General features: G+C 70.3%; 49 protein-coding genes and 2 pseudogenes (2 of these 51 only partly in view). 30 read left to right on the top strand and 21 right to left on the bottom strand.

From position 1 onward, the window contains the following. Together ABD346_RS04660 and cynS are read left to right on the top strand one after the other, a co-directional pair. Positions 1-546, top strand: the 3' portion of a protein-coding gene (locus ABD346_RS04660) for a carbonic anhydrase (RefSeq protein ID WP_344371797.1). 18 nt of this gene lie to the left of the window's left edge; 546 of the gene's 564 nt are visible here — the last part of the coding sequence; the start codon falls outside the window, past its left edge; the stop codon is at positions 544-546. A 36-nt stretch (positions 547-582) separates the two neighbouring features. Continuing rightward, complete coding sequence (gene cynS, locus ABD346_RS04655; RefSeq protein ID WP_344371795.1) at positions 583-1,053, top strand: cyanase; 471 nt, start codon at positions 583-585, stop codon at positions 1,051-1,053. A gap of 23 nt (positions 1,054-1,076) precedes the next feature. On the opposite strand, the gene ABD346_RS04650 is transcribed toward cynS, so the two are convergent. From ABD346_RS04650 to ABD346_RS04630, 5 genes are all read right to left on the bottom strand, one after another. Next, the gene (locus ABD346_RS04650; RefSeq protein WP_344371792.1) at positions 1,077-2,126 is read right to left on the bottom strand and encodes a LacI family DNA-binding transcriptional regulator; all 1,050 of its coding nucleotides are present in this window, start codon (positions 2,124-2,126) and stop codon (positions 1,077-1,079) included. Next, positions 2,111-3,760: a glycoside hydrolase family 13 protein gene (locus ABD346_RS04645; RefSeq protein ID WP_344371790.1), complete on the bottom strand. Its 1,650-nt coding sequence runs from the start codon at positions 3,758-3,760 to the stop codon at positions 2,111-2,113. The genes ABD346_RS04650 and ABD346_RS04645 overlap by 16 nt, the downstream gene beginning before the upstream one ends. Positions 3,761-3,836: 76 nt before the next feature. Further along, complete coding sequence (locus ABD346_RS04640; protein ID WP_344371788.1) at positions 3,837-4,688, bottom strand: sugar ABC transporter permease; 852 nt, start codon at positions 4,686-4,688, stop codon at positions 3,837-3,839. A 7-nt stretch (positions 4,689-4,695) separates the two neighbouring features. Further along, positions 4,696-5,688, bottom strand: a complete 993-nt coding sequence (locus ABD346_RS04635) for a carbohydrate ABC transporter permease (RefSeq protein ID WP_344371786.1) — start codon at positions 5,686-5,688, stop codon at positions 4,696-4,698. Positions 5,689-5,768: 80 nt separating this feature from the next. Then, the gene (locus ABD346_RS04630) at positions 5,769-7,043 is read right to left on the bottom strand and encodes an extracellular solute-binding protein (protein ID WP_344371784.1); all 1,275 of its coding nucleotides are present in this window, start codon (positions 7,041-7,043) and stop codon (positions 5,769-5,771) included. Between the two features lie 288 nt (positions 7,044-7,331). Here ABD346_RS04630 and ABD346_RS04625 point away from each other — a divergent pair, with 288 nt between their 5' ends. The 3 genes from ABD346_RS04625 to ABD346_RS04615 all read left to right on the top strand — a co-directional run bounded on the left by ABD346_RS04625 (position 7,332) and on the right by ABD346_RS04615 (position 10,998). Then, entirely contained in the window at positions 7,332-8,936 is a 1,605-nt protein-coding gene (locus tag ABD346_RS04625; protein WP_344371782.1) for a glycoside hydrolase family 13 protein, read from the top strand. A 25-nt stretch (positions 8,937-8,961) separates the two neighbouring features. Then, positions 8,962-9,990, top strand: coding sequence for a LacI family DNA-binding transcriptional regulator (locus tag ABD346_RS04620; RefSeq protein ID WP_264197997.1), 1,029 nt, complete (start codon positions 8,962-8,964; stop codon positions 9,988-9,990). 102 nt (positions 9,991-10,092) lie between these two features. Further along, positions 10,093-10,998, top strand: coding sequence for a phosphatase PAP2 family protein (locus ABD346_RS04615; RefSeq protein WP_344371779.1), 906 nt, complete (start codon positions 10,093-10,095; stop codon positions 10,996-10,998). 39 nt (positions 10,999-11,037) lie between these two features. On the opposite strand, the gene ABD346_RS04610 is transcribed toward ABD346_RS04615, so the two are convergent. Next, positions 11,038-14,031 (bottom strand): bifunctional [glutamine synthetase] adenylyltransferase/[glutamine synthetase]-adenylyl-L-tyrosine phosphorylase, encoded by a 2,994-nt coding sequence (locus ABD346_RS04610; RefSeq protein ID WP_344371777.1) that lies wholly within the window; start codon positions 14,029-14,031, stop codon positions 11,038-11,040. A 572-nt stretch (positions 14,032-14,603) separates the two neighbouring features. Between ABD346_RS04610 and ABD346_RS04605 the strand changes: the two genes are divergently transcribed. Continuing rightward, positions 14,604-16,706, top strand: a complete 2,103-nt coding sequence (locus ABD346_RS04605) for a PIG-L family deacetylase (protein WP_344371774.1) — start codon at positions 14,604-14,606, stop codon at positions 16,704-16,706. Positions 16,707-16,739: 33 nt separating this feature from the next. Here the strand turns inward: ABD346_RS04605 and ABD346_RS04600 are convergent, their stop codons facing one another. Beyond that, positions 16,740-17,834 carry an acyltransferase family protein gene (locus tag ABD346_RS04600; RefSeq protein WP_344371772.1) on the bottom strand — a complete coding sequence of 365 codons (1,095 nt, stop codon included), beginning with the start codon at positions 17,832-17,834 and terminating at the stop codon, positions 16,740-16,742. A gap of 189 nt (positions 17,835-18,023) precedes the next feature. Here ABD346_RS04600 and ABD346_RS04595 point away from each other — a divergent pair, with 189 nt between their 5' ends. From ABD346_RS04595 to ABD346_RS04585, 3 genes are read left to right on the top strand one after another with little or no spacing between them, the layout of a single operon-like run. Beyond that, positions 18,024-18,911, top strand: coding sequence for an alkaline phosphatase family protein (locus tag ABD346_RS04595; protein WP_344371770.1), 888 nt, complete (start codon positions 18,024-18,026; stop codon positions 18,909-18,911). Between the two features lies 1 nt (position 18,912). Beyond that, positions 18,913-20,181, top strand: a complete 1,269-nt coding sequence (locus ABD346_RS04590) for an MFS transporter (protein WP_344371768.1) — start codon at positions 18,913-18,915, stop codon at positions 20,179-20,181. Beyond that, entirely contained in the window at positions 20,178-21,203 is a 1,026-nt protein-coding gene (locus ABD346_RS04585; protein ID WP_344371766.1) for a TolB family protein, read from the top strand. The genes ABD346_RS04590 and ABD346_RS04585 overlap by 4 nt, the downstream gene beginning before the upstream one ends. A gap of 67 nt (positions 21,204-21,270) precedes the next feature. On the opposite strand, the gene ABD346_RS04580 is transcribed toward ABD346_RS04585, so the two are convergent. Then, positions 21,271-21,630 carry a 5-carboxymethyl-2-hydroxymuconate Delta-isomerase gene (locus ABD346_RS04580; RefSeq protein ID WP_344371764.1) on the bottom strand — a complete coding sequence of 120 codons (360 nt, stop codon included), beginning with the start codon at positions 21,628-21,630 and terminating at the stop codon, positions 21,271-21,273. Between the two features lie 44 nt (positions 21,631-21,674). Beyond that, positions 21,675-22,274, bottom strand: a complete 600-nt coding sequence (locus tag ABD346_RS04575; protein ID WP_344371762.1) for a CGNR zinc finger domain-containing protein — start codon at positions 22,272-22,274, stop codon at positions 21,675-21,677. A gap of 89 nt (positions 22,275-22,363) precedes the next feature. On the opposite strand from ABD346_RS04575, the gene ABD346_RS04570 reads away from it, so the two are divergent. After that, entirely contained in the window at positions 22,364-23,629 is a 1,266-nt protein-coding gene (locus ABD346_RS04570; protein ID WP_344371760.1) for a cysteine desulfurase, read from the top strand. A gap of 55 nt (positions 23,630-23,684) precedes the next feature. Here the strand turns inward: ABD346_RS04570 and ABD346_RS04565 are convergent. The 3 genes and pseudogenes from ABD346_RS04565 to ABD346_RS04555 all read right to left on the bottom strand — a co-directional run. Next, positions 23,685-23,771 (bottom strand): annotated as a pseudogene (locus tag ABD346_RS04565) (glutamine synthetase); the annotation flags it as partial. 214 nt (positions 23,772-23,985) lie between these two features. Further along, positions 23,986-24,651 (bottom strand): hypothetical protein, encoded by a 666-nt coding sequence (locus ABD346_RS04560; protein WP_344371758.1) that lies wholly within the window; start codon positions 24,649-24,651, stop codon positions 23,986-23,988. Between the two features lie 1,115 nt (positions 24,652-25,766). Next, the gene (locus ABD346_RS04555; protein WP_344371756.1) at positions 25,767-26,357 is read right to left on the bottom strand and encodes a hypothetical protein; all 591 of its coding nucleotides are present in this window, start codon (positions 26,355-26,357) and stop codon (positions 25,767-25,769) included. 288 nt (positions 26,358-26,645) lie between these two features. On the opposite strand from ABD346_RS04555, the gene ABD346_RS04550 reads away from it, so the two are divergent. The 6 genes and pseudogenes from ABD346_RS04550 to ABD346_RS04525 all read left to right on the top strand — a co-directional run bounded on the left by ABD346_RS04550 (position 26,646) and on the right by ABD346_RS04525 (position 31,461). Then, entirely contained in the window at positions 26,646-26,954 is a 309-nt protein-coding gene (locus ABD346_RS04550; protein ID WP_344371755.1) for a transposase, read from the top strand. After that, on the top strand, positions 26,951-27,823 hold the full coding sequence (locus ABD346_RS04545; protein WP_344371753.1) for an IS3 family transposase: 873 nt from the start codon (positions 26,951-26,953) through the stop codon (positions 27,821-27,823). The genes ABD346_RS04550 and ABD346_RS04545 overlap by 4 nt, the downstream gene beginning before the upstream one ends. 12 nt (positions 27,824-27,835) lie before the next feature. Next, a complete protein-coding gene (locus ABD346_RS38590; RefSeq protein ID WP_381227221.1) occupies positions 27,836-28,171 on the top strand; it encodes a tyrosine-type recombinase/integrase in 336 nt (111 codons plus the stop codon). Between the two features lie 296 nt (positions 28,172-28,467). After that, positions 28,468-29,433 (top strand): pirin family protein, encoded by a 966-nt coding sequence (locus ABD346_RS04540; RefSeq protein ID WP_344371750.1) that lies wholly within the window; start codon positions 28,468-28,470, stop codon positions 29,431-29,433. 86 nt (positions 29,434-29,519) lie between these two features. Continuing rightward, positions 29,520-30,029 (top strand): annotated as a pseudogene (locus ABD346_RS04535) (GNAT family N-acetyltransferase); the annotation flags it as partial. A gap of 667 nt (positions 30,030-30,696) precedes the next feature. Further along, the gene (locus tag ABD346_RS04525) at positions 30,697-31,461 is read left to right on the top strand and encodes a hypothetical protein (protein ID WP_344371748.1); all 765 of its coding nucleotides are present in this window, start codon (positions 30,697-30,699) and stop codon (positions 31,459-31,461) included. A 331-nt stretch (positions 31,462-31,792) separates the two neighbouring features. On the opposite strand, the gene ABD346_RS04520 is transcribed toward ABD346_RS04525, so the two are convergent. Beyond that, positions 31,793-32,818, bottom strand: coding sequence for a YaaC family protein (locus ABD346_RS04520; protein ID WP_381227403.1), 1,026 nt, complete (start codon positions 32,816-32,818; stop codon positions 31,793-31,795). Between the two features lie 331 nt (positions 32,819-33,149). After that, entirely contained in the window at positions 33,150-33,770 is a 621-nt protein-coding gene (locus ABD346_RS04515; RefSeq protein WP_344371745.1) for a hypothetical protein, read from the bottom strand. Positions 33,771-33,909: 139 nt separating this feature from the next. On the opposite strand from ABD346_RS04515, the gene ABD346_RS04510 reads away from it, so the two are divergent. Next, entirely contained in the window at positions 33,910-34,890 is a 981-nt protein-coding gene (locus tag ABD346_RS04510) for a sigma-70 family RNA polymerase sigma factor (protein ID WP_344371743.1), read from the top strand. Between the two features lie 62 nt (positions 34,891-34,952). After that, complete coding sequence (locus ABD346_RS04505; RefSeq protein ID WP_344371741.1) at positions 34,953-35,516, top strand: dihydrofolate reductase family protein; 564 nt, start codon at positions 34,953-34,955, stop codon at positions 35,514-35,516. A 24-nt stretch (positions 35,517-35,540) separates the two neighbouring features. On the opposite strand, the gene ABD346_RS04500 is transcribed toward ABD346_RS04505, so the two are convergent. Further along, on the bottom strand, positions 35,541-36,497 hold the full coding sequence (locus ABD346_RS04500) for a Rieske (2Fe-2S) protein (protein WP_344371739.1): 957 nt from the start codon (positions 36,495-36,497) through the stop codon (positions 35,541-35,543). Positions 36,498-36,773: 276 nt separating this feature from the next. On the opposite strand from ABD346_RS04500, the gene ABD346_RS04495 reads away from it, so the two are divergent. The 3 genes from ABD346_RS04495 (at position 36,774) to ABD346_RS04485 (ending at position 39,254) form a co-directional block, all read left to right on the top strand. Beyond that, positions 36,774-37,181 (top strand): STAS domain-containing protein, encoded by a 408-nt coding sequence (locus tag ABD346_RS04495; protein ID WP_344371738.1) that lies wholly within the window; start codon positions 36,774-36,776, stop codon positions 37,179-37,181. 132 nt (positions 37,182-37,313) lie between these two features. Continuing rightward, positions 37,314-38,741, top strand: coding sequence for a molybdopterin-dependent oxidoreductase (locus ABD346_RS04490; protein ID WP_344371736.1), 1,428 nt, complete (start codon positions 37,314-37,316; stop codon positions 38,739-38,741). A 6-nt stretch (positions 38,742-38,747) separates the two neighbouring features. Further along, on the top strand, positions 38,748-39,254 hold the full coding sequence (locus ABD346_RS04485; RefSeq protein WP_344371734.1) for a hypothetical protein: 507 nt from the start codon (positions 38,748-38,750) through the stop codon (positions 39,252-39,254). 56 nt (positions 39,255-39,310) lie between these two features. On the opposite strand, the gene ABD346_RS04480 is transcribed toward ABD346_RS04485, so the two are convergent. Next, positions 39,311-40,234, bottom strand: coding sequence for an alpha/beta hydrolase (locus ABD346_RS04480; protein WP_344371732.1), 924 nt, complete (start codon positions 40,232-40,234; stop codon positions 39,311-39,313). A gap of 316 nt (positions 40,235-40,550) precedes the next feature. On the opposite strand from ABD346_RS04480, the gene ABD346_RS04475 reads away from it, so the two are divergent. Further along, entirely contained in the window at positions 40,551-41,555 is a 1,005-nt protein-coding gene (locus ABD346_RS04475; RefSeq protein WP_344371730.1) for an Lrp/AsnC family transcriptional regulator, read from the top strand. Positions 41,556-41,735: 180 nt separating this feature from the next. Here the strand turns inward: ABD346_RS04475 and ABD346_RS04470 are convergent, their stop codons facing one another. The 4 genes from ABD346_RS04470 to ABD346_RS04455 form a co-directional block, all read right to left on the bottom strand. After that, positions 41,736-42,617 carry a geranyl diphosphate 2-C-methyltransferase gene (locus ABD346_RS04470; RefSeq protein WP_381227212.1) on the bottom strand — a complete coding sequence of 294 codons (882 nt, stop codon included), beginning with the start codon at positions 42,615-42,617 and terminating at the stop codon, positions 41,736-41,738. A 17-nt stretch (positions 42,618-42,634) separates the two neighbouring features. Continuing rightward, on the bottom strand, positions 42,635-43,888 hold the full coding sequence (locus ABD346_RS04465; protein ID WP_344371726.1) for a family 2 encapsulin nanocompartment cargo protein terpene cyclase: 1,254 nt from the start codon (positions 43,886-43,888) through the stop codon (positions 42,635-42,637). Positions 43,889-43,987: 99 nt separating this feature from the next. After that, complete coding sequence (locus tag ABD346_RS04460) at positions 43,988-45,400, bottom strand: family 2B encapsulin nanocompartment shell protein (RefSeq protein WP_344371724.1); 1,413 nt, start codon at positions 45,398-45,400, stop codon at positions 43,988-43,990. A 616-nt stretch (positions 45,401-46,016) separates the two neighbouring features. Beyond that, positions 46,017-47,057, bottom strand: coding sequence for a YncE family protein (locus tag ABD346_RS04455; protein WP_344371722.1), 1,041 nt, complete (start codon positions 47,055-47,057; stop codon positions 46,017-46,019). Between the two features lie 147 nt (positions 47,058-47,204). Between ABD346_RS04455 and ABD346_RS04450 the strand changes: the two genes are divergently transcribed. From ABD346_RS04450 to ABD346_RS04420, 7 genes are all read left to right on the top strand, one after another. Continuing rightward, positions 47,205-48,122: a LysR family transcriptional regulator gene (locus ABD346_RS04450; protein WP_344371720.1), complete on the top strand. Its 918-nt coding sequence runs from the start codon at positions 47,205-47,207 to the stop codon at positions 48,120-48,122. Between the two features lie 244 nt (positions 48,123-48,366). Beyond that, positions 48,367-49,134 (top strand): GntR family transcriptional regulator, encoded by a 768-nt coding sequence (locus tag ABD346_RS04445; protein ID WP_344371717.1) that lies wholly within the window; start codon positions 48,367-48,369, stop codon positions 49,132-49,134. A 38-nt stretch (positions 49,135-49,172) separates the two neighbouring features. After that, positions 49,173-49,400, top strand: a complete 228-nt coding sequence (locus ABD346_RS04440) for a 4Fe-4S dicluster domain-containing protein (RefSeq protein ID WP_189962398.1) — start codon at positions 49,173-49,175, stop codon at positions 49,398-49,400. A gap of 14 nt (positions 49,401-49,414) precedes the next feature. Then, complete coding sequence (locus tag ABD346_RS04435) at positions 49,415-50,755, top strand: ABC transporter substrate-binding protein (protein WP_344371714.1); 1,341 nt, start codon at positions 49,415-49,417, stop codon at positions 50,753-50,755. After that, a complete protein-coding gene (locus tag ABD346_RS04430) occupies positions 50,752-51,579 on the top strand; it encodes an ABC transporter permease (protein ID WP_344371713.1) in 828 nt (275 codons plus the stop codon). The genes ABD346_RS04435 and ABD346_RS04430 overlap by 4 nt, the downstream gene beginning before the upstream one ends. Beyond that, positions 51,576-52,328: an ABC transporter ATP-binding protein gene (locus tag ABD346_RS04425; RefSeq protein WP_344371711.1), complete on the top strand. Its 753-nt coding sequence runs from the start codon at positions 51,576-51,578 to the stop codon at positions 52,326-52,328. Before ABD346_RS04430 ends, ABD346_RS04425 begins: the two co-directional genes overlap by 4 nt. Positions 52,329-52,339: 11 nt before the next feature. Then, positions 52,340-55,135, top strand: coding sequence for a fumarate reductase/succinate dehydrogenase flavoprotein subunit (locus tag ABD346_RS04420; RefSeq protein WP_344371709.1), 2,796 nt, complete (start codon positions 52,340-52,342; stop codon positions 55,133-55,135). A 48-nt stretch (positions 55,136-55,183) separates the two neighbouring features. Here the strand turns inward: ABD346_RS04420 and ABD346_RS04415 are convergent, their stop codons facing one another. Further along, positions 55,184-55,900 (bottom strand): flavodoxin family protein, encoded by a 717-nt coding sequence (locus ABD346_RS04415; RefSeq protein ID WP_344371707.1) that lies wholly within the window; start codon positions 55,898-55,900, stop codon positions 55,184-55,186. A gap of 310 nt (positions 55,901-56,210) precedes the next feature. Between ABD346_RS04415 and ABD346_RS04410 the strand changes: the two genes are divergently transcribed. Continuing rightward, a protein-coding gene (locus ABD346_RS04410; RefSeq protein WP_344371705.1) for a hypothetical protein crosses the window boundary here: on the top strand, positions 56,211-56,848 show its 5' portion. 514 nt of this gene lie beyond the right edge of the window; the window shows 638 of its 1,152 coding nt (coding positions 1-638); its start codon is at positions 56,211-56,213; the stop codon falls past the right edge of the window.

Below are 56,848 nucleotides of genomic sequence, written 5' to 3'. Positions count from 1 at the left end.
GGCGTCGCGCAGTTCCAGCGCGGCGTCTTCCCCGCCAAGGCGGCCCTCTTCGCCCACCTCGCCGCCACCCACCGTCCGAGCACGCTGTTCATCAGCTGCTCGGACGCCCGGGTGGTCCCCGAACTGATCACCCAGAGCGAGCCGGGCGAGCTGTTCGTGATCCGCACGGCAGGAAATCTGGTGCCTGCGTACGCCCCGGGTCCGGACGGCGTCGCGGCCGGCATCGAGTACGCCGTGGCCGTTCTCGGCGTGAGCGACATCGTGGTCTGCGGCCACTCCGCGTGCGGCGCGATGACCGCGCTCGCCGAGCAGCACGACCTCTCCGGCATGCCGGCGATCGCCGACTGGCTGCGGCACGCGGACGCGGCCCCGGCCCACGCGGACACCGCGGAGCTTGCCGCCCTGGTGCGCGGCAACGTACGGGCCCAGCTGGCGAACCTGGCGACGCACCCCTCGGTGGCCCGCGCCCTGGCCGAACGCCGGCTCACGCTGCACGGCTGGGTGTACGACATCCCGACCGGCACGGTCGACGACGTCGCCGCCTGACCTCTCAACACACCCCACTGTCAAAGGAGTTACGACATGACCCACGCCACGTTCGACACCACCGCCCGTCAGGCCATCGCCACCGCCGCCGTCGAGGCGAAGGTCCGCAAGGACCTGTCGTGGCAGCAGATCGCGGACGCGGCCGGTTTCTCGGTCGCCTTCGTCACCGCGGCCGTGCTCGGCCAGCACGCGCTGCCCGCCGAGTCGGCGCGGGCCGTCGCCGATCTGCTCGGCCTGGACGACGACGCGGCCCTGCTCCTGACCACCATCCCGAGCCGCGGCTCGATCCCGGGCGGCATCCCCACCGACCCGACGATCTACCGCTTCTACGAGATGCTCCAGGTGTACGGCACGACGCTGAAGGCCCTGGTGCACGAGGAGTTCGGGGACGGCATCATCAGCGCGATCAACTTCAAGCTGGACGTACGGAAGGTGGCCGACCCCGAGGGCGGGGAGCGGGCTGTGATCACCCTGGACGGCAAGTACCTCCCGACGAAGCCGTTCTGACCTGGCCGGGGGTGGCCGCAGGGTCACCCCCGCACCCCCGCCGTGGACCCCCGCACCACCAGCTCCGGCTGGAACACGAACTCCGTCCGCTGGACCGGGGTTCCGCCGATCTCCTCCAGGAGGGCCGACACCGCGGCTGCCGCCATCGCCGCCACCGGCTGGCGCACCGTCGTCAGGGGCGGGTCCGTGAAGGCGATGAGCTGGGAGTCGTCGAAGCCGACGACCGAGACGTCGGCCGGTACCGCGAGGCCGCGTTCGCGGGCCGCGCGGACCACGCCCAGCGCCATCATGTCGCTGCCGCAGACGATCCCCGTGCAGCCCTGGTCGAGCAGCGCGCCCGCGGCGACCTGGCCGCCCTCCACGCTGTACAGGGTGGGTTTGATGTAGGCCGCCGCCTCCGGGTCGCGCAGGCCGAGGCGTTCGCCCAGGGCCGCCGCGAAGCCCTCCGTCTTGCGGCGCGACGGCGAGTACCGCAGCGGGCCGACCGCGAGGCCGATCCGGGTGTGGCCCAGGTCGGCCAGGTGGCCCACCGCCATCCGGATCGCCGCGTGGTCGTCGAGCGAGACGAAGGGGCCCCGGATCGCCTCGTTGTAGCCGTTGACCAGGACGTACGGGACGCCCCGCTCGGCCAGGGCCAGGTAGCGGGCCGGGTCGGTGGAGGTGTCCGCGTGCAGGCCGGACAGGAACACGATGCCGTTGACGCCGCGCTCCTCCAGCTGCTCGACGAGCTCGTCCTCCGTCGCCCCGCCCGGCAGTTGGGTGCACAGGACGGGCGTGTAGCCGTGGCCGGCGAGTACCTGTTCCACCGCCTGCGCGAAGGCGGGGAAGATCGGGTTGGTCAGCTCCGGCGTGACCAACCCGATCAGCCCCTCGCTGCGCCGCCGCAGCCGGGCCGGGCGCTCCCAGCCGAGCACGTCCAGGGCCGCGAGGACGCGCTGCCGGGTGGCGTCGGCCACCCCCGGCCGGGCGTTGAGCACGCGGCTGACGGTGGCCTCGCTGACGGCGGCCTGGGCCGCTATCTCCGCGAGGCGCGGCCCGGCCTGCTGCGCGGCATGGCTCACACCGTCCACCACACCGTCGTGTCCGCCGGGAGCTCGAACTGCGCGCCCTCGACGGTCAGTCGGGCGCTGGCCAGGACGGCTCGGCCCGGCGTCGGCAGTGACACCGGCTCCCCCGTCAGGTTCACCGTGCACACGAAGCCCTCGCGGGCGAAGGCGAGCACGCCCTCGGGTGCGTCCAGCCACTCCACGTCGTCCCCGGCGCCGAGGCCCGGGTGGTCGCGGCGGGCCGCGATGGCCCGGCGGTAGAGCTCCAGGGTCGAGTCCGCGTCGCCGGTCTGCGCCTCGACGCTGAGCCCGCCCCACGCGTCGGGCTGCGGGAGCCAGCTGCCGCCGCTGCCGAACCCGAACGAGCTGCCCTCGACGGTCCACGGGATCGGCACCCGGCAGCCGTCGCGGAAGCCGTCCTGGCCCGCGGCGCGGAAGAACGACGGGTCCTGGCGCACCTCGTCGGGCAGGTCGGTGACGTCGGGCAGGCCGAGCTCCTCGCCCTGGTAGACGTACGCCGAGCCCGGCAGGGCCAGCATCAGGAGGGTGGCCGCGCGGGCCCGGCGCAGGCCGAGTTCGCGGTCGCCCGGGGTGCGCAGCTGGGTGCCGAGGCCCTGCGGGTTGGCGAAGCGGGTGGCGTGCCGGGTGACGTCGTGGTTGGACAGGACCCAGGTGGCGGGGGCGCCGACCGGGCGCATCGCGGCGAGCGAGGTGTCGATGACCTCGCGCAGTGCCGCCGCGTCCCAAGGGGCGCCCAGGTACTGGAAGTTGAAGGCCTGGTGGAGTTCGTCGGGGCGTACGTAGTTCGCGGTCCGCTGGACCGTGGGGGTCCAGGCCTCGGCGACCGCGATGCGCTCGCCGTCGTACTCGTCGAGGATGGTCCGCCACGAGCGGTAGATCGCGTGCACGCCCTCCTGGTCGAAGAACGGCATGACGTCGTTGCCGAGCAGCTTGAGCTGGTCGTGGCCGCCGATGTCGGGCAGGCCCGGCGCCTTGACGAGGCCGTGGGCGACGTCGATGCGGAAGCCGTCGACGCCCATGTCGAGCCAGAAGCGCAGGATGGAGCGGAACTCGTCGGCGACGGCCGGATGGTCCCAGTTGAAGTCCGGCTGCTCGGGGGCGAAGAGGTGCAGGTACCACTCTCCGTCCTCGGCGCGGGTCCAGGCGGGCCCGCCGAAGATGGACTCCCAGTCGTTGGGCGGGAGTTCGCCGTCCGCGCCCTTTCCGGGGCGGAAGTGGTAGCGGGCCCGCAGCGGAGAGCCGGGGCCCTCGCGCAGGGCCTGCTTGAACCACTCGTGCTGGTCGGAGGAGTGGTTCGGTACGAGGTCGACGATGATGCGCAGACCCAGCTCGTGCGCGTCGCGGATCAGCGCGTCCGCGTCGAGCAGGGTGCCGAACATCGGGTCGATGGCCCGGTAGTCGGCCACGTCGTAGCCGGCGTCGGCCTGCGGGGACGCGTAGAAGGGGGAGAGCCAGACGGCGTCGACGCCGAGGTCGCGCAGGTACGGCAGCCGGCCGCGCACGCCTTCGAGGTCGCCCATGCCGTCGCCGTTGCCGTCGGCGAAGCTGCGCGGATAGACCTGGTAGATCACGGCGTCCCGCCACCACTGTGTGCCGGTCTTCCCGGTGAGGCGGTCGGGGGCGGTGAAGTGCTGGGTCATGTCGTCCTTAGAGGGGGTCTGGGGGCGTAAACCCCCGAGCCTTCGCTGTTCTTCGGGAGCCGGGGCGAGGCCCGGCTCAGCCCTTGGTGGCACCCGCGGTCATGCCGGTGACCAGGTGCTTCTGCACGAGGTAGAACACGGCGGAGACGGGGATGGCGATGAGTACGGCGGTGGCGGCCATGTAGTTCCACTGCGCGTCGTGCTGGCTGACGAAGCTGAACAGGCCCACGGCGAGCGTGTACTTGCCGTCGTCGAGCATGAACGTGGAGGCGAACGCCACCTCGCCCCACGCGGTGAGGCAGGTGTAGAAGGCGGCGACCGCCAGGCCCGGGCGGGCCAGCGGCAGGATCAGCCGGAAGAAGGTGCCGAACGGGGTGAGCCCGTCGACCCGGCCCGCCTCGTCGATCTCGATCGGGATCGAGTCGAAGTACCCCTTGAGCATCCAGGCGCAGTACGGCACCGCGGTGGAGCAGTACACGAGGATCAGGCCGCCGTAGGTGTCGATGAGGCCGAGGTCGCCGAGGATCTGGTACATCGGCACGATCAGTACGGCGATCGGGAACATCTGGGTGACGAGCAGCACCCACATCAGCTTCTTGTAGCCGGGGAAGCGCATCCGGGACACCGCGTACCCGGTGGTGGCCGCGAACATCACGCCGATGACGCAGGTCAGGCCCGCGATCAGGGCGGTGTTGCCGAGCCAGGTGAAGAACCTGGTGTGCTCGGTGACGAACGCGTAGTTGGAGAAGGAGAGTTTCGACCAGATGCGGTCGGGGTGCAGGTAGTCGTCCTTGTCCGGGCCGAGCGAGATGAAGACCAGCCAGACGATCGGGAAGAGGGCGACGAGGCTGGCGACGCTCAGCGCCAGGTGCGACAGGACGGCGGTGCGGCGCCGGCCGTGGTCCCGGGAAACGACCTTGGTAGCCATGGGGGCATCAGACCTGTTCATTGCGGGCCAGCCAGCGCCGGTAGAAGGAGGTGAAGACGATCAGGATGGAGAGCAGCAGCACGCCGTACGTGGCGGACTGCGCGAAGTCGCGGGGCTGCTGTCCGAAGCCGAGCCGGTAGGCCCAGGTGACCAGGATCTGGGCGTCCGGGGCGCCGCCGTTGCCGAACAGCAGGAAGATGATCACGAACTGGTTGAACGTCCAGATGATGCCGAGCAGCACGACCGTGGCGCTGACCGGGCGAAGGCCCGGCAGGGTGACGTGGCGGAAGCGCTGCCAGGCGCTCGCGCCGTCCATCTCGGCGGCCTCGTACAGCTCCGCGGGGATCGTCTGGAGGCCGCCGAGCAGCGAGACCATCATGAAGGGCACGCCGACCCAGGTGTTGACGAGGATCGCGGCGAGCTGCTGGAAGAGCGGCTCCTCCAGCCACTGGGGCTGCGGCAGGTGGAACGTGCCGAGCACGGAGTTCACGATGCCGGAGTCGCTGAGCATCAGGCGCCAGGAGAAGACGGTCACGAAGGTGGGCACTGCCCAGGGCAGGATCAGCATCATCCGGTAGAAGGTGCGGCCGCGCAGCTTCTGGTTGAGCAGCAGCGCGAGCGAGAGCCCGATGACGTAGTGCAGGGTCACACAGGCGACCGTCCACACGATCGTCCAGATGAAGTGCGACCAGAACCGGTCCCAGGCGGTCGGCCCCCACAGGATGTCCGCGTAGTTGTGCAGGCCGACGAAGTCGTAGGTGGCCGCGATGTGGTTGGCGCCGATGGTGCGCGCCGAGTTGAGGCTGTTGGCGTCGGTGAGCGTGTAGTAGAAGCCCTGGACCAGCGGATAGAGCACCAGGACGCCGAGCACGACGACGATCGGCGCGACCATCGCGTACGCGTACCAGTGCTTCTGCCAGGACTGCCTGAGGCGCTCCAGCGGCCCCCGGCGCGCCTTGGCCGCGCTCTTGGGGGCCGCGCCATCGACGGCAACGGTCATCTCGACACCTTTTCCGGGGGGGTTCGGCGGACGTGCGTGCCGCCGGGCCGTCCCCTGGGGGAACGGCCCGGCGGCGGGTCTCACTTGGTGAAGGCGGGGACCAGCTTGGCCATGTCCTGCTGCAGGCTCTTGGTGGCGTCGGCGACGGACTCCTTGCCGTCGGCGACCTTCGGCAGCGTGGTGTCCATCGGCGTCCACAGCGAGCTGTACTCGGGCAGCTCGGGCCGCGGCTGGGCGGCGGTGAGCACGCCCTGGTAGCCGGCGATGCCCGGGTCGGCCTTGACCTGCGCGGTGTAGGCGTCCTCGCGGGTGGGCAGCGTGGAGTTCTTCAGCGCGATGGTCTCCTGGCTCTTGGCCGAGGTCATGAAGCCCACGAACTTCATCGCGGCGGCCGCGTGCGCCTTGTCGGAGCCCGCGTACACGGACAGGTTGTGGCCGCCGGTCGGGGCGCCCGCCTTGCCGGCGGAGCCGGCCGGGACGGTGGCGATGCCGAGGTTGGCCTTGTCCTTGAACGCCGAGCCCTTGTAGAAGTTGGTGATCTCCCACGGGCCCTGGATGATCGCGGCGACCTTGCCGTTCACGAAGGCGTCCTGGATGTGGGCGTACGCGTCGGCGGTGACGTCCGCCTTGTGCAGGCCGGGGCCGTCGAACAGGCCCTTCCAGGTCTCAAGTCCCTTGACGGCGGGGGCACTTGCGATGGTGACCTTCTTGGCGGCGGCGTCGACGGTGTCGGTGCCCTCGCCGTACAGGAACGGCTGTGCGTAGTACCCGGCGGTGGAGCCCCAGTAGCCGTCGACGCCCGCCTTCTCCTTGACCAGGGCGGCGTCGGCCTTCAGCTCGTCCCAGGTGGCGGGGGCCTTGGTGATACCGGCCTTGGCGAAGAGGGCCTTGTTGTAGACGAGGGCGAGGGTGTCGGTGACCAGCGGGACGCCGTAGGTCTTGCCCTCGAACTGGGCCTGCTTGATCAGGTTCGGCCGGAACTTGGCCTGGTCGGTCAGGGCGTCGGTGCCGTCGAGCGGCAGGAAGTAGCCCTTCTTCGCGAACGCGGGCGTCCAGCCGACCTCGGCGCGCAGCACGTCCGGGGCGCCCTTGGCGCCGGCGGCGGTGTCGAACTTGTTCTGCGCCTGGTCGAAGGGGACGTTGACGTACTTCACCTTGATCGTCGGGTTCGCCTTCTCGAACTCCGTGACCAGCGCCTGGTACGTGGGTGCCTCGTTCGTGGCGTTCGAGGTGTCCCACCAGGTGATGGTGACGGGGCCGTCCGCCTTGCCGCCGTCACTGTCGCTGCCACCGCAGGCCGTCGCCGCGAGCGCGAGGGTCGCCGCGAGCGCGGTGGCCGCTATGCCACGTCGCATGAGAACTCCTTCACTGGGTGCCGCTCCATCACGGCGCCGGATCGCCAGGAACGTAACAAGGATGAAAGGAGTCCGAAAGACCTTGCGAAGAATTTCTGCAAGGTCGAGTGATCGTTACGTCAGCGTGTCCGCACGGTTGCCGTTGTGCGCCTTGTCAAAGGGGGTGCGCCTGGTCCATATGCGCCTGCGGAGGCCCTGCAAGGGTTCCGCAAGACCTTGCAAGGCTGTTACTTTTCGAGGGCCATCGGCGTTGATCCCGTAGATGCAGGTTTTCGAGAGGGACCACACATGACGCAGGAGCTGACGACGGCCGCCGTCGTCGAGGAGCACACCGCCCCCCGGACCGGCTGGTGGCGCGACGCCGTGATCTACCAGGTGTACGTCCGCTCCTTCGCGGACGGCGACGGCGACGGCATCGGCGACCTGCCCGGCATCCGGGCCCGGCTCCCCCATCTGAAGGACCTGGGCGCCGACGCGGTCTGGCTCACCCCCTTCTACCTCTCGCCGCAGGCGGACGGCGGCTACGACGTGGCCGACTACCGGACGGTGGACCCGCTCTTCGGCTCACTGTCCGACGCGGACGACCTGGTGCGCGAGGCCCACCGGCTCGGCCTGCGCGTCATCGTCGACATCGTCCCCAACCACACCTCCGACCAGCACCCCTGGTTCCGCGCGGCGCTCGCCGGCGGCCCCGAGCGCGCGCGCTACCTCTTCCGCCCCGGAAAGGGCGCGGCCGGCCACCTCCCGCCCAACGACTGGGAGTCGGTGTTCGGCGGGCCCGCCTGGACACAGGCCCCCGACGGCGACTGGTACCTGCACCTGTTCGCCCCCGAGCAGCCCGACCTCGACTGGGACCACCCCGAGGTGCGCGCCGAGTTCGACTCGGTGCTCCGCTTCTGGCTGGACCTCGGGGTCGACGGCTTCCGCATCGACGTGGCCCACGGCATGGTCAAGGCGGCGGGCCTGCCCGACATCGGCGCGAGCGAGCAGGCCAAGCTCATCGGCAGCCAGGTGCTCCCCTTCTTCGACCAGGACGGCGTCCACGAGATCCACCGCGGCTGGCGCGAGCTGCTCGACAGTTACGACGGCGAGCGCATCGCGGTCGCCGAGGCCTGGGCTCCCTCGCCCGAGCGCCTCGCCCTGTACGTACGCCCCGACGAACTGCACCAGGCCTTCAACTTCCAGTTCCTGACGTGCAGTTGGGACGCCGGGCGGATGCGCGAGACGGTCGACGCCTCGCTCGCCGCGACGGGCGCGGTCGGCGCCCCGACGACGTGGGTGCTCTCCAACCACGACGTCGTACGCCATGTGACCCGCTACGGCGGCGGCGAGCAGGGCCTGCGCCGGGCGCGCGCCGCGGCCCTGTTCACCCTGGCCCTGCCCGGCTCCGCCTACCTCTATCAAGGCGAGGAGCTCGGCCTGCCCGAGGTCACCGACCTGCCCGACGAGCTGCGCCAGGACCCCGCCTTCCACCGCGCGGCCGGCCAGGACGGCTTCCGCGACGGCTGCCGCGTCCCGATCCCGTGGACCGCCGACGGCCCGTCGTACGGATTCGGCGAGGCCGCGCCCTGGCTGCCGCAGCCCGACTCGTGGCGCGGTCTCAGCGTCGCCTCCCAGTCGGGCGACCCGCACTCGACCCTGGAGCTCTACCGCGCGGCGCTCACCCTGCGCCGCGAGCTGCCGGGCCTCGGCGACGGCACGATGGACTGGCTCCCGGCACCGCGGGGAGTGCTCGCTTTCGCCCGGCCCGGCTTCGTCTGCACCCTCAACACCCTGGACCACGAGGTCCAACTCCCGCTGCCCGGACGCCCGCTGCTCACCAGCGGCGCCGTCGATTTCGACGGCACGAGCGCCCTGCTCCCGGCCGAATCCGCGGTCTGGTGGGCAATCTGACGTGCGACCGGTACAGTCCAATCCCGTGACCGCACGGCTCGCCGACATCGCAGCCCAGGCGGGGGTCAGCGAAGCCACAGTCAGCCGCGTGCTCAACGGCAAGCCCGGTGTGGCCGCGGGCACCCGCGAATCCGTTCTCGCCGCACTCGACGTGCTGGGCTACGAGCGGCCCGTACGACTGCGCCGGCGCAGCGCGGGGCTCGTCGGCCTGATAACGCCGGAACTGGAAAACCCGATCTTTCCCGCCCTCGCCCAGGTCATCGGCCAGTCGCTGACCCGGCAGGGATACACCCCGGTGCTCGCGACGCAGACGCCCGGCGGATCCACCGAGGACGAGCTCACCGAGATGCTGGTGGACCGGGGCGTCTCCGGGATCATCTTCGTCTCCGGGCTGCACGCGGACACCACCGCCGACATGGAGCGCTACGAGCAGCTGCGCGCCCAGGGCGTCCCGTACGTCCTGGTCGACGGCTTCTCTCCGAAGGTGCAGGCGCCCTTCATCTCGCCCGACGACCGGGCCGCGATGCGGCTCGCGGTCACCCACCTCGCGGCGCTGGGCCACACCCGGATCGGGCTGGCGGTCGGCCCCAAGCGGTTCGTTCCCGTCCTGCGCAAGATCGAGGGCTTCACGGCCGGCATGCAGGACCGGCTCGGGCTCACCGTCGCCGAGGCGGAATCCCTCATCCAGCACTCGCTCTACACCCTGGAGGGCGGCCAGGCGGCCGCCTCCGCTCTGATCGCGCAGGGCTGCACCGCGGTGGTGTGCGCCAGCGACATGATGGCGCTCGGCGCGATCAGGGCCGCGCGCCAGGCGGGGCTTGATGTGCCCCGTGATGTCTCCGTGGTGGGCTTCGACGACTCTCCGCTGATAGCGTTCACCGACCCGCCGCTGACCACCATCCGCAAGCCGGTGACCGCGATGGGTCAGGCGGCCGTCCGCGCCCTCCTCGAGGAGGTCGGGGGCACGCCCGCCCCGCACAGCGAGTTCGTGTTCATGCCCGAGCTGGTCGTACGCGGTTCAACCTCCGGAGCGAGACCCCGAAGCCGACCCTGACGTACGCCGGGAAACGTCGTCCTCAGGGAGTAGCAGGTGCGGAGCGAACCCGACCGGAGGATGATCGGCCGGGGGTATGTGCATCTGGCAGACTCTCTTCCCATGGGTGAAATGACCGTGAAGACTCTGGAAGGCCGGACGGCCGCTCCAACCAACGAGCCGTCGGCCTCACCCCACAGCACCGAACCCGGACGAACCGGATTTTCCGCCCGGTTGAGAGGTGTGCGCTCGCCGCGCAGCCCCCGCATCTGGTTCGAAGCACTTCTGATCGCGGTGAGTTACTGGGTGTACTCACTGATCCGCAACGCGGTGCCGGAGCAGAAGGCGCAGGCGCTCAAGAACGCCGACTGGATCTGGAGCGTCGAGCACCACCTGGGCATCGCGGTGGAGCAGTCGGTCAACCACGCCGTGAATTCGGTGACATGGCTCATCGTCGGCATGAACTACTACTACGCGACACTGCACTTCATCGTCACCATCGGTGTTCTCGTGTGGCTGTTCCGTAGTCACCCCGGCCGCTACGCGGCGTCACGGCTCGTACTCTTCGCGACGACGGGCGTGGCCCTGGTCGGCTACTACTTCTTCCCGCTGGCGCCGCCCCGCCTGATGAACGGCGGGGGCTTCGTCGACACGGTTCTGGTGCACCACACCTGGGGCTCGATGGCCTCGGGCGACCTGAAGAACATGTCGAACCAGTACGCGGCGATGCCGTCCATGCACATCGGGTGGTCGACCTGGTGCGGCCTGACGATCTTCGCGCTCGCGTCCGCGCCCTGGGCGAAGATCCTTGGCCTGCTCTATCCGACGGCCACGCTGGTGGTGATCGTCTCCACGGCGAACCACTTCTGGCTGGACGCGGTGGGCGGCCTGCTCTGCCTGACCTTCGGCTTCCTCGTCTCCCGAACCTGGTACGGCGCCCTGCCGCATCGGCTGCCGCGGCTGGTGGAGCCGAAGCGGGGCTCTGTTCCTCGGCGCCGGGAACCGAAACCGAGCGCGTCCCGCGTTTGAGGGGGCTGGGGGCGGAGCCCCCGGCAGCCCCGCCGCACGCTAGAGGTGCGCCCCGTAGAACAGCTCCTCCACAACCGCCCGCGCCCTGCGCGTAAGGCGCCGGTAGTCCTCCAGCATGTCCCCGACATGCCCCGGCTCGTACCCCAGGTAACGCCCGACCGCCGCCAGCTCCCGCCCGTCGGACGGGAACGTGTCCCCGGCGCGCCCCCGCACCAGCATGACCCCGTTGCGCACCCGTGTCGCCAGCACCCACGCCTCGTCCAGTATCGAGGCGTCCTCGGTGTCGATGAGCCCGGCCGCGTGCGCGGCGGCCAGGGCCTCCCGGGTCCGGGTCGTGCGCAGGCCGGGCTCGTCCCAGCCGTGCTGCATCTGGAGGAGCTGGACCGTCCACTCGACGTCGGACAGGCCGCCCCGGCCGAGCTTGGTGTGCAGGGTGGGGTCGGCGCCGCGCGGCATCCGCTCGGACTCCATGCGGGCCTTGAGCCGGCGGATCTCGCGTACCGCGTCGTCGCCGAGGCCCTCCACCGGATACCGCAGCGGGTCGATGAGCTCGATGAAGCGGGCCCCGAGGTCGGCGTCGCCCGCCATCACCTCGGCGCGCAGCAGCGCCTGGCTCTCCCAGACCAGCGACCAGCGCCGGTAGTACGCCTCGTACGACTTGAGCGTGCGAACCATCGGCCCGGACTTGCCCTCCGGCCGGAGGTCCGCGTCGATCAGCAACGGCGGGTCGGCGGTGGGGAGTTGGAGGAGCCGGCGCATCTCGGCGACGACGCGGTTGGCGGCCTTCGCGGCCTCCTGCTCGTCGACGCCCTCGCGGGGCTCGTGCACGAACAGGACGTCCGCGTCCGAGCCGTAGCTCAGCTCGTGGCCGCCGAAGCGGCCCATGCCGATGACGGCGAACCGGGTGGGCAGGGTGTCGCCCCACTCGGCCCGCACGGCGGCGCGCAGGGCACCCGCGATGGTGGCCGCGTTCAGGTCGGTGACCGCGTTGCCGACCCGGTCGACGAGGGCGCCCGGGTCCTCCTCGGCGGGGCTGTCCTCGGTGCCGTACGAGCCGATGAGGTCGCCCGCGGTGGTGCGGAACAGTTCGCGGCGGCGCACCCCGCGGGCGGCGGCGACCGCGCCTTCGGCGGTCTCGGCGCGGCCGACCGCGGCGAGCACCTCCTGCTCCAGGTGGTCCCGGCCGCGCGGCACGAGCCCGTCCGGGTCGCCCAGGATGGCAACCGCCTCGGGGGCGCGGAGCAGCAGGTCGGGGGCGAGCCGGCCGGCCGACAGGACGCGGGCCAGGTTCTCGGCGGCGGCGCCCTCGTCGCGAAGGAGCCGCAGGTACCAGGGGGTCTTGCCGAGCGCGTCGGAGACCTTGCGGAAGCCGAGCAGTCCGGCGTCCGGGTCGGCCGAGTCCGCGAACCAGCCCAACAGGACGGGCAGCAGGGTGCGCTGGATGGCGGCCTTGCGGCTCACGCCGGAGGACAGCGCCTCCAGGTGGCGCAGGGCGGCCGCCGGGTCGGCGTACCCGAGCGCTTCGAGGCGGTGGGCGGCGGCGCGGGCGCTGAGCCGGGTCTCTCCGGGGGCGAGCTGGGCGACGGCGTCCAGGAGCGGCCGGTAGAAGAGCTTCTCGTGCAGGCGGCGCACGACGGACGCGTGCCGCTTCCACTCCTTGTTGAGGCTGGCGACGGGCTCGGTGCGCAGGCCGAGCGAGCGGCCGAGCCGGCGCAGATCGGCCTCGTCCTCGGGCACGAGGTGGGTGCGGCGCAGCCGGTGGAGCTGTATGCGGTGCTCCATCGCACGCAGGAAGCGGTACGCCTCGTCCAGCTGCGCGGCGTCCGCCCGGCCCACGTAGCCGCCGGCCGCGAGCGCCGCGAGCGCGTCCAGGGTGGTGCCGCTGTGCAGCGTCGCGTCGCTGCGCCCGTGCACCAACTGCAGGAGCTGGACGGCGAATTCGACGTCGCGGAGCCCGCCGGGGCCGAGCTTGAGCTCGCGCTCGACCTGGGCGGCGGGGATGTTGTCGACGACCCGGCGCCGCATCTTCTGGACGTCGGCGACGAAGTTGTCCCGCTCGGCCGCCTGCCACACCAGGGGTGAGACGGCCTCGACGTAGTCCTGGCCGAGCTCGGGGTCGCCCGCCACCGGCCGGGCCTTGAGCAGCGCCTGGAACTCCCAGGTCTTGGCCCAGCGCTGGTAGTAGGCGAGGTGGCTGGAGAGCGTCCGCACCAGCGGGCCGTTGCGGCCCTCGGGGCGCAGGTTGGCGTCGACGGGCCAGATGACGCCCTCGACGGTGGTCTCGGAGCAGATCCGCATGAGGTGGGCGGCGAGCCGGGAGGCGGCCTGCATCGCCTTGCCCTCGTCGCCGCCGTCGGCCGGTTCGGCCACGAAGATCACGTCGACGTCGGAGACGTAGTTGAGCTCGTGGCCTCCGCACTTGCCCATCGCGATCACCGCGAGCCGGCACTGGGCGGCGTCCTCGGGGGCGGCGGTGCGGGCGATGGCGAGCGCGGCGCGCAGGGTGGCGGTGGCGAGGTCGGCGAGCTCGGCGGCGGTCTCGGCCATGTCCGTGGTCCCGCACACGTCGCGGGCCGCTATGGCGAGCAGGCAGCGCCGGTAGGCGACCCGCAGCGTCACGGGGTCGGTGGCCTCGGCCAGGCCCCGCTCGAATTCGGCGACCCCGGGGTGCAGGTCGGCGGCCTCGTAGGTGACCAGGGCGTGCCAGTCGCGGGGGTGGCGGGCCAGGTGGTCGCCGAGCGCCTCGGAGGCGCCGAGCACCCCGAGCAGCCGGTCGCGCAGGGGCTTCGCCGTGACGAGGGTGTCCAGGAGGGCGCGGCGCTCGTCGGCGTCCTGCGCCTCCACGATGCGGACGAGCCCGAGCAGGGCCAGATCGGGGTCGGCGGTGGCGCCGAGCGCGTCCAGGAGCACCGGGTCGGACCGTACGGGGGCGAGCTCGGGGGTCTCCAGGAGCCGCTCGGAGGCCGAAGGGTCGGTGAAGCCATGCCGCAGCAGCCGTGTGAAGGTACTGCTCCTGCGCCCCGGCACCGTCATCTGGCCGCCTCCCACCTCGTACGTACGCCCGCACGCCCGGCCGGGGGTTCCCGGAACCGGCCCACCCGATCAAGACCCGGGTTCCGAGCCTAGCCGCAGTGGGGCCACCGGGGCCCGGCGAGGTGGTCCCGGGCGGCCGGGCCGGGGGTGCTCGCCGGGGCGGCTCGCGGGGGTGTCCCCCCGCCCCCGGAAGGGGCGCCCGGCACCGGAGCGAGGGCCGGCCGTCACAGGACCTTCGGCCCTGACAACCACACCCGCCGACCCTCACCGCAGGTGACGCCTCACCCACATAGGGCTACTTTCCGGACATTCCGAAAGCGAATTGCCGCCTCCCTGCACTCAGTTCACGGGGTGATGTGCCGGACTTGGGCGGATATAGGGGCAATTCAAGGTGATCAAGGCCACACGATTTGCCATCGAGTCCGAATGAACCCGATTCTTGGACCTTTCGTCTTCTCTGCCGATCAGGTTCTGACCAGCCCTGATCGGGCACTCACGACCGGGCTCTCGGCGAGGAAGTGCTCACGCACTGACCCCGGCCGCCAGGCCGCCCACACCGAAAGACCGTGCCCATGAAGTCCAGGCTGCCGCTGCGCTCCGCGCTGCTGTCCCGCCGTGGCGCCGTCGCCGGCTCCGCGCTCGCCGCCGTGCTCATCACGGGCGGCGTCTTCGCCGAACTCGCGATGTCCGACACCGAGGGCGCGGACACCCCCGGCGGCCACGCCTCGGGCACGCCGGCGGCGGCAGCCTCGGGACCGGTGCGGCCCGCGACCGGCTCGGTCATGCAGGTCATCGCCCACCCGGACGACGACCTGTTCTTCATGAACCCGGACACCGGCCAGTCGCTGCGCTCCGGCCGCCCCATGACGTCGGTGTACGTCACGGCCGGCGAGGCGGACGGCGTGAACGCCCCGCCGCCGAAGAAGCCGGGCGGCCCCAAGCCCCTGGTCGACAAGGCGAAGTACTCCGAGGCCCGCCAGAACGGCATACGCGGGGCGTACGCGCAGATGGCGACCGGCGACCGCGGCAGCTCGTGGACCCGCACCTCCATACCCACCGCGGGCGGCGGCACCGCCGAGGTCGACACCCTGGACGCGCGCCCCGACATCCACCTGGTGTGGATCCAGCTCCGCGAGGCCGGCAGCATCAACGGCAACCAGCCGCACAGCCTGCGCGGCCTGTGGAACGGCCAGGTCGACCGGCTCACCTCGCAGATAGCCTCCGGCAGCCCGGCCAAGCCCTTCACGTACACGAAGGAGCAGGTCGTCAAGACGCTCGCCGGTCTGATGGAGCACTTCCGCCCGACCCACGTGCGCACCCTCGACCCGACCCCGGGCAAGGAGGGCAAGCTGCACAAGATCGTGGACCACCAGGACCACATCTACAGCGCCCGCTTCGCGCAGGCCGCCCTCCAGCTGTACGCGAAGTCCGTGAACCACCCGAACTTCAGCGTGCAGACGTACTTCGGCTACAACACCAGCTACCTGCCGCACACGTTCGCCAAGCCGGCCGCCGACGCCAAGGCCGACATCGTCAAGACGTACGCCTGGATGAACCCGAACGACAACTACTGCGACAGCGCCGCCGGCTGCGGCGACCGCAAGGTGTCGGTCCGCCCGTACGGCAACGGCTGGGCCCAGTCGGTCCGTTACTCCCGCACCAACTCGACCTCCTGGCTGCAGTCCGGCAAGGACGGGAGCCTGTGGGCGTTCGGCGTGCTCGACCAGCGCCTCGCGGTGTGGCACAAGGCGCCGGGCGCCGCCGCCTGGGGCGAGCCCAAGCTGCTGCCCGGCGACGGCATGGACTCCGGTGTGAGCGCGACGCGCCTGCCGGACGGCCGGCTCGCGGTGTTCGGCACCCGCACCCAGTTCGGCGCCGAGCTGACCGACTACCGCCGCGAGGTGGTGGCCGCGGTCCAGACGACCCCGGGCGGGGACTTCGGGCCGTGGCGTTCGCTCGGCTCCCCCGACCACAGCGGCACCAACGGCGTCTTCGACATGTCCACGCCGACCGCGGCGGTGGACGGCACCGGCAGGCTCTCGGTGTTCCTGCGCGGCGGCGACCGCCAGCTGTACTCGGCGGACCTGGCCGAGGACGGCACCTGGACCCCGTGGGCCGTCCACGGCGGCGTCAACATGGCGGGCGACCCGGTCGCCACCGCCGACGGCGCGGGCCGCATCCACGTCTTCTCCAGCACCCCGAAGACCGTGCTGACCTGGGCGCAGCCGCAGGCGGGCGCCCCGATGCCGGCGCGCGCCACCGAGACGAAGCTGCCGCCGAACACGACGGGCCTCTCCGCCCGCCCGGAGGGCGACGGGGTGCGGGTGTACTACCGCAAGGTGGACTCGGGCAACATCCAGAGCGTGCTGTTCACCGGCGTGACCCCGTCCGCGCCCGCCGACCTCGGCGACACGTCCGGCTACGGCATGGTCGGCGCGGCGGGCCCGCTGCTCACCGGCCGCACCGCGTCCGGCGCGCTCGCCACGCTTGAGCCGGGCGCCGGGGCCCCGCAGTGGAAGTCCGACGGCAGCATCCTGTTCACCGGCGCGCCCTCGGCCGTCGCCGACGGCCAGGACGCGACCGCGGCCGCCATCGGCCTCGACGGCCGCCTGTACTGGACGCAGACCGCGGGCGCCGAGGGCCCGGCCTCCCCCTGGAAGCCCGCCGCGAACTGACCGCGGCGGGCCGGGTTCCAGGGCCCCGGCCGCTCAGCGCGCCAGCGTCTTCTCCCGCTCGGCGGCAGCCGTCGGGACGGTCGCGGGCACGGGCTCCTGCGCCTTGGGCACGAGCCACCGCGGAAGCCTCGGCTCCACCAGGGGCCGGGCCAGCGCCCGCACCGGCGGCGTCGACAGCAGGACGACCACCCCCACCGCGAGCCCGCTGAGCACCAGTTGGCCCGCGAGCCCCGACTGCCGTACGACGTGGAAGAACCCGTAGTGCTCGGCCACCCGGATCAGGATCCCGTGGATCAGATACGGGTAGAGGGTGACCGCGCCGAGCGCCGTGATCCACATCCGGCGGCCCGGCACCAGCGCCAGGAACGACCCCACGAGCAGCGCGCTCACCGCGAAGAGGGCCAGTCTGAGCAGCAGATACCGGACGGGCGAGACGTTCAGCACGCCGTTGCCGACGTCCATCGACAGCCAGTCGTCGCTCGGGGCGGGCGACAGGCGGTAGGCGAGCGCGAAGGCGCCGAGGAAGACCGGCACCGCGATCCGGCGGGCCGTGCGGGTGCGCAGCCGGGCGAAGTGCTCGGGGCGCAGCCTGAGCCCGAGGACGAACCAGGGCAGGAACATCAGGACCCGGGGCAGCGCCAGGTCCTCGCCGATCACGGTGGTGCCCGCGGCGAGCGAGACGACGACCGCGATGGCCACCGGGTGGCGCACGGCGTTCCAGATCGGGGTGGACAGCCGCCAGAGGAACAGCGCGATGAGGAACCACAGCAGATACGTCGGCGAGGTCGGCGTGATCGCGAACTCGGAGCCGCGCAGCCAGTGGTAGACGAGGGTGTAGAGCGTCTCGAAGATCAGGTAGGGCGCGAGGACCCCGGTGAGCAGCCGGCGGATCTGGTCGGGACGGCCGGTGAAGCTGCGCGAGAAGTAGCCGGAGAGCAGGATGAAGGCCGGCATGTGAAAGCCGTAGACCAGGTTGTGCACGGCTCTCAGCGCGTGGGTGTGGGGCGAGAACACCTGCTCCCAGCTGTGGCCGAGCGCGACCAGCGCGATGAGCAGGAACTTTGCGTTGTCGAAGAAGGGCCTGCGGTCGGGGGCGGTGGGGCCGGTGTGGGGGGTGGAGCTGGTCATTGAACCCAATCTAGGGGGACAGGCGTGGTTCATGGGAGTCCCACCGCATTGGGCACGGGACGTTCCCCGGGTCTTCACCCACTTTCACCTTCCAGGTTGACATGCACACCCCTAACCTCCGTGGAGCAACCCGCCGTGGGTGCACCCGACCCGTGGGTGCAGCCATCCCCCCTCAATCCGGAGGTAGCCGTGTCCGGCGAGCCCAGACCACGCCGCACCCGCACCGCCCTCTTCTCCGCCCTGGGCCTCGCGGCCGCATCCGCCGGCCTGTGGGCCGGCCTCGGCGGAACGTCCTCCGCGGCCTCCGCGGCGAGCGTCCCCACCCCCGACCACGTCGTGGTCGTGGTCATGGAGAACCACGCCTACAACCAGGTCATCGGCAGCTCCAGCGCCCCGTACATCAACTCGCTGAAGTCCGGCGGAGCCAACCTGACGGCCTCGTACGCCGAGACCCACCCGAGCCAGCCGAACTACTACGCCATGTTCTCCGGCTCGACGCAGGGCGTCACCGACGACAGCTGTGTGACGCCCGGCTTCTCCTCCGCGCCGAACCTCGCCTCCGAGCTGCTCGCGGCGGGCAAGACGTGGGCCAGCTACAACGAGTCGCTGCCCAGCCAGGGCTCCACGACCTGCTCCAGCGGCAAGTACGCGCAGAAGCACAATCCGTGGTTCGGCTTCTCGAACGTGCCGACCTCCTCGGCGCACACCTTCACGCAGTTCCCCACCGACTACTCGACGCTCCCCCAGGTCTCGTACGTCACCCCGAACCTGTGCAGCGACATGCACGACTGCTCGGTCTCCACGGGCGACACCTGGCTGAAGAACAACCTGGGCGCGTACGCGACCTGGGCCAAGACCCACAACAGCCTGCTCGTCGTCACCTTCGACGAGGACAACCGGCTCGCCGGAAACAAGATCCCGACGGTCTTCTACGGCCAGCCGGTGACGCCGGGCTCCTCGTCCTCGACGACGTACAACCACTACAACGTGCTGCGCACGATCGAGGACATGTACGGCACCTCGCACGCCGGTCAGGCCGCCAACTCCACCGACATCACGGGGATCTGGGCCGGCTGACGTGTACGTAGCGGACAGTCGCGGCACTCCCGCCGCCCCTGCCGACGCCGCCCGGGTCTCTTCCGGGCGGCGTTCGGCCATCGCCCCCACCGTGTTCGCGCTCGGCACGGTCAGTCTCATCACGGACGTCTCCTCGGAGATGGTCACCGCCGTGCTGCCGCTGTACCTGGTGACGGGCCTCGGCCTGTCCCCGCTCGGGTTCGGCCTGCTCGACGGCGTGTACAACGGCTTCAGCGCCCTGGTCCGGCTCGTCGGCGGCCACCTCGCCGACCGGGGCGGGCGGCACAAGACGGTGGCGGTACTCGGCTACGGCCTCTCCGCGCTGTGCAAACCCCTGCTCCTGGTGGCGGGTTCGCTGCCGCTGATCGGCGCGGTGCTCGCCGCCGACCGCACCGGCAAGGGGCTGCGCACCGCGCCGCGCGACGCCCTGATCTCGCTGGCGTCCGCGCCACAATCGCGCGGCCGGGCCTTCGGGGTGCACCGGGCGATGGACACGGCGGGCGCCCTGCTCGGCCCGCTGACCGCTTTTCTGATCCTGCGCCAGGCGGCGGACGGCTACGACGCGGTGTTCACGGTCAGCTTCTGCGTGGCGGCCGTCGGCGTGCTGGTCCTGCTCCTCTTCGTCCCCTCCCGCGCCCCCGTGGCCACCCTCCCCGAGGGCGCCCCGCGCGCCTCCCTGAAGGCGGCCCTGGCGCTTCTTCGCATCCGGACGGTACGTCAACTCACCCTGGCCGCTCTCCTGTTGGGCCTCGCCACGGTCAGCGACTCCTTCGTCTACCTCCTGCTCCAGCACAGGCTCGGCGTGCCCGACCGCTGGTTCGCGCTGCTCCCGCTCGGCACGGCGGCCGCCTTCCTGCTCCTGGCCGTACCGCTCGGCCGCCTCGCCGACAAGGTGGGCCGCTGGCAGGTGTTCCTCGGCGGCCACGTGGCCCTGCTCATGGCGTACGTCCTGCTCCTGACCGGGTGGCAGAGCCCGGCGCTCCCCTTCCTCACGCTGGCCCTGCACGGCGGTTTCTACGCGGCGACCGACGGCGTCCTGATGGCGGCGGCCGCGGGCTCGGTCCCGGCCGAACTCCGCTCCTCGGGGCTCGCGCTGATCCAGACCGGCCAGGCCATGGCCCGCTTCGCCTGCTCGATCGCGTTCGGCGCCGCCTGGACGGCGTGGGGCGACAGGACGGCGCTCGGCACGGCGGCGGCGGTCCTGACCGCGTGCGCGGTGGGCGCGTTCCTGCTCCGCCCCTCGAACTCCCCGAAGGAAGCCCGGCCTTGACCCTCCGCAACAAGATCCTGGTCCTCGTGGCGGCGCTCGCCGTCCTCGCGGGAGTCGCGACCGCCTCCGTGCTGCACGCGGCGGGCCGCGAGGACCGGAAGAACCGGACGCAGGCGGACGGCCCCCCGGTGACCGCGGGAAAGGTGTCGTTGACGCCGGACGCCACGCGGAAGATCGTGTTCCGCAACATGGCGTGGGGTCCGCACCGCGACGAGCTGGCCACGGTCCCGGCCGCCGACCCGGCGGGCCCGCGCACCGCCTCCGGCGTGAAGTGCCTGCGCTTCCACGCGGCCGCCGGCACGGGCATCTGCCTCCAGGCCGAGCGCGGCGCGATGCAGGACTCGTACCGCGCGGTCGTCCTCGACGCCCGGCTGAAGGAGCGCGCGCACTACAGCCTCCCCGGCATCCCGACCCGCGCCCGGGTCTCCCCGAGCGGGCACTGGGTGGCGTGGACCGTGTTCGTCGGCGGCGACTCGTACGCGGGCACGAACTTCTCCACCCGCACGGCCGTCCTCGACACCCGGACGGGCCGGCTCACCTCGTCCCTCGAAGACTTCAAGGCCTACCTCGACGGCAAGGAGCACCACGCCGCCGACACCAACTTCTGGGGCGTCACCTTCGCCGCCGACGACCAGCACTTCTACGCGACGATGGCGACCGGCGGCCACACCTATCTCGTACGGGGCGACCTCGCGGCGCGCACGGTGACCTCCCTGCACGCGAACGTCGAGTGCCCCTCCCTCTCCCCCGACGGCACCCGCGTCGTCTACAAGAAGCGGGTGCCGGGCCTGCCCGCCGACGCACCCTGGCGCCTGTACGCCCTGGACCTGGCGACGATGCACGAGATCGCGCTCGCGGAGCCGCGGAGTGTGGACGACCAGGCGGTCTGGCAGGACGACCACACGGTGGCCTACTCCCTGGCCGGCGACTACGGCAGCGACTTGTACACGGTCCCGGCCGACGGCACGGGCAAGCCCCGCCACCTGCTGACGGCGGGACTGGCCCCGGCGTACCTGGGCTGACACACGGCCTTCGCGGCGGCCACTCCTTGTGAGGGTCACTGCTTGCGAGGGCTACTCCTTGTGAGGGCTACTCCTTGTGGGCGCGGTAGAAGTCCCGCTCCATCTCGCGGGTCTCGACCATGACGTGCAGCCGCCGCCCGGCGAGGCCGGTCACATGCTTGCGGGCGATCTCCAGGACGGTCTCGCTCAGCTCCTCGATGGCCTTCGGGGTGCGCCCGGAGAGGATCGCGACCTGGACGAAGACGGCGTCGATGTCGTCCTCGGCGGCGCCGAAATACGACTCCTCGATGCGCCGGAACCGGGTCTTGAAGGCCTCGGTGGAGGCGTTGACCGACGCGGGCGCGACCTCGTGGAGCTCACGGGCGAAGGCTTTCCGGTCGAACGTGTCGGCGAGCCGCTCGGAGTATTCGACGGTGACGAATGGCATGACCAATTCCCTTGCTAGGAAGGCGAGTTGACGAGTCCGGGATGTCAGGTGGCGGTCTTGCGGGCGGCGTAGTGGCGGGCGGCCCGTACCCGGTTGCCGCACTTGGTGGTGCACCAGCGGCGGGCGGCGTGGGAGCGCAGGAACCAGCGGGTGCAGCCCTGGGCGCCGCAGGGCGCGAGCCGGCCGGCGTCGTCCCCGGTGAGCAGGTCGGCCCCGTCCTCGGCGAGCGAGCAGAGGGCCGCGCCGACCGGGTTCGCGGTGTCGGGTTCGTCGGCGCGGTGCGGCTCGCGGCCGGTCCACAGGAGGCGGGGCGTGGGGGGCGCGGCGGCCAGCGCGGCATTGAGCGCGTCCAGGCTCGGCGCGGGCGGCGCGATCCCCTCGGCCCGCGCCCCGAAGAGCTCCCGCAGCGCCTCGCGGAGCGAACGCAGCCGCCCGGCCTGACGGCCGCCCAGAACTATCCGGTCCGGGAGCAGCTCATGACGCACGAGCCAGAGCCGCGCGGCGCCGGCGTCCTCCAGGAGGTCCACCTGGCCGTGGCTGAGCGCGAACCGGGTGTTCACCAGGGCGAGGGAGAGGAAGCGTTCCTCGCCGGGAACCGGCAGCTGATGGAGGTAGTGCGGCGCGTCATGATCCACGCTCCTCATGCTAACGCTTGCCGTTAACCGTGAGAAGGCCTACGTTTCTCTCACGGCAAACTAAGCGATGCAGCGTTAGAAGCAGGGGGCGCCACCAGATGACGTACGCCAACGCGACCACCACGACCACCGCGACGGGGTTCGACGTGGACCGGGTGCGGGAGGACTTCCCGATCCTCGGCCGCACACTCGACAGCGGGGCGCGCCTCGTCTATCTGGACTCGGGCGCCACCACCCAGAAACCACTCCAGGTCCTGGACGCGGAACGGGACTTCTACCTGAACCACAACGCGGCCGTGCACCGCGGCGCGCACCAGCTGTCGGTGGAGGCGACCGACGCCTACGAGGGCGCGCGGCGCAGGATCGCCGCGTTCGTCGGCGCGGCGGAGGACGAGATCGTCTTCACGAAGAACACCACCGAGGCCATCAACCTGGTGGCGTACGCCCTGGGGAACGCGGGCCGGCTCGGGCCGGGCGACAAGATCGTGGTGACGGAGATGGAGCACCACGCGAACCTGGTGCCCTGGCAGCAGCTGGCCGAGCGGACCGGGGCGCGGCTGGCGTGGTTCGGCCTGACCGACGACGGCCGGCTCGACCTGGACGGCCTCGACGACCTGGTGGACGAGTCGACGAAGGTGGTCGCCCTGACCCACCAGTCGAACGTCCTGGGCACGCTCAATCCCGTCCGTACGATCGCGGACCGGGCGCATGCGGTGGGCGCGCTGGTGGTGGTGGACGGCGCCCAGTCGGTCCCCCACCGGCCGGTGGACGTGACGGAACTGGGCGCGGACTTCCTGGCCTTCTCGGGCCACAAGATGCTGGGCCCGAGCGGCGTGGGCGTCCTGTGGGGCCGCGCGGCCCTGCTGAACGAGCTGCCCCCGTTCCTGACGGGCGGCTCGATGATCGAGGTGGTCGAGATGGAGCGCTCGACGTTCCTGCCGCCCCCGCAGCGCTTCGAGGCGGGCGTCCCGATGACCGCCCAGGCGGTGGGCCTGGCGGCGGCGGTGGACTACCTGGAGGCCCTGGGAATGCGGGAGGTGGCGGCCCACGAGGACGCGCTGACCGCCCTGGCCCTGGACCTCCTGGGCGAGATCCCGGGGGTCCGGATCATCGGCCCGAAGGACCTGACGGACCGGGGCTCGGCGGTGTCGTTCACGCTCTCCGGCATCCACCCCCACGACGTGGGCCAGATCCTGGACGACCGAGGAGTGGCCGTCCGCACGGGCCACCACTGCGCCCGCCCCCTGTCCCGCCGCTACGGCCTTGCGGCGACAACGCGGGCGAGCTTCTACGTGTACAACACGGCAGAGGAGGTAACGGCCCTGGCGGAGGGGGTGCGGGCGGCCCAGAAGTACTTCGCGTGACCGTCGCCTGAGCGGGGCCGAGGGGATGGAGCGGATGCCCCTCCCCTCAACTCCGTCACAGCACCGGCAAGTTCTTCCGCAGCTCGAACGCGGTCACCTCGCTGCGGTACTCCTCCCACTCCTGCTTCTTGTTGCGCAGGAATTGATGAGCCGTTCCGGCGGCCTCCACGTATGTCACGCACGGCACCTCTGACCAGCAGGCACGGGGCCATTGGCGGCCACTGGCGGTCGTTGCGGGCGGGCCTCTGACGGCCCACAGACGGCCCCAGTTCGGGCTTGCGCCTAGACCAAAGTTAGGAACGGCCTGTCCGGGACGGTAAGGGGCAACTCGACTTCGCACCCCCTTAGGAACCTCGTCACTGATGCAGTGCTGTCGGAAACACCACTCGGCCGGTCCCGATGTCGACGACCGGTGAACGCTCTGGCATCTCCACCTCCGCGAGAACTGACCAAGCAGCAAGCGCCAGTTGGGTCAGGCTCTGTACTGATTGCGCATGGACGGCACCTCGTGAGCGGCTCCGCGCGAGGTTTCGCGGCTGCCATTCGCCGGACATGCGCCGCCGGCGACTATTCAACGGCGGCGCGGTCGCCACCTGCAGAGCGTGCTCCAGCGCAAGGCCGCAAACAGTTCGGCCCATCCTCTCCGCCAACAACTGTTCGTCCGCGGTCGCTTCGGGAATCAGCAGCGGCCAGCGGATCACTATCACCCTTTCCCAGAGTTCGGGCGGCACCGTGTTGGCCAAGTGATGACTCTCGCCCACTGGCAGGTCCCTCAGGCGCCGCTCGGCCTCCTGCGTCTGTCCGACGTAGCAAAGGCCTGCACCGGCGGCGAACACCCCGTAGAGGACAGGCCCCGTCATAGCGGGGCCTCCTCCGTGCGCCTCCGCCAGAAGGGCTCCGACACGATGAGCGAACTGAAAGCGGCGCTCCTGCCACCGTGCAAGCAGCGCGGGATCACCCATCAGAGTCGTTAGCGATGCCCGCCAGCCGTGGTAAGCCTTGTCGTAGGTCTGATCGTCCACACACCGCAGCGTAGACCTCGGTCGTGAGAGTGATCAGGAACGGCTTTCAAGACCGACAAATCTACGCGCGGGCCAGCAGTAGGATACCTCTGTGTAGTGGCACGCCGTGCACGCTGCTATCTCTCCCTCAGCGACACCCGCGGGCTGGAATATTACCGTCATGGCCGCGCAGTTCGGTCACTCACCTGCCCACCACGGACGGCGAATAGCGGTCATTCCTCCACATAGTCCGTGCTTAACAAACCGTCAGACCAGGCCTGCATCCCCATTCTACTTCGCTTCCACTGCCGCTTTTGATGGATAGCCTTAAGCGTTCGCCTCCCAGCTTTGCGTGCTCGATAACCAGAAGACGGTTTAAGTACCCATACGCGGCCAGCGTTGTCGATTGCCGTCACAGACTGGATAACGCAAGTTACTTCCCACTCGTCGATTCGATCCCCAGTTGGAACATAGATTGCATCAGAGCTTGAATGCCAGTCCTCGTCAGGCGGGATAAGCCTGGAGCCCCGCCGGATTCCACCATTTGGCAACCGCTCGATTGTCGGCGCCCCGATCTGAGCGTCGGGATGCTTCACAATTATCGAGCGTTTAACGTAGACGACCTCCAGAGGTAGATCACTACCATTCTTGACTTTCACATGCACCTGCGCCAGAAGGTGCCTGTCTCCCGTGTCTGCCAAGTAGGGAACCAATTCATCCCAGATTCCGAGTTTATCAATCTGTGCCCTCTCGGCATTCGATCTATCTTTCTGAAATACGCGAAAAGCGATCAGCAGCGATCCCGCACCCAGCCAAGCGGGAACCGTTCCCCAATCCAAACCACTTAAAGAATTCATTACCCCACCCCCGCACACTGCTTCTTGGACTTACTTTACCCGGATTTACTAATTCACCCAATAGGCAGGGCCACCTGTCCAGCCAGCGCCGCACAGCGAAAACGTGTGTCGTCGTCTTGCATCATTTCGCGTCATTAGGAGCGGCTGGTATTCAGCGTCGAGTACGCAGTGGAAACTCCTTGGGCAGGGCTACCTCAGCGGTCGTGCGGGGCACCTGACCGGCAGATGCCCCGCATGCTCAGGAACTACCCTGCCGTTCACTCTCGCCGGGACTGCGACTCAGGCGCGACGCCACGCTTCGAGGAAGTGCTCCCGATCGTCCACCGTTTCGAACTCCCGCCGTCGGGCTAGCGCAACGCGCCATGCGCTCATCTCCGCATCCCGCAGCCACAGCTCTCCCGCGTACCGGCCAGTGACACCGATGGTTCCGTTGTCGAGGACTGATCCGATAGCCTCCGCAACGTCGGCACGCTGTGCTTGCGTCAGTTCCTCCAGAAAGCTCAGGACGCGAGAAGCGATGCCACCCTCGTTGGCGTCATGCATGCGGTCGAAGAACGGGCCGCCCATGTTGGCAGGGTGGATGTTCCAAGCCGCGCTGCCTCCAGCGTCCCGGATGCGGTTCCAGAAGTCTGTACCCTCCGCGGTTCCCGGCAAGGGCAGCGCTGCAAACAGATCGATCAAGTGGCCGTTCGCGGCCTGGCTATACGCGCCATCGCAGGTGGCGGCAGCGGCGATTCTCGCCGCGTGGCTGACGGTGAGTCCGCCCTCCTCCGGCCAGTCGAGCGGGAGGTTGAGCCTGCCAGCGAGGTGCTGCTCTAACTCGTCGTGTTCATCAGGCTGTTGACTGCTGACGCGCCGATTCACGATCACGCTGTCCTCCTGGGGCCACAGTCCGATACTCGGATCTGTCAGCATGCCAGCGCCATGGGGCGCAGCATGGGCGGTTTCTGGACGAGCTGTTTCGGCGGTCGCCCTGGAGCGTGCGCCGTAGCCCCTCTTCCGCTGCGGATCACCGCTTACGAGAATCGTGGCGACCAAGACCCAGAGGCTTTCATCCGGACGGACAGCCGATCACGGGCACTCTGGAAGGTGCCCTGGGCTTGATCCGCTTCGACGGACATCCGAGATCAGGGGTTCTGCCCCGGGAGGATGTCCATCATGGAGAGCATGGGGAAGAAGAAGCCACGCCCTCGCCGTTCGTTCACGCCGGAGTTCAAGGCCGAGATCGTTGAGCTGTGCCGGCGCGGTGACCGCTCGGTCGGCCAGGTCGCCAAGGACTTCGACCTGACCGAGACCGCGGTGCGGCTGTGGATCAGCCAGGCCGAGACCGACGCGAGCGAGCGGGACGGCCTGACCAGCAGTGAACGTGAGGAACTGGCCGCGCTGCGGCGGGAGAACCGCCGACTGCGGGAGGACGTGGAGATCCTCAGGCGGGCCACGGCTTTCTTCGCGAAGGAGACCCGGTGACGGTGCACCCGTTCATCGAGGCGGAGAAGCGAGACGGTCACAACGTCAAGCGCACGTGTGAACTGCTGCAGGTCTCCCGAGCCGCCTTCTACGCCCGCCGCACGGGCAAGCCGGGTCCGCGGGCGGTCCGCGACGCCGAGCTGACCAAGAAGATCACCGAGGTTCATGACCACTCCCGCGGGACCTACGGAGCCCCGCGCATCCACGCCGTCCTGCAACGACAGGGCGAGGACTGCGGACGGCGCCGCGTCGCCCGGCTGATGCGAGGCGCCGGGCTGCAGGGCCGGTACCGCAGACGGCGGCAGCTGACCACAATCCCCGACCCGCGGGCCGCCGCCCGGCCCGACCTCGTCGTCCGCGGCTTCGCTCCCGGCCCGGACAAGCTGGACACCCGCTGGTGCGGTGACATCACATACATCCCGACCGAGGAGGGCTGGCTCTATCTGGCCACCGTCATCGACATCGCCTCCCGCCGTGTGGTCGGCTGGTCCACCGCCGACCACTTGCGGACCGAACTGGTCGCCGACGCTCTCACATCCGCCTGCCGACAGCGTCGTCCCATCCGGCCGGTGATCTTTCATTCGGATCGTGGCTGTCAGTACACCAGTCAGCAATTCGCCTCGCTGGCAGCGGAGTTGGGTGTCCGCCTGTCCGTCGGCCGCACCGGGCAGTGCTGGGACAACGCACTCGCCGAGTCGTTCTTCGCCACCATCAAACGGGAGTTGCCCGACACGAGCACCTGGCCCAGCCGGGCCCTCGCCCGCACTGCGATCTTCGACTTCATCGAGGGCTGGTACAACTTGCACCGACTGCACAGCAGCCTCGGCTACCGTAGTCCCGCCGAATACGAGACCGCACTCGCAGCCTGAACCACCACACCGATGGTGTCCGCCAAAGCGGAACAAGCTCAACCACCCATCCGTCTTCACGACCTACGCCATTGCGCCGCATCATTCAGCCTCGCCGCTGGTCTCTCGATGAAGGCCATTCAAGCCCTCCTAGGTCATGCCTCTTTCTCGCTGACCGCCGACACCTACACGAGCCTCATGCCGAAATTCGCGAAGGCGGAGGCGGAAGCGACCGCCGCAGTAGTGCCCCGCAGGAGGGCACCTGAGACCCCCTCTGACCCAGACGCCGAGCCCACACCAGCGACACCAAGGGAACCGAGATTCACGCTCGTCCCCGCAAACGCCTCCAGTAGCCGACTTGCAGCGTGATTAAGCGCGAGTCGCGGCAAGAGATCGTTGAGGCAGGCCGCCGGACGCCTGCTCACCAGCGGCTGGGGGGACAGGCGGGGGACAGAAGGGCACGGACAGGGAAAGAAGGGTGAGGGTGTGCAAGGGCAGGCTGGGCGCGGGGGCCAGGACGACGCCCCGGATCCGTACCCCCTAACTTCCGTTCGGCGGTACTTCTTGACCTGCTGAAACACGGGAGGTTGCCAGGCCCGGGCCGCGTACTGACCGGCTTTGCAAGGGTCATGGGGACACGCGCCCGAAGCGAGTAGGTTGACCGCATGAGCAATCTCGATCGCCAGCCCGCGCTCTCCGTCTGCGGTGGACGCGGCTTCGTCGTGGCCGAGCCGGTGCGCGAGCTTCTCTCGCCCCGCACCGTACAGCTCGGCGAGTCCACCGAGGTACGCAGGCTGCTGCCGAACCTCGGCCGCCGGATGGTCGGCGCCTGGGCCTTCGTCGACCACTACGGCCCCGACGACATCGCCGACGAACCCGGCATGCAGGTGGCACCCCACCCCCACATGGGCCTGCAAACGGTGAGCTGGCTGCACCAGGGAGAGGTGCTGCACCGCGACAGCCTGGGCAGCCTCCAGACCGTACGCCCCCGGGAACTCGGCCTGATGACCTCCGGCCGGGCCATCAGCCACTCGGAGGAAACCCCGAAGTCGCACAGCCGCTTCCTGCACGGAGCCCAGCTGTGGGTCGCCCTGCCCGACGCCCACCGCCACGTCGAGCCGCACTTCCAGCACCACGCCGACCTGCCGCACGTCACCGCACCCGGCATCGACGCGACGGTCATCCTGGGCGAACTCGACGGCGCCGCGTCACCGGGCAGCACCTACACCCCGATCGTGGGGGCGGACCTGTCCCTCACGGCAGGCGCCGAGACGCGACTGCCCCTGAACCCCGACTTCGAATACGCCGTCCTCGCGATGTCCGGCGAGGCCCACGTGGACGAGGTTCCGGTCCTCCCCGGCTCGATGCTCTACCTGGGCTGCGGCCGCACCGAACTCCCCCTCCGGGCCACCTCCGACGCGGCCGTGATGCTGCTGGGCGGCGAGCCGTTCGAGGAGGAGATCGTGATGTTCTGGAACTGGATCGGCCGCTCCAACGAAGAGATCCAGCAGGCCCGTTCGGACTGGATGACGGGCTCGCGCTTCGGCGAGGTGAAGGGCTACGACGGCGCCCCGATCCCGGCCCCGGAACTGCCGGCGGTACCGCTGAAGGCTCGGGGGAGGGTGCGCTGACCAGGGGCGACGTCGGGCCGGCCGGCTACGGATCCCGCCGGCCGAAACCCGTTCCTTCGCGATCAGTACGCCCGTAACGTCCTGCCATGACTACTCCTGGCGAGTCGGCGTACGAATTCCGCGTGGCCCGGCCCGAAGACACCAAGGCCATCAGAGCCCTCGACGGCTCCTTCACGACCAGCACCGTTTTCGAAGTCTCCGTCTCGCAGCACGGGTTCGCGCTCCGGGAGATCCCCGTGGATCCGCCGCTGACCAAGGCCTTCCCCGACGACGAGCCAGACGATGACGATGACGATGACGACGAGGACTCCGGCAGCCACACCTTCGTCGCCGTCGGCACCGACGGCCGCCTTGCCGGTTTCGTCGCCGTCTCCTACTCCCCGTGGAACCGCCGACTCATCGTCGAGGACATCGAGGTCGCCCCGCGGCACCGGGGCCGGGGCGTCGGCCGCGCGCTGATGGGACGCGCCGTGGAGTTCGCCCGGGAGTGTGGTGCCGGGCACGTCTGGCTGGAGGTCACCAACGTCAACGCCCCGGCGATCCACGCCTACCGGCGCATCGGCTTCGCCTTCTGCGGACTGGACACGGCCCTGTACNCCTGGCCCAGCCGGGCCGTCGCCCGCACTGCGATCTTCGACTTCATCGAGGGCTGGTACAACCTGCACCGACTGCACAGCAGCCTCGGCTACCGCAGTCCCGCCGAATACGAGACCGCACCCGCAGCCTGACCACCACACCGATGGTGTCCGCCAAAGCGGAACAAGCTCAGCAGCGACGGGCGGTCCCGCAAGGCGGTGGACAGCATCTACACACCGCCTCACTCGCACAACAGCCGACAGTTCCCTCGCTAGAAATTTCCCCACCTCATCAAGGCCCGCGCACGGCGCGGGCGCGCGCCGCCTCTGCGGCGCGGCCTGCCTCCTGTCTGCGCCCCGGCTGGCCGCGCCCGGCGGCGCGCTGCGTGCATACGGGCGAGGAGAGAAACCCGCCGTGGCTGGGGCGGTCGGCTCCGCGACTTTAGCCAGCCACTTTGGCGCGAGCCTCGAAGATCATGGCCCCAACGTCGTGCTTTAGCGGGCAGGTCCACAGACTGCCCGACGCGCCGGAAGCTTATGGGTCCATGATCACTCGCGCCAAAGCAGCTCCCGGCCAAAGTCGCTACACCGACCTCGTGCCGCACGAGACGGGCGGTTGCGATAAATCACCTGGCCATCAGCAGGCAGACCAGTAGCCTACCTAGAGCCGTAGAGGGAGGTAGCAGCCATGGACCCTTTAAGCCAGGTGTTCACCGATGAAGGATTTCGCCCACTCTGGGAAACGGTTGCATGGAACACCATAGAAAACGCTGTGTTGATTGACGGGCTAGACGTCAGCGGCCTCAGTGATGACGAGGTGATCCAACAGGCTTTCTCTCTGCACCTTGACAGTACCGAAGGGGACAGCAACGGTGAAGAGGCAGCCAGCGAAGCAGCGGTGAGGGTAAAGGCAATCGCATGGGTTACGAATCATGAACCAGACCTGAAGCGCCAGGGCGATGAGTTCCTTCGCGAAGGTCGGCACAGTTTCGCTACACTCATCTACGCGACCTGGATTGAGCATTGGATAAATCGGATCATCCTCTATCGCGCAATTGGGAGCGGGACACACCCAGAGCTAGCCACAGCGCTCATCAGGAGCTCCAGGATGGATCTCAAGCTCGGGCGCATTTGGACGAGCTTGGGAATGCCTAAATTCCCTAAGGAATTGGCTAGGCAAGTTACCCGGGTCATGGAGTCTCGGAACGCGTTTGTTCATTATAAATGGCCAAGCGCAGACGAAGAGGCCCACAGTGAATCGATCAAGCGCGTTGAAGTAGAGGCCCGGCAGGCTCAGGAAACCGTCACCGCGTTGATCGAACTTGAAGACTCGGTTCTCTATGACGGGAGAAGCGAATCACTCAAAGCGACCTTCCGGAAGAACTGGTACGAAAAAAGGCGACAGGCCCTGAACTCAGAAGAGTCAAACGAAGCCCCGCAGGCGTCCGATTAACGAGCTCCCAGCGCACGCTCCACGCTCTCACAGCGGGGGTAACGCAACTATCTGACCGAACAGCACCAGCTTCCCATTTCTCCCCGCGGGGACACTCTTCGCAAGCTGAGGCCCCTGAAGCAGTCGAGACGGACCGGTCGTCGCGACTCGCTCTGGTCGACGACACAAGCCGATAGATTGGCTGAGGCCAGTGGGGGTGCAGCGAGGCATACGCGTGCGTGGTCGGCCCGGCGCGCCCACCGTCGTGGCTGACTGTCGTCGGCTGAGATCCAGACAGGGCTGCAACGGTGCCGGCCGCCAGCAGAGTGGCCGACAGAGTTGGGCCACCCTGCTACCGACCAGCAACGTCCTTGATCGCCATCAACGCCATATGAGGCACCACCACGATCGCTTGATCAAGCAGGTGCTCCACAGCATTCGCTGCGGAGGAACTGTCGATATCGATGATCTCTGCCCAAGAGGCTGGCTCATAACGCGCCAGGATCGACAAGCCAAAGAGAACTGCCCACCAGGCCAAGAGCGGGTGAACAGGACCTGCCATTCTGCCGAGCGCCGGGAAGGCATAGGCGTCACTTGGACCACGGTATAGTGTCGACCGCTTGAGAGCTTCAAGACGCCCGGCATCCGCATCTGCTGAAATCGTCAGAGCTGACGGCAGGAAAACCTCCAGCTCCTCCGCTGAACCGTTGCCCCGGTTATGCCACAGAATGCTGTTCGGCGCGTCTGGAGTGTGAGACCACCCCCTGAGCGATGGATACCTAGCAAGGAAGGCATCAACGGCCTTCGGATCTGCTTCTGACCTCACCCGCACCTCACGAGGAACCGGGTACAGGGAAAGCCGACACCACATTTCGTCACCCCGGTGAATGAGACCGCCAGGGGCAAAGTGCATGGCTGGCAGTCCTGATACGCCCTGGAGGGGTACGGTTTGTGCTTCAGGTACGAGGGGCCAAAGCTCACCAAGCGTCAACGGGTTCTGTGCCTCCAGCGGTTCAACTCCTACGGCCCGCGCCACTGCCGGAAAAGATCCCTTGGCGGTCGGTAGGACTTCCACCGAAGCCAATCCCAAACTTGCGTCTAGATTGCGGGTCCCGATCCCATGCCCCTTGAGCCGCCACCCGTCTTGGCCCAGCAAGCCTGACGCTGCGGCAATCGCCCTCCCGAACTGCGACAGTGCGTAGAAAATCTGGACAGGGCGCGTCGCCGGACCAGCGGCTTCCGCTGCCTCAGTGAACTGTTGGGCCTGCTCCAATGCTGCGACGAACACGGCACGCCGCTCCGCCGTTGCCTGAGCGGGTCCAGCCACTCCAGTACGCAGCCCCCGCAATTCACGCCAGACCTCTCGCTTACTCGGCATCGCAAGGCCTCGCCAGGTAGCCATGGGCCCCCTCAATCGTTCCGGCCCACCCGGGCCCCACAGTAGATGTCAGCCCAACTGGCNCGCCGGCACCGCCTCCGACGGCGAGCAGGCCCTCTACATGAGCATGCCCTGCCCCTGAGCCGGGCCGAGCGCTACCTGGCCTGGCTGGGAGCCCAAGGGAGGCAACGCGCCACCGGCACCGCGTTCACCTCCCGCCCCGGCTCCCTGCACGTCGACGTCCCGCACGGCGCGGTGATCTGCCTCTGGAACGGTGCGACGACGGCCCGGTACACGGCGGACGGCACACCGACCCGCCTGGGGAACTCCCCTACCCCTCCGGCCGGTGCGCCATGATCAGCTCGAACTCCTCCAGGCTCCGCAGCCTCGCGTCCATGTTCTTGAAGGCGGCGCCGCGGATCGCCGACTGCGGCCCCCGCGAGGCGGCCAGTGTGCCCTTGTCGCGGAACATCGCGCCGACGTGTGCGCGCCCCTCCGCAGCCTTGAGGAAGAGCGTCGCGCTGACCGCACCGTCCAGGGCCTCCAGTTGGGGGCGGCCCCGCTCCTCGAACATCTGCCGGAACGCGGCCGCGTCGGACGGGGCGAACTCCACGTACGCGGTCCGCATCCACATGCCCGGAGCCACCGTGGGCGCCGGTGTGTACGACACGGCCTCCCAGTCGTCGGCGGTCACCGTGTCCGCGAAGGGCGCGAGCAACTCCAGGCGTCGCTCGCGCAGCCGCGTGTCGCTCTCCGCCCGGGCGCTCTCGCTCTCCCACCACGACCCCATGAGGATCTTGCCGAGCTCGCGGTCCGCGAACAGTCCGAAACGGTGGTAGCCGGGGTTCTGGCCGAGGAGCCCGGGGGCTTCGCCGCGCAGGGCGTCGAGCACCCCGTCGAGCTTGGCCGGGTCGCCGGTGACGTAGAGGGTGCGCAGGTACCAGGTCTGCATGGCTCGTCCTGTCGGAGGGAGGGTCCCGCGGCGGTGGCACGCGGCTCGCTTCCATGCGAAGCCGAACCGGGCCGGTCCGCGACACGAGTGGCCCATCCGGCCTACCCGGGGCCCGGCCCCGTACCGCAGCGGTCTCGGCATGCCAGAGCCCCACATCGAGGGCGTGCGGCATGATGAGCGGGTGGAATTCGAGCCGTACCGGGGTGAGTTGCTGGCGTTCTGCTACCGGATGCTGGGTTCGTACCACGAGGCCGAGGACCTGGTGCAGGAGACGCTGCTGCGCGCCTGGAAGGCGCGCGACCGGTACGACCCGGCGCGCGCGTCGGTGCGGACCTGGCTGTACCGGATCGCGACCAATGTGTGCCTGACCGCGCTCCAGGGGCGCGCGCGCCGTCCGCTGCCGTCCGGGCTGGGCGCGCCGAGCGACGATCCGGGAGCGCCGCTCACACCGGCGCTCGACGTCCCCTGGCTGGAGCCGTTTCCCGACGCGCGGTCCGACGTGGAGGTACGGGCCGACCTGCGGCTCGCCTGGGTGGCGGCCACGCAGCTCCTGCCGGCGCGACAGCGCGCCGTACTGGTGCTGCGCGAGGTACTGGAGTTCTCGGCTGCCGAGGTCGCCGGGCAATTGGGGACCACCGTGGCCGCGGTCAACAGCGCACTGCAACGCGCCCGCGCCACCCTCGCGGCCGCAGGTGACGCCGAGGAGTTCCGCGAGCCGGGCGATCCGGAGGTACGGGCCGTGGTGCAGCGGTATGCACGGGCCTTCGAGGCCGCCGACGTGCCCGCGCTCGTGCGGTTGCTGGCCGAGGACGCGGTCCTGGAGATGCCGCCGGTTCCCCTGTGGTTCCGGGGCAGCGGCGACTATGCCCTGTTCATGGAGCGCGTCTTCCGGATGCGTGGCATCGGCTGGGCCGTACGGGAGCTCACCGCGAACGGGCAGCCGGCGCTGGCGGCGTACGTGAGGGAGGCTGGCGGAGGGCACCGGCTGCACACCCTCCAAGTGCTCTCCGTCAGCGACGGCCTTGTGGCGCGCAATGTCGTCTTCGCCGATCCGGTCGTCTTCGACGCCTTCGCGCTGCCGCGGCACCTTCCCGCCGGGAATTTCGCGCCGGAGCGATGAGCCGGGCGGAGGCCGCCGGTATGTACCGGTGAGCATGCGACCCGAGCGAAAGGACCGTCGCCATGAGCATCATCGTGATCGGATTCATCACCCTGGACGGGATCGTGACCGACCCCACCGGTTCGGAGGGGACGCCGCTGGGCGGCTGGGCGCTGCGGCACGGCCGTGAAGCGATCGACGGGGACAAGTTCCGGCTCGGCCGCACGCTGGACGACGGCGTGCTGCTGTTCGGGCGCACCACCTGGCAGATCTTCTCGCGGCTGTGGCCGGGACGTGAGGGCCCCTTCGCCGCGCGCATGAACGCTGTCCCGAAACTGGTCGCCTCCCGCACGCTCAGCGACGCGGACAGCGCGGCCTGGGCGAACTCGACGATCCTGGAAGGCGACGTCATCGACGCGGTCAAGCAGGAACCGCGCGATGTGGTCGTCATCGGCAGCCTCAGCCTCGTACACCGGCTCATGACCGAGGACCTGATCGACGAGTACCGGCTGCTGACCTTTCCCACCGTCCTCGGCACCGGTGACCGGCTCTTCCCCGCGGGCGGTCGGCCGGCGCATCTGGAGAGCGTGTCCGCGGAACAGGTCGGCGCCGCCGTCCTCACCCGCTGTCGCAGGGCCTCCCGATGACGGACCGCTTCATCGTCCTGTGGGTCACCCTGCTGAGGGGAGGCGGACCCGCAGGACGCCGTCGTCGGTCACCTCGGTCGCGAACACGGGCTGCGGCGCCGTAGCGGGGCCGCGCACGTTCATGCCGTCGGACAGGCGGAACACGCTTGAATGCAAAGGGCATTCGACGCATCCGTCGGCCACTTTGCCTTCGGAGAGGCGGCCCGAGAAGTGGCTGCACCCGTCGGCCAGCACGTGGACGTCACCGTCTGCTGTCCGCAGCACGAACAGTGGCACCGTGCCCAGCATGCGCTGGACCGCCGCGCCCACCGGGAGTTCCTCCGCGCTGCCCAGGCTGTGCCAGCCGGGTTCCACGAGGTGCGGCAGGGCCGCCGTCTTGTTGGAGCCGGCCGACTGACGGAAGGCGACATGGCCGCCGATCACTCCGCCCAGACCGGCCGCAGTGAGCCCGGCGAACGCCAAAGCCCTGCCGAGCACAGACCTGCCCCGGCCGCGGACCTTCCAGGAACCCGCGTACAGGCCGATCGCCGCGGCGTTCGATACGGCGTGCACCAACCCGGTGCGCAACTGCTCCCTGGGCTGCTCCGCCCAGTCCACCCACCCGGCCCAGGCAGCAGGCGCCGCGGACACCACGCCCACTCCCACCAGCAGGCGCGCGTTACGGCCCGCTCCCGGGACGAGGTCCAGTACCGCCGCGGAGAGCCAGGCGCCCATCGGCACCTGGACCAGGGCCGGGTGGAGAGGATGGCCGATCTGCCGGCCGTGCAGAACATCGCGGAAACGTCCCAGCGGCAGACCGCGCACGGCCTTCTGCAGGGGGGTGGTCACGCGGTCCAGGGCCTCGGCCCTGCCCAAGCCGTCGAGCGCCTTCAGGAGCGTCGGGATCCGCCCGGCGGATTCTGCCCGGCACACCTCACCCGGGCCGTTCGGGGCCCTGCCCGTCACCGTTGGCTTCGCGAAGATCGCGGACAGCAGTCGCATGTGGTGCGGGTTTCCTGGCCGCCCGAGGCCCAAACGCCGCGGGGCCTTCTCCACCCCGCTCGGCCCATCGTCTCGGCGGCGCTGCGCTCGGGTGTGCCGTCGTCAGCGCCCCGCGTGTGCTTCCGGTACGTCACCCGTCCCCGCACCGTAGGACGCTGGTTTCACGCAATAAAAAGGCGGAATTCAATTTCCGGTATCTCTTGACGCATGACGGGGCGGAGGGGGAGATTAATGGGGACGGACGTAGCCGGGTGGAGTCCTCTTGGGGAGGCTGCCGTGGAAGCTTCAGGCCGGTCCCCGCGAGCCGCGGGCATCGAGGTATTCCCTTCCGCAGAGCCGTCGGCGCCCGCGGATGTCGGGCGTACGGTCGTCCTGGTGGAAGGCGAGCTCGACCTCGACAGCGAGCAGACCCTGTACCAGCAGCTGCGCAGGGCGCTGGACCACTCGGTGGGCGGCTTGGTCATCGACCTTCACGGCGTCGGCTTCTGCGACTGCTCCGGACTGAACACGCTGCTCCGTGTGCGCCACCGTGCTCTGGCACAGGGCAAGACGATCAGCATCCGGGCGGCGGGCCCCTCAGTGGACAGGCTCTTGGCGATGACCCGTACCCGCGCCCTCTTCACCCCCGTCGGCCACACCCGCCCCCGGCCCGATGCGGCCCGGGCCCTGAGGCATCGCGCCTGAACGCACGACACGGGCAGACAGTCGACTGGTAAATGACGATTTGCGGCGGTTTCACTGGTTGAGTGTCGGAAGACATTGTTGCGGTCGAACGCTCGTCCTTGAGGGTCTGCCCCGACACGGAGGAGATGGCTCATGGGCACTGACGGACGGCCGTCGGCCCCCGGCTCGCCCAGCGGGCCCAGGCGCCCACCGCCGGACGAGGCACATGAGCCCGGGCGTCTCGAACGGCTCGGCGCCGCGACGGCGGCCCGTGCGGCCGCGGCTGCGGCGGTCGCGCGGGCGACGGTGCAGCGGATCGGCCGGACGCCTCCTCCGGGACCCTTCCGCCCCGGATTCTGGCGCAGTCCGATCCGCGGTCCCTGGCTGACGTCGGTGTTCGGCCTGCTGCTCCTTGTCGGCATCCCGGTGCTGTTCATCACCGGGATGCTCTCGTACGCCGCCTACAACCCCGGCCTGGGCAACGACCAGACCCCCACCAAGGGACTGCTGGGCTTCTACCTCTTCGACTGGCCCACGCACCCCTACTGGCTCTACCGGCTGACCCAGGGCGTGCACGTCACGCTCGGCGTGGTCCTCGTGCCGGTGCTCCTTGCCAAGCTGTGGTCGGTCATCCCGAAGCTGTTCGAGTGGCTTCCGGTCCGCACCGTCGCGCACGGCCTGGAGCGGCTCTCCCTGCTGATGCTGGTGGGCGGGGTCATCTTCGAGTTCGTGACCGGAATTCTCAACATCCAGCTCTACTACGTCTTCCCGGGCTCCTTCTACACCCTGCATTTCTACGGTGCCTGGGTGTTCATCGCCGCGTTCGTGATCCATGTGGCACTCCGGCTCGGCCGGATGACGCGTGCCCTCGGCTCCCGCGATCTGGCCGCCGAACTCCGTACCGGCGTGGCCGGCACCCGGCCCGAGCCCCCCGACCCGGACGGCCTGGTTCCGGCCGCACCCGCGGCGCCGACGATGTCACGCCGCGGTGCCGTGGGGATGGTGGGGGCGGGGTCACTGCTCCTGCTGGTGGTGACCGCAGGGCAGAGCATCGGCGGCCGGCTGCGCGGCACCGCCCTTCTCGCGCCGCACAACCGCGACCCGGGCAGCGGGCCCAACGGCTTCCAGATCAACAAGACGGCCGCGGCCGTGGGGGTCTCCCCGTCCCACGTCGGCCCGAGCTGGCGACTGGAGGTGAACGGCCACGGACCGGCGCTGGTCTTCACGCGTGAGCAACTTCTGACGATGCGTCAGTATGCGGCCGCGCTGCCCATCGCCTGTGTGGAAGGGTGGTCCACCGCCGACCAGCACTGGAGCGGCCTGCGCCTCACCGACCTCGCCGCCCTGTCGGGACTGCCCGACGCGGGAAGCGTCCTGGTGGAATCCGTGCAACCGCCCGGCCCCTACAGCTCGGTGGTCCTGCGCGGCAACCAGATCCACGACCCCCGGGCCCTGCTCGCGCTGCACGTCAACGGGGCGGATCTCTCACTCGACCACGGCTACCCGGCCCGCGTCATCGTCCCGGCCAACCCCGGCGTGAACAACACCAAGTGGGTGCACCGGCTTACCTTCAGGACCTGACTGCCCATGGCACGCTTCGGCCGCTGGTACGGCTCCGGGCCCCTCCATCTCCTCGCGCTGATCTGCTCGTTCGCGCTCACCGGCTACGCGCTGGTGCGGCTGTTCGCGGTCCGGCCGCTCGATGTGGCGGTGTGGTTCGTGGGAGCTGCGATCCTCCACGACCTGATCCTGCTCCCGCTGTACTCGCTCGCCGACCTCTCGGCCCAGTCCGTACTGCGCCACCGCACCGGCCGCGTGCCGGACGTGCCGTGGATCAACTTCCTGCGCGTACCCACCTTCCTGTCTGGTGTGCTGCTCCTCGTGTGGTTCCCGCTCATCCTCGATCTGGCGGTCCCCTACGAAGGCGCCACGCGGCTGACCGAAAACGTCTACCTCGGCCGATGGCTGGCGATCACCGCAGTGCTCTTCGGCGCTTCGGCAGTGGCTTTCGCCCTCACGTTGCGCCGGCTCCGCCGGGCCGCCCACGCCGAGGAGGAGGAGCGCCCCGCGGAGGGCGACGACGCCACGCGGTGAGCCCCCGCCGATCTGCCCCGCGCGCACCCGGGAGCCGGCGCGAGCGGGCGATCCGCTCAGCGGGAATCGCGCGAACCGTGGCGGTCCAGATGCTTCCGCAGGAACGCGATCTCCGCCTCGGCGGCCTGTTCGTGCGATTCCAGGAAGGGGGCGTAATGGCGGCCGGGCAGGTGCACCACCTCGGAATGCGGCGCGTTCGCGGCCGCCTGGACGGCGGGGTCGACGAGCACGCTCCGGTCCTGGTCGCAGACGACCACCAGCAGAGGACACCGGATCCGGGCGGCATGACGGCCGGGCCGGTACCCGCCGACCTGGAGGGCGATCCTCGCGGCGACCGTCTGATCCCAGTTCGTGTGGCGGCCCTCGGGGTCGAGGGCCCGGTCGCCGTCCATGGCGTCGGGCGTGGTCAGCGAGGCGACGGCGCCGCGAGGTCCCGCGCTGGGGACCAGGATCGGCGGACGCCCGACGAGGCCGCCGAGCATGTCCGCGACACCCAGGCCGAGGAGCCCCAGCAGCGCTGCGGGTGTCATGGATCGCAGGGCGTTGGGAGCGATCGCCCGGCCGTCGACCAGTGGCGTCTGCGCGATCGCGCCGGCCAGCCGGGGGTGGTCGGCCGCGACATGGAAGACGTGGCCGCCCGCGAGCGAGAAGCCCCAGACCGAGATCCTGTCCGGGGCGACGCCGGGCAGGCCGGCCGCGTACTCGATCGCGGCGTGCCAGTCGGCGATCTGCTCGTCGATACGGACGATCTGGCGCGGCGCGCCTCCGCTCTCTCCGAACCGCCGGTGGTCGAAGGCGAGGACGGCGAATCCCGCGTCGTTGAACCGTGCGGCGAACTGGTCCGACGCCGGTTCCTTGGTCACCGCGGTGCCGCCGGCCATGATCACGCAGCCGCCGTTGGACCCCGGGTAGTGCCAGGCGGCGCACGAGGTGTCGCCGCTGGCGAAGCGTACTTTTTCCCGTTGCTTGGACAGGGGCACGTGGACCTCCGTGGTGGATCCGTCGTTCTCGGGATGGTGTCTGGGAGTGCTGTGAAAATCGCGGGCCTGCGGCGTTGTGGCACCGCAGGCCCGGGTACGCAGGACGGCCGGCGGCAGCCCTGGACGTGCAGACGGTCGGTCAGCCGATCACGCCGGGAAACCAGATGCGCGGGTCGAGGATCATCGGACGCTCCTTTCGTGACCAGGGTCCCGTCGGCCTGCGCCGGGGACGGCGCGGAGTGGACGACATCCATGGTTGAGCCGTATTCGTCGACAAGGGCTCCGCAGCGCACCGGAATGGGCGAAACTTGCCGTCATGACGCGCGCATCGGCGGATTCCGTACTGAGTGAGATGGATCAGCGGCTGGTGGCCGCGTTGCAGTGGGACGGCCGTGTCACCGCGGAGCGGGCGTCCCATGTGCTGGGGCTCAGCCCCGCCACCGTGCGCCGCAGGCTGCAGGCGCTCGGCGCCGACGGCACCGTGCGCGTGGTGATCTCGCCGGTCGCGCGACCGCGCAACGGCGGCTCGGCGGGGGCCCTGTTCCTGCGCATCCGGGTCCTGCGGGGAAAGCTCGACACGATCGTGGCCGCGCTCGCGGCGCGCGAGGACATCCCGTTCATCGACGTCACGACCTCGGGCGACGAGATCTTCGCGGTCGCCCGCACCGAGCCGGGCTCACGCGATCCGCTGATCTTCCGGCAGTTGCCGTCCACCCAGGCGGTGACGTCCCTGGAGACCGCCACGATTCTGCACGTCTTCCGGCTCACCTCCGAGTGGCGCCACCAGGTGCTGACCGTCACCGAGCGCGCGGCGTTGAGCCCGGCCGAACCGGCCCCCGAAACAACCGCTTCCCCGGGCCCGTACGGCGTCGACACCGACGCCCTGGAGCAGGCCCTCATCGACGCGCTCACCCCCGACGCGCGCCTGACGGCGGCGGCCCTGGCCGCGCGCACCGGCCACCCGGAGAGCACAGTGCGCCGCCGCCTCGCCCAACTCACCACCCAGGGACGCCTGATCACCCAGGTCCTGGTCGAGCCCCGCCGCCTCGGACTGCCCATCGAGGCCAAACTCCTGCTGCACGTGCCCCCCGACCACCTGGCCACCGCAGGCAAGGCACTCGCCGACCACCCCTCGGTACACGGCGCGTTCGCGACATCGGGCCCCTCGAACCTGCACGCGGCCGCCTACTTCCCGGACCTGACAGCCCTCTACGGCTTCCTCTCCGAAGACTTGACCGGCCTGGGCATCACCCACATCGAAACAGCCATAGTGAGCCACGCCGCCAAACGCACACCGGCACCGCTCCAGCCGAGGAGGTGACCTCTTGCGCGCGGGGTGCCACGCTCAGCTGCCCGGGGTTCCTGCTGTGGGTGTTCATGCGGGGCGCTCATGGCCGGGACGTACAAGGCAACTGCCCCCGCCCCGAGTCCAGTTGAACACCTCGGCCGCGCCCCGGGGAGTCAGCCCCCGGAACGCGGCCTCCCTGGTCAGCAGGGGCGGTCAGACTCGGTCGGCTGCGATCAGGACGTACTGGAACGAGCCGTCCCGGTACGAGTTGATGAACGCCTCCTCAATGCCCGTGACCAGCGACGACGTGGCCCGCAGCTCCCAGTACGGCAGGGTGTCGGGGGTGAGGTCGATGACGGCCTGCGGGACGAGGCGGTTGTCGGCCATCGCGCGCAGGTACTCGCGCCGCGAGTGGATGTTGCACTCGAAGTGCGCGTTGATCTGCGAGACCCACTTCGAGGGCTGGCCGTACCGAGGGTTCCAGCAGCCCGTGATGGTCACGTAGCGACCGCCGACCTTGAGGATGCGGGAGTGCTCGGCGAAGAGGTCGTGCAGGTCGACGTACATGCTCGACTCGTTGTTCCACGAGGCCGCGGCCTGCCCGGTCTCGAACGGCGTGGAGAGCATGTTGCAGACGCGGGCGCGGACGTGGTCCTGGATGCGGAGCTCGCCCGCGCGCCGGTTGGCGAACTCGGCCTGCTTGGCCGACAGGGTGACACCTTCGACCTTGCATCCGAAGCGCTGGTGCGCCATCACCATCGAGCCGCCCCGGCCGCAGCCGGCGTCCACCAGGGTGTCGTCCCGCCCGATGTCGCCGAGGTGCTCCAGGAGGAGCTCGGCCTGCGCCGACTCCAGCCGGTGCAGCTCGGTGATCAGCTTCTTCTCGCTCTCGCTGTCGTCGGCGTCGCCGAGCGCGGCATGGTCGACCTCACCGATGCCGTAGTGGTGGTGGTAGAGACCGTCGACATCGCCGAGCCGCAGGTTCACGGGCCTGGCCTCGCCGTCCCAGTACCGGGCGATGTCCCCCTGGTAGGGAGTCGCCGGGTTGGGGATGAAGACGGAGGCTTCGGTGGCGGTGAGTTCGGTGCTGGTCACAGATGAGTCCATTCTTCCTACCAGAAATCCGGCAGGCTGTAGCGATAGGTGTTCGTTTGGTGCCAGTGGTGATTGCCGTCGACCCACGCGGAAACGCCTCGCAGGAAACGCTGCACGCTTGGGACGGGGCAGTCGGCGGCCAGGGCCGCGGCTTCGGTCTCGAAGTCGTGCATGAGGTCGTTGTGGACCTCGACCGACTTCAGATAGGCGTCCCGGTCGGAGAGGCCCTCACGTTCGGCGATCACGACCGGCAGGTTCAAGTGCCTCCCGGGAGCGTCGAGTTCCTTGGTGTACGAGTAGAGGTCGTTCACGATGGTCGTCGCGTTGCCCGCGAGTGCGATGACCTTCTGCATGGCGGGTTGCGCGTGCAGGTCCGCCGGCAGTTCGTAGCCGCCGACGGTGTCGGTGATGGTGGGGCAGGGGCGGAAGTTGTTGAACTGACGCATCGCCAGGTACTCCCACACCTCGGGTACGTGGTCCTGCTGGGCCCACGCGGCCTCGGCGAGGTAGCCCATGTGCAGCCGGGCCATGTCGTGCCGGAACCGGTCGGTCTGCGAGGCGGTCGCCGTCTGGGCGAAGTACTCCATGGCCGAGCGGTACGCGCGCCGGGGCGCGTCCGAGTGGAGCGACTTGGCCCACTCCGGCTGGTACTCCCGCGTCGTGTGCAGCGGGTCGAGCGCGGTGTGGGCGAGCAGAAGGCGTTCGCCGAGGCCGATCGGAGAGCCGCCGTGGTCCTCGCAGTAGCAGTCGTCCACCGCGTTCTCCGCCACCATCAGACGGGTGGCGAGCATCAGGTGGTCGATGGTGGGGGCGTCCGGGTGGCAGCCGACCATGTAGCGGCCCACGGAGAAGCCGTCGAACTCCTCCTCCCAGTCGTCCGGATACAGCGAAACCTCGTCCAGCGCCCAGGACTTGATCCTGCGACTGACCTCCTCGACCCGCACCGGGTCGGGCTCGGGCACCGGGTGGTGGTAGAGGCCCGGGATCGGTGTGCCCTGCGCAGCCGACGGCGCCTGCGGCTCCTCGGGCAGGGTCAGACGCAGGCCCGCCGTGCCCAGGCCGGTGGGGCCGCGCAGGACCCGGTCCAGACCGGCGCTCGGTGCCGGTACCTCGGTTGAAGGGGAGGGCAAGGTGGCTGATCCTGGTGGGCCGCCGGTGGCGGCCGTGATGTCGCGGGCGCGGGCCGCGGCATCGGCGAGGACGTGCGCCCCGAAGTGGGCAGCGGCCTCGGGCAGGCTCGACTGCGGAGGTGTCGGCTCAGGCGCGGGCATCCATGGCTCCTTGGTGGGACGGGCGTCTTGCCCGGGGTGTTTCGGGCCTGCGCGACCGCCCCGGAAGGGGGCGGTGCCACGCCGGGCGGTCAGGGTCCGCTACCTGGACCGGCGGGCGATCTGCACGTTCTCCAGGACGCCGAGCGCGTCCGGCACGAGAATGGCGGCGGAGTAATAGGTGCTGACGAGGTAGGAGGTGATCGCCTGCTCGTCGAGGCCCATGAAGCGGACCGACAGACCCGGTTCGTACTCGTCCGGAAGCCCCGTCTGGTGCAGGCCGATGACGCCCTGGTTGTCCTCACCGGTACGCATGATGAGGATCGAGCTGGTCTTCTCCTTGGTGATCGGGATCTTGTCGCAGGGCAGGATCGGGACCCCGCGCCAGGCCTGGACGCGCCGGCCGCCGAGGTCGACCTGGTCGGGGCAGAGCCCACGCGCGTTGAACTCGCGCCCGATCGCCGCGATCGCCAAAGGGTGCGCCAGGTAGAACTTGGAACCGCGCCGGCGGCAGAGCAGCTCGTCCATGTCGTCCGGGGTCGGCGGGCCCGAGCGCGGCTGGATGCGCTGCTTGAAGTCGGCGTTGTGGAGCAGCCCGAACTCCCGGTTGTTGATGAGCTCGTGCTCCTGGCGCTCGCGCAACGCCTCGACGGTGAGCCTGAGTTGCTCCTTGGTCTGGTTCATCGGCCCGTTGAAGAGGTCGGCGACCCTCGTGTGGACCCGCAGAATGGTCTGCGCGGCCGAGAGCTCGTACTCGCGCGGCTGGGCTTCGTAGTCGGCGAACGCGCCGGGCAGGCCGTGCTCGCCGTGGTGGCCGGCGGACATCGCGATCTCCGCCTCGCCGCGGTGGTTCTGGCGCCGGCGGGGGAGCGACTTGAAGCCTTCGACGTGGTCGCGCAGGCCCGGCGCCGTGGACAGCACGGCCGCGAAGTCGGCGCGGGACAGGGTGAGCAGGGTGCCCGAGGTCTCGGCGGTGGCGGTGTGCTCCCACCGGGCGCTCTCGTCGAGGAGGGCGTGCTCGCCGAACCGGTCGCCGTCGCCGAGCACGTCCAGGGCGAGTTCGTCTCCGTACCCGCCGACGGAGGTCTGGCTGATCCGGCCGTGGGCGATCAGGTGGAGCCGGTCCGCGGGCGCGCCGCGCTCGACCAGCGTCTCGCCGGCCGCGAAGTCGCGCTGAACGCAGCGACCGGCGATGGCGGTCAGCACCTCCACGTCGTCGAAGCCGCGCAGCAGGGCCAGTTCCCCCAGTTCACGGGGGATCACCCGGACGTCGGCGCCGTCCTGGACGAACTCCACCCGCCCGTCGCCGACGGTGTAGGTGAGACGCCGGTTCACCCGGTAGACCCCGCCCTTGGTCTCCACCCAGGGGAGCATCCGCAGCAGCCAGCGATCCGAGATCTCCTGCATCTGCGGGACGGACTTGGTCGTGGTGGCAAGGTTGCGAGCGGCCGCCGTGCCCAGGCTGGACTGCCGCGGCGGCTCCAGTTGAGTGTCGGGGCTCGAATCAACAGTCATCGGCGAGCTCTCCTTGGTCAGGGCGGTGACGGACGTACGGGGACGCCGCCGGGCAAGCGGAGGAAAACGGGGTATACGAACGGGAATCCGTCCAGAGCCAGAAGGACACTAACGGCCGGTTCGCCCCCGGGACCAAGGAAAGCCGGGGACATTAGCTCGATACGATGATCGCGCCCGCGGGATGTTTGGCGGGCCACCGACGGAATCCGGCCACGCTGGACGGAGCGTTCCGGCGGGGGGTTTGGCTCCGCGGAGTCGGGTGCTTGAGCCAGGGCGGCACCGCGATTGGCGTGCGGATGTCTGGCTGGGCCGGCGGGCGACGGCTAGCGTCGAGCCGTCATCGGCTCGCAGGGCGACGAACGGAGTTGCACATGGCGAAGGGGCAGGACTCCAAGAAGGACACGAAGAAGAAGCCTCTGAAGACCCGAGCTGAGAAGAAAGCCAAGAAGAAGGCCAAGAAGTAGGCGGAGAGGCAAGCCTGTACGGATGCCGTGGGGAAACGCCTGACAGGCCCCCCGGACACGGTGTCCGGGGGGCCTGGTTCATTGCCGGGGCAGGATGCCTCCAACCAAGGCCTCGACAACGGGACTTGACTGTCGCGCCCACGCTCCGGATGTCAGGCCGGGCGGGGAAGGTAGACCATGCCGTGGGCGCCCGACGCGCCCAGCGCGGCGTGGTCGATGCGGTTCAGGGTCTGGAGGGTCTCCAGGTCGACGACGTCGACGGTGGACGAGGCATGGCAGGCCACGTAGGCGAGCCCCCCGTCGGGGGACGAGGTGATGGTCAGCGGGCAGAGCCCCACCTCGACCTCGCCCAGCCGCTTGTGGGTGTCGGCCGAGAACACCGTGAGGCGGCCGGGCGCCATGCGGCTGCCGCCGGACGCCGGGTCGTCCTCCATGCGTACCTCGCCCGCGAGCAGGCGTCCCGTAGAGGTGAGGTGCACCGGCATGGCGGCGTCCTCCAGCGGCAGGGTGTCGACCACCGAAGCCGTCCTGATGTCAATAACCTGGATTCCAGGGGGAGTTGAGCCGACGGCCCCGAGGAACGGGGCGGCGACGAAGGCGCGCGTGCCGTCGGCGGAGACGGCCAGGCCCTCACTGCCCGGCACCTCGACCTTCGCGGTGAGTGCGCCCAGTTCCAGATCGAGGGCCGACACGAACCGCGCCTCCTTGCTGGTGACGTAACCCGTCTTTCCAGCCCCGTCGATGGCGACCCAGTGCGGGCCCGGTGCGTCGGTGCCGATCCGGTCCACGGGCCGCCGGGTCTGCGTGTCGATGACCAGGACGCCACCGGGCTGGTCGGCCGAGCCCTCCACGGTGACGTACAGGCGGCCGTTCGCCGCGTCCAGCGCGAGGCCGTGCGGGGCATGTTCGGGGGCGAGGTCGACGACCTCGACGATACGGCGGGTGTCCGGGTCGATCACCGTGAGCTGGGTGCGCGGGCCGCCGTTCGCACCGTAGAAGCCCGAGCTGTACGTGATCGAGCACCACAGCAGCCGCTGGGTCGGATCGAAACACAACTCGTGTGGCTGGGCGATGGTTTCGAGGGAGCCGAGGTAGTGGTCGGAGGCGGCGTCGAAGAACGAGACGGAGGGCCCGCTCTGGCTGACCACGGCCAGCACATCGCCTTCTCGACCGGCACGGGGGGACTGTTGCATGGCCAATCTCCTTTAAGGGAAGGGTGGTTGGTTCGTCCGCGGTTCTCGCGGACATCTCCACTCTCCGCCCGAGCAGGCCCGCAGGCAATGCAAGAATTGGCACTCCATCATTGACCACAGCGCAAAAGCACAGCTCAGGAGCGCCTCATGGATCTCAACCTGCTACGTGTCCTGGATGCCTTGCTCCAGGAGAACAGTGTGAGCCGCGCCGCCGAGCGCCTCGGCACGTCACCCGCGGCGGTCAGCCGCAGTCTGGCGCGGCTGCGCCGTGCGGTGGGCGACCCGCTCCTGGTCCGGGCAGGCCAGGGCATGGTCCCCACCCCCCGAGCCCTCGAACTCCGCGAGGAGGTGAGCGCGTTGCTGCGCGGCTGCGACAACGTGCTGCGGCCGGGTGCCGGATTCGAGGCCGTCCACCTCCAGCGCACCTTCACCGTGCAGGCGACCGACCTGATCCTCGCGGGGGTCGCCGGCCCCCTGGCCGACCGGATCCGGGCGGCCGCCCCGCATGTGGACGTCGTGTTCCTGCCCGAGGCGCTGGAGGGCGGCCCCGCGCTGCGCCAGGGCACGGTGGACGTCGAACTCGGCGTCCTCGGGCAGTTGGACCCGGAGATCCGCACCCGGCACATCACGCAGAAGCGGCTGGTGGGGGTCGCCCGCACCGGTCATCCCCTCTTCGACAAGCGCATCGACGCCCGCCGGTTCGCCGCCGCCGACCACATTGGCATCTCCCGGCACGGCAAACGGCGGGGGCCCATCGACCAGGCTCTCGCCGAGCGCGGGCTGCAGCGCCGTGTGGCGGTCGTCGTCCCCAGTCACACCAGCGCGATGATCCTCGCCCGGGACACCGACCTCGTCGCCCTCACCCTGGCCGACTGGCTCCCCGGCACCGCCGCCGCGCTCGGGCTGCGCACCTTCCCCATCCCCTTCGACGTGGCGCCCATCGACCTGGGTCTTGCCTGGCATCCCCGCAACTCCGTCGATCCAGGCCACAGCTGGTTCCGCGACCACGTGGCGGCCGCGGTCCTCGCTCCGTCGGGGCCGGGGGACCAGAACCTGCGCGGCTGACCGTCGAAGGCGCCGAGCCCACATCGACGGCAAGGTGGGTGCCATTGACGAAAGGGGCGTCCGCACGCGCCGAGACCTCCCTGGGGTGCGGGGATGCGAGGGTGTCCACCCTGTGGGCACCGAAGTGGCAGATCTTGCCGAGCTCCCAGCAAACCCACAGGTCAGAGGCGCATGCGCGGCTGCTTCAGGTGGCGCAATGTTGTGGCAACACCATCGGAGCGACCCGGCCGGTACGTTCCCTGCCATGCCAGCCGAACCCGCCTCCGCCTCGCTTCCGGTCGCCGCCGCGCGCCGCCGGCGGCTGCGCGCCGACCGGGCCCGGCAACTCGCCGACCTGCTCCGCCACCAGATCCTGGCGGGCGGCTTCCCCGGCGGTGTGCTCCCCCTGGAACACACCATCGCCGCCGACTACCGGGCCAGTCGCAACACCGTGCGCCAGGCTCTGGAGATGCTGCGCGACGAGCAACTGGTCGACCGGCAGCCCGGCGTCGGCACCGTGGTGGTGTGCGAGAAGTACCCGCACGGCCTGAACCGGCTCCAGGGCCTTGCCGAGACCCTGAACGAGCACGGCCGGGTCACCAACGAGGTGCGCACCGTCGGCCCGCTCCGCGCCCCGGGCCCGGTGGCGCACCGGCTCGGCCTGCCCGAGCACAGCGACGTGCTGTGCATCGAACGGCTGCGCCGCCTGAACGGCCTGCCGCTGTCCCTGGACCTCTCCTACCTGCCCCTGGACGTGGGCGGTGAACTGCTCGGCTGCGACCTGGAGAACACCGATGTCTTCCGCCTCCTCGAATCGCTGACCGGCGGTCCGCTCGGGCACGCCGACGTCACCCTGGAGGCCGTCAATGCCGACGCGCACTCCGCCGCGGTGCTACAAGTGCCGCGCGGCGCAGCCGTGTTGATGCTGGAACGGCTGACCCACCTGCCCGACGGACGCCCGGTCGACCTGGAGTTCATCCGGTTCCGCGGCGACCGCATCGCCATGAGCGGTGTGCTGCACCGCTCTCTCTGATCCATCCGCGAGCCCCGCCCCCTTCCCTGGAGACAGCCATGCCCCTGGTCCCGCAGCGCGCCGACGTGCCCGTGACCATCGACGAGTCCCTGTGCATCGACGGCTGCACGCTCTGCGTCGACATGTGTCCGCTCGACTCCCTCGCGATCCGCGAGGACAACGGCAAGGCGTACATGCACGTGGACGAGTGCTGGTACTGCGGCCCCTGCGCGGCCCGCTGTCCCACCGGCGCGGTCACGGTCAACATGCCCTATCTGCTCCGGTGAAAGGCCCAACTGTCATGTTCAGCAAGCGAGTTGTTCCGCTGCTTGCCCTCGCTCTGACCTTGCCGACGGCCGCCGGATGCGGGGGTGCGGCCGACGCCGACAGCGGGGCGGAGACGGTCACCGTCACCGTCGGATACCAGTCGAAGACCATCAACACCGTCACCGCGGGCACTCTGCTGCGCTCCCTCGGCTACTTCGAGCGGGAACTCGCCGCCCGCGGCAAGCAGGACGGCACCACGTACAAGGTCAAGTGGCAGGACTACGCGACGGGCGCCCCGATCACCGCCCAGATGACCGCAGGGAAGATCGACATCGGCTCGATGGGCGACTTCCCGCTCCTGATCAACGCGGCCCGCGGCAAGGAGCTCAAGCAGCCGACGAAGCTGGTGTCGGTCACCGGATACAACCTCAGAGGCGGCCTCAACACCGTTGTCGTGGCGCCGAGTTCGGCGCTCAAGTCGCTGTCCGACCTGCGCGGCAAGAAGGTGTCCACGAGCGTCGGATCGGCCGCCGACGGGACCCTGGTCCGTGCCCTCCAGCGAGCCGGCATCGACCCCGGCCAGGGCATCGGCAAACTCAACCAGCAGCCGAGCGTGGGCGCCTCCGCGCTCGCCGCGGGCAGCGTCGACGCGCTGTCCCAGTTCGTCGCCTGGCCCGGCCAACTCGCCTTCCAGGGACAGGCCAAGGCCCTGTACGACGGTGCCGAGCTGAACCTTCCGACCTTCCACGGGGTCACCGTCCGCGAGAAGTTCGCCAAGGACCACCCCGGGGTCCTCGACGCCTTCCTCGCGGCCCAGCGCCGCGCCACCGACTACCTGCGTACCAAGCCCGTCGCCGCCGCCGAGTCGGTGGCCAAGGAGACCGGGCTGCCCGCCGAGGTGGTCTACCTCTACAACGGCGCGAACGGCATCGCCACCTTCGACCCGGCGCTGCGTCCCGAGCTGATCGACGCGCTCAAGCAGGACGTCCCGGTCCTCAAGGCCGCGAAGCTGGTGAACGACGTCGACGTGGACGCCTTCGTCGACCCGGCACCGCTGAAGCGGGCGGTGCGAGCCCCCGAGTATCCCCAAGCCCCGGCCGCCAAGCCCGAGGTGTGGCTCAAGGGACAGAGCACCACACGCTCCTTCGACAGCCCCAAGGAACTCCTCAAAGCCGTCAAGGGCGCCGACGTACGGGCCGCGTACGTGCCCGACGCGGTGACCGGCACCCTGTGGTTCGCCGACAAGGCGGTCTGGGTCGCGGACGGCGCCGACCTGCGCGCCTTCGTCACCCCGGCCGGGGCGCAGGCCTACGTCGCCCGGCATCCCGGAGCCCGTACCGTCGGCTACGCGGACGCCCTGAGGCTGGCGTCATGAGCGCGGGCCGCTGGCTGCTGCGGGCCGCCTCCCTCGCCGCGGCGCTCGGGCTGTGGCAGCTGCTCACCTCGCTCGACGTCGACCTGTGGCTGCGGTTCGAGCAGTTCCCCACGGTCGGCGAGGTGGCCTCCGCCTTCGCCGACCGGGCCGGGACGGCCGAGTACTGGCAGGACCTGGGGTTCAGCCTGCGCCGCATCGCGATCGGCTTCCTGCTCGCCGCGGTCCTGGGTGTGGCGACCGGCACCGCGGTGGCCCGCTCGCACTGGGCCGCCGACCTGCTCGGCCCGTTGATCGAGGTGGCGCGCCCCGTGCCTGCCATCGCTCTGGTGCCGGTCGCGATCCTGCTGCTGCCCACCAATGAGCAGGGCATCGTGTTCATCACCTTCGCCGCCGCTTTCTTCCCCGTGGTCGTCTCGACCCGGCACGCGGTGCGCGCCCTGAGCCCGGCGTGGGAAGAGGCCGTGCTCACCATGGGCGGCGGCCGACTGCGGGTGCTCGTCTCGGTGGTCCTCCCCGGTGCGCTGCCGGGCATCTTCGGCGGCCTGTCGGTGGGCGTCGGCGTCTCGTGGATCTGTGTGATCTCCGCGGAGATGATCTCGGGGGAGTACGGGGTGGGCTACCGCACCTGGCAGGCGTACACCGTAGTCGACTATCCGGGGGTCTTCGTCGGCATGGTCACCATCGGCGCGCTCGGCTGGCTGACCTCCACGGCCGTCGAGCTGCTCGGCCGCCGTGCCACCAGCTGGCTGCCCCGCCCGGCCGCGCGCCCTGTGACCCGCCGAGCCTCCACTCCCGCCGTCCCCGCGAAGGAGCCGGTCGCATGAGTACGACCACGACCCTGCCCGTCACCACCACGCCGATAGGTGCCGAACTCGCTCTGAAGGGAATCCAGTTGGGGCATCCGGGCGGGCCGCCCGTGCTCGGCGAGCTCGACCTGCGGGTGATGCCGGGGGAGGTGCTGACCGTCGTCGGCCCCTCCGGCTGCGGGAAGTCCACCCTGCTGCGGACCCTCGCCGGGCTGCTGCCCCCGCTGGCCGGGGAGGCCACCGAGGACGGACGGCCGATCGGCCGCCCGGGCGCCGACCGCGCGCTGGTCTTCCAGCACGACGCCCTGCTGCCCTGGCGCACCGTACGCGCCAACATCGAACTGCCCCTTGCGATCCGCCGCGTCCCCCGGGCCGACCGGCGCCGCGCCGCCGCCGACTGGCTGGACCGGGTCGAACTGTCCGGGCACGCCGGCAAACTGCCGCACCAGCTGTCCGGCGGGCAGCGCCAACGGGTCCAGCTCGCACGGGCGTTGGCCGGCCGGCCCCGCGCGGTCCTGATGGACGAGCCCTTCGGCGCGCTCGACGCACACACCCGGGCCGGCATGCAGGACCTGCTGGCCGACATCCTGCGCGACACCGGCGCGACCGTCGTCTTCGTCACGCACGACGTGGACGAGGCTCTCTACCTCGGCGACCGGATCGCCCTGCTCGCCGCCGGGCAGGTGCTCGACGTGCCGCATCCCCGCCAGCGGGACGCCACCTCCGCCACCACCGCGCTTCGCCGCCGCATCCTCGCCTCCCTCTGAAAGGCCCCGCAGTGGACACCACCCTGGCCATCCCCGGCCTCGCCGACGCGACCGAGCTCGCCTGCGACGTGCTGGTCATCGGCGGTGGCACCGCCGGGACCATGGCCGCGCTCACCGCCGCCGGGCGCGGCGCGAACGTCCTGCTCCTGGAGAAGGCGCACGTCCGGCACTCCGGCGCCCTCGCCATGGGCATGGACGGCGTCAACAACGCGATCATCCCGGGCCGTGCCGAACCCGACGACTACGTCGCCGAGATCACCCGCGCCAACGACGGCGTCGTCGACCAGTCCACCGTGCGCCAGACCGCGATCCGGGGCTTCGACATGGTCAAGCGCCTGGAGTCGTACGGAGTGAAGTTCGAGAAGGACGACCACGGCGAGTACGCGGTCCGACAGGTGCACCGCTCCGGCTCCTATGTGCTGCCCATGCCGGAGGGCAAGGATGTCAAGAAGGTCCTCTATCGGCAGCTGCGGCGCCGCGAGATGCGCGAGCGGATCCGCATCGAGAACCGGGTGATGCCGGTGCGCGTGCTCACCTCAGGCGGACGGGCCGTGGGAGCAGCCGGGTTCAACACCCGCACCGGGGAGTTCGTGGTCGTCCGCGCGGGCGCGGTCATCCTGGCCACCGGTCCCTGCGGACGGCTCGGCCTGCCCGCCTCCGGCTACCTCTACGGGACGTACGAGAACCCGACCAACGCGGGCGACGGCTACGCCATGGCCTACCACGCGGGCGCCGCGCTCACCGGCATCGAGTGCTTCCAGATCAACCCGCTGATCAAGGACTACAACGGCCCGGCCTGCGCGTACGTCGCCAACCCCTTCGGCGGCTACCAGGTGAACCGGCACGGCGAGCGGTTCGTCGAGTCCGACTACTGGTCGGGGCAGATGATGGCCGAGTTCGCCGCCGAACTCGCCTCCGACCGGGCGCCGGTGTACCTCAAGCTCAGCCATCTGCCGGAGGAGACCATCGGCGCCGTCGAGTCGATCCTGCACACCACCGAGCGCCCGACCCGTGGCACCTTCCACGAGGGCCGCGGCCACGACTACCGCACCCACGACATCGAGATGCACATCTCGGAGATCGGCCTGTGCGGCGGTCACTCCGCTTCCGGGGTTCGCGTCGATGCCCACGCCCGCACCACCGTGCCGCGCCTGTACGCGGCCGGTGACCTGGCCTGCGTACCGCACAACTACATGATCGGCGCGTTCGTCTTCGGCGACCTGGCGGGGGAGGACGCGTCCCAATTCCTTTGCTACAAGGGGGAGTTGCCAGCCGACCAGCTTGCCGCCGCCCATGAACTGATCTACCGGCCGCTGCGCAACCCGGACGGGCCGCCGCAGCCTCAGGTGGAGTACAAACTGCGGAGGTTCGTCAACGACTACGTGGCGCCGCCGAAGACGGGCGCGAAGCTGTCGCTGGCCGTGGAGGCGTTCGAGCGCATGCGGTCCGAGATCGCGGGGATGGGCGCGCGCACCCCGCACGAGCTGATGCGCTGCGCCGAGGTGTCCTTCATCCGGGACTGCGCCGAGATGGCGGCCCGCTCCTCGCTGGCCCGCACGGAGTCCCGCTGGGGCCTGTACCACGAGCGCCTCGACCATCCGGAGCAGGACGACGCGTCCTGGCTGCACCACTTGGACCTGCGCAAGTCCCCGTCCGGGGCGATGGAGTTCACGGCGCGGCCGGTCGAGCCGTATGTGGTCCCGGTGCCGGAGTTCACGCCGGTCGCGGGGCCGGAGCGGGCGCTGGGGGAGGCGGTGCTGGTGCAGGTGGCCACGGCGGGGCGGCGTGATTCCCCTCCGGCTGCGCGTGGGGCGGACCTCGTCTCTGCCGAGCTGGACGGCTCCGCCCCCGTCACGGCGGAGCCGAGTGACGCCGCGCGTCCGGGCGGCCCCGGTGCCGTGACCCACCAGGATCCCGCCGTCGTCTCCGCCCCCAGCCCGTCCCTCCTGCGCCTGCTCGCCCTCGCCGAGGAGTCCCCCGACCTGGAGGCGCTGCGTCCCTACCTCGCCGACCCCGACCCGGCGGTCCGCACGGCCGCCGTCACCGTGCTCGGCGAGACCGTGCCGTCCGGGGCCGGGCCCGTACTCGCGGAAGGTCTGCGGGACAGCGCGCCGCAGGTGCGGGCCGCCGCAGCCGCGGCCCTGCGCGAGCTGGTCGAAGTGCTGCCCGCGGGGGCCGGGCTGGGGACGGCGCTGAGGGAGGCGCTCGGCGTGCGGGACCCGGCCGTCCGCACGGCGGCCCTCGAAGTGCTGCGGGCACTGCGCCTGGCGGAGGCCCCGGTGTACGCGGCAGCGCTGGCCGACGCCGACATCGAGGTCCGCATCCATGCCGTGCGGGGCCTGGTCTCGGTGGACGCGGTCGAGGAACTGGCGGCGGCCACAGCCGACCCCGCGAGGGAGGTACGGGTCGCGGTGGCCCGGGGTCTCGCGGCCGTGCACGCCCCGGTACCGGAGCCGCTGGACCCCCTCCTCACCGACCCGGACCCGCTGGTCGCAGGGGCCGCTCTGGCAGCGCTCGCGGCGACCGGCTGCCCGCCCGCGTACGCCGAACGGGCCGCGGCGGCGCTGAGCGAACCGGCCTGGCAGGTCCGGGCCGGAGCCGCGGCGGCCCTCGGGGCGGCGGCACCGCACGAGGCGGTCCCGGCGCTCGCGAAGGCCCTGGCCGACCCCAACGCGGACGTCCGCAAGGCCGCGGTCCTGTCCCTGCTGGCCCATCGCACGCACCCCGATGCGCAGAGCGCACTGGCCACGGCCAGGACGGACCCGGACGCGGACGTCCGCGCCTATGCGGCCCGGTCGACGGGGTGACCCGGCCGGGACTCGGGGCGGCCGCCACCCCTTGCTGCCGTGCGGGGCTCAGCGGTGTTCGGGATTGGGGAAGTCGAAACGGCAGCCCGCGTCCCATTCGGAGCGCTGGTTGCCGTGCGCGGGGATACCGCCCGCCTGCTTGAGCAGGGCGGCCAGATGCATCAGGTTCCAGGTCATGAAGGCGGTGTTGCGGTTGGTGAAATCGTTCTCGGGGCCGCCGGAGCCGGGATCGAGGTAGGAGGGTCCGGGCCCCGCCTCGCCGATCCAGCCGGCGTCGGCCTGCGGCGGGATCGTGTAGCCGAGGTGCTGGAGGCTGTACAGGACGTTCATGGCGCAGTGTTTGACGCCGTCCTCGTTTCCGGTGATGAGGCAGCCGCCGACACGGCCGTAATAGGCATACTGGCCTTGGGAGTTGAGGATGCTGGAGCAGGCGTAGAGCCGCTCGACGACCCGCTTCAGGACGGAGCTGTTGTCGCCGAGCCAGATGGGCCCGCAGAGGACGAGGATGTCGGCGGCCATGACCTTCTCGTACAGCTGCGGCCATGCGTCGCTCGGCCACCCGTGCTCCGTCATGTCGGGCCAGACGCCGGTGGCGATGTCGTGGTCGACGGCACGGATCAGTTCGGTGCTGACGCCGTTCCCCTCCATGACGAGCCGGCTCTTGTCGATCAGCCCCTCGGTGTTGCTCACCTCGGGGGAGCGCTTGAGCGTGCAGTTGATGAACAGGGCGCGCAGGCCGTCATAGCGGTACGCGGTCACGGGCATCGGCCGTCTCCTCGCTGCGGGGCGCGGGTGAGTACCAGCGTGCCTTGTGCGGGGAGGCGGGGCCACCTCTTGGGCGCCGAACGCATGAGGCGGCGCTGACCGAGGTCCACGACGGTGCCCGTGCGGCCCGGGTCGGAAGGAGCCGGTACCCACCGGGGTGGTCCCCGCGCCGGAGGCGCCCGGCGTCCCATTCGACCTCTACCTCTACGTATGCCCGTACATCGCGGCGAAGTCGTGGACCTGGTGCCGATTACATCCGGTGGGCCACAGAGCATACTGGTCGAGCCCCGATCGCCTACAGAACGACTCCATGGCCAAGAACAGCACCTCCTCGACCACCGTCCCCGACACCGCGTGGCTGGGGCGCGGGCGCCATCTCGGGCCCGAGCCCGAGCGGGACGTCCGGCGCAACCTGATCGCCCTCAAGGCGGCCGGCGTGCTCGACGACTTCCTGGACCTCGACCCCGTCGAGGCGGCCCGCTCCACCCCCCTGTACCCGCGGGACGAGGCCGCCGACCCCGGTCCCTCGGCCCGCCGGCTCTTCGAGGCCCGCTGGCGCGTGGCCGGCGATGTCACCGTGCGTGCCCAGCTGGTCACGTACGAACCCGAGGGCCGCCGCAAGGGAGACGAGGGCGTCACCTGGATCCTCGCCGCCGAGGCGGAACGGGCGTGGGACGTGAGCTGGCCCTCGCCCGCCACCATGTTCTGGCCGGACAGCGACCAGATCGCCTGGGACCACGACACCCTGCCGGGCCTGCGGCTGCGGAGCACGAACCACCTGCCGAAGGACGACGACGAACTGCGCCACCTGCTGCGGGACTGCACCCGGCAGAGCTGGTTCATCCACGTCGTGGTGCACGAGGCCATGACGCCGGACGCGATGGGCCAGCGGCCGGTCTCGACGTTCCTGCCGCCGAGCCTGCGGCACCGGGTGGTCGAGCACCGGGG

The sequence above is a fragment of the Streptomyces mauvecolor genome (assembly GCF_039532965.1).
Lineage (GTDB): Bacteria > Actinomycetota > Actinomycetes > Streptomycetales > Streptomycetaceae > Streptomyces > Streptomyces violascens.
This window is presented reverse-complemented; position numbering and strand designations above follow the sequence as displayed.

Excerpts from the sequence above, each read along its gene's own strand:
- ABD346_RS04630 (WP_344371784.1), bottom strand. The coding sequence starts at position 7,043 with ATGCGACGTGGCATAGCGGCCACCGCGCTCGCGGCGACCCTCGCGCTC.
- ABD346_RS04500 (WP_344371739.1), bottom strand. The coding sequence starts at position 36,497 with ATGCGACTGCTGTCCGCGATCTTCGCGAAGCCAACGGTGACGGGCAGG.
- ABD346_RS04540 (WP_344371750.1), top strand. The coding sequence starts at position 28,468 with ATGAGCAATCTCGATCGCCAGCCCGCGCTCTCCGTCTGCGGTGGACGC.
- ABD346_RS04550 (WP_344371755.1), top strand. The coding sequence starts at position 26,646 with ATGGAGAGCATGGGGAAGAAGAAGCCACGCCCTCGCCGTTCGTTCACG.
- ABD346_RS38590 (WP_381227221.1), top strand. The coding sequence starts at position 27,836 with ATGGTGTCCGCCAAAGCGGAACAAGCTCAACCACCCATCCGTCTTCAC.
- ABD346_RS04435 (WP_344371714.1), top strand. The coding sequence starts at position 49,415 with ATGTTCAGCAAGCGAGTTGTTCCGCTGCTTGCCCTCGCTCTGACCTTG.
- ABD346_RS04515 (WP_344371745.1), bottom strand. The coding sequence starts at position 33,770 with ATGCAGACCTGGTACCTGCGCACCCTCTACGTCACCGGCGACCCGGCC.
- ABD346_RS04430 (WP_344371713.1), top strand. The coding sequence starts at position 50,752 with ATGAGCGCGGGCCGCTGGCTGCTGCGGGCCGCCTCCCTCGCCGCGGCG.
- ABD346_RS04465 (WP_344371726.1), bottom strand. The coding sequence starts at position 43,888 with ATGCCCGCGCCTGAGCCGACACCTCCGCAGTCGAGCCTGCCCGAGGCC.
- ABD346_RS04625 (WP_344371782.1), top strand. The coding sequence starts at position 7,332 with ATGACGCAGGAGCTGACGACGGCCGCCGTCGTCGAGGAGCACACCGCC.
- ABD346_RS04570 (WP_344371760.1), top strand. The coding sequence starts at position 22,364 with ATGACGTACGCCAACGCGACCACCACGACCACCGCGACGGGGTTCGAC.
- cynS (WP_344371795.1), top strand. The coding sequence starts at position 583 with ATGACCCACGCCACGTTCGACACCACCGCCCGTCAGGCCATCGCCACC.
- ABD346_RS04520 (WP_381227403.1), bottom strand. The coding sequence starts at position 32,818 with ATGCCGAGTAAGCGAGAGGTCTGGCGTGAATTGCGGGGGCTGCGTACT.
- ABD346_RS04485 (WP_344371734.1), top strand. The coding sequence starts at position 38,748 with ATGGCACGCTTCGGCCGCTGGTACGGCTCCGGGCCCCTCCATCTCCTC.
- ABD346_RS04580 (WP_344371764.1), bottom strand. The coding sequence starts at position 21,630 with ATGCCATTCGTCACCGTCGAATACTCCGAGCGGCTCGCCGACACGTTC.
- ABD346_RS04645 (WP_344371790.1), bottom strand. The coding sequence starts at position 3,760 with ATGACCCAGCACTTCACCGCCCCCGACCGCCTCACCGGGAAGACCGGC.
- ABD346_RS04600 (WP_344371772.1), bottom strand. The coding sequence starts at position 17,834 with ATGACCAGCTCCACCCCCCACACCGGCCCCACCGCCCCCGACCGCAGG.
- ABD346_RS04425 (WP_344371711.1), top strand. The coding sequence starts at position 51,576 with ATGAGTACGACCACGACCCTGCCCGTCACCACCACGCCGATAGGTGCC.
- ABD346_RS04510 (WP_344371743.1), top strand. The coding sequence starts at position 33,910 with ATGCCAGAGCCCCACATCGAGGGCGTGCGGCATGATGAGCGGGTGGAA.
- ABD346_RS04575 (WP_344371762.1), bottom strand. The coding sequence starts at position 22,274 with ATGAGGAGCGTGGATCATGACGCGCCGCACTACCTCCATCAGCTGCCG.
- ABD346_RS04605 (WP_344371774.1), top strand. The coding sequence starts at position 14,604 with ATGAAGTCCAGGCTGCCGCTGCGCTCCGCGCTGCTGTCCCGCCGTGGC.
- ABD346_RS04440 (WP_189962398.1), top strand. The coding sequence starts at position 49,173 with ATGCCCCTGGTCCCGCAGCGCGCCGACGTGCCCGTGACCATCGACGAG.
- ABD346_RS04490 (WP_344371736.1), top strand. The coding sequence starts at position 37,314 with ATGGGCACTGACGGACGGCCGTCGGCCCCCGGCTCGCCCAGCGGGCCC.
- ABD346_RS04450 (WP_344371720.1), top strand. The coding sequence starts at position 47,205 with ATGGATCTCAACCTGCTACGTGTCCTGGATGCCTTGCTCCAGGAGAAC.
- ABD346_RS04445 (WP_344371717.1), top strand. The coding sequence starts at position 48,367 with ATGCCAGCCGAACCCGCCTCCGCCTCGCTTCCGGTCGCCGCCGCGCGC.
- ABD346_RS04615 (WP_344371779.1), top strand. The coding sequence starts at position 10,093 with ATGGGTGAAATGACCGTGAAGACTCTGGAAGGCCGGACGGCCGCTCCA.
- ABD346_RS04610 (WP_344371777.1), bottom strand. The coding sequence starts at position 14,031 with ATGACGGTGCCGGGGCGCAGGAGCAGTACCTTCACACGGCTGCTGCGG.
- ABD346_RS04415 (WP_344371707.1), bottom strand. The coding sequence starts at position 55,900 with ATGCCCGTGACCGCGTACCGCTATGACGGCCTGCGCGCCCTGTTCATC.
- ABD346_RS04460 (WP_344371724.1), bottom strand. The coding sequence starts at position 45,400 with ATGACTGTTGATTCGAGCCCCGACACTCAACTGGAGCCGCCGCGGCAG.
- ABD346_RS04505 (WP_344371741.1), top strand. The coding sequence starts at position 34,953 with ATGAGCATCATCGTGATCGGATTCATCACCCTGGACGGGATCGTGACC.
- ABD346_RS04455 (WP_344371722.1), bottom strand. The coding sequence starts at position 47,057 with ATGCAACAGTCCCCCCGTGCCGGTCGAGAAGGCGATGTGCTGGCCGTG.
- ABD346_RS04640 (WP_344371788.1), bottom strand. The coding sequence starts at position 4,688 with ATGGCTACCAAGGTCGTTTCCCGGGACCACGGCCGGCGCCGCACCGCC.
- ABD346_RS04475 (WP_344371730.1), top strand. The coding sequence starts at position 40,551 with ATGACGCGCGCATCGGCGGATTCCGTACTGAGTGAGATGGATCAGCGG.
- ABD346_RS04525 (WP_344371748.1), top strand. The coding sequence starts at position 30,697 with ATGGACCCTTTAAGCCAGGTGTTCACCGATGAAGGATTTCGCCCACTC.
- ABD346_RS04635 (WP_344371786.1), bottom strand. The coding sequence starts at position 5,688 with ATGACCGTTGCCGTCGATGGCGCGGCCCCCAAGAGCGCGGCCAAGGCG.